Here is a 57,671-nt window from a genome sequence, read left to right on the forward strand (position 1 = left end):
GCGTAGTAATACGTGAAGCTGACTGTTACTAATCGGTCGAGGGCTTAACCAAAAGGTTATGGTTAAGGATAGGTAAGAGGAAGTTATTTCCTGAAGGATGAAAGATAGAAAGTAGAAGAAATTCAGTGTGCAGTTTTGAAGGTATATAAACTTTCAAGAAAATCAAATATAAACGTGGATGACGGGGTGTGGCTCAGCTTGGCTAGAGCGCTGGTTTGGGACCAGGAGGTCGCAGGTTCGAATCCTGTCACCCCGATTCTTACAAATATGCGCGAGTGGCTCAGTTGGTGGAGCGCGACCTTGCCAAGGTCGAGGCCGCGGGTTCGAGTCCCGTCTCGCGCTCTTTTTATTTCTAGGATTTATGCGGGTTCCGAGGTTTTCGGAGCCCGCTTTTAATTTACATAGAATTGCTAAAAGTTTTTACTGAAGGTTTTGTATTATCATTCCGTATATGCTTGCTGGAAGAAATTCAAGAAACGAAGAAAAATGAAGGAAAATGCGTGATTTTTTTAATTTCCACTTGCATGTATACCGTGCCTGTGATATAGTATAAAGGCTGAAAATTCACGCCGGTCGGATTTACGCAGGACGGTGCTCATTATGAGTCCCCGCGGAAAGCATGAGAAGACGGCGGAAGAAAAACCAAAATTGGAGGAAAGAAACATGAGCGTTATTTCAATGAAGCAGTTACTCGAAGCAGGTGTACATTTTGGACACCAGACCAGAAGATGGAACCCGAAAATGGCTCCGTACATCTACACCGAGAGAAATGGTATCCACATCATCGACCTTCAGAAATCTGTAGGTAAAGTAGATGAGGCTTACAAGGCAGTATCCGATATCGCAGCAGACGGCGGCACAATCCTGTTCGTTGGTACAAAGAAGCAGGCTCAGGACGCTATCAAGACCGAGGCTGAGAGATGTGGTATGTTCTATGTAAACGAGAGATGGTTAGGCGGTATGCTGACAAACTTCAAGACCATCCAGAGCCGTATCGCTAGATTAAAACAGATCGAGGCTATGTCTGAGGACGGAACTTTCGACGTTCTGCCGAAGAAAGAAGTTATCGAGCTGAAAAAAGAGTGGGAGAAGCTGGAGAAGAACCTGGGCGGTATCAAAGATATGAAGAAGATCCCGGATGCTATCTTCGTAGTAGATCCGAAGAAGGAAAGAATCTGCGTACAGGAGGCTCATACTCTGGGTATTCCGCTGATCGGTATCATCGATACCAACTGTGATCCGGAAGAGCTGGATTATGTAATCCCGGGTAACGATGATGCTATCCGTGCCGTAAAACTGATCGTTTCCAGAATGGCAGACGCTGTTATCGAAGCTAAGCAGGGCGAGGCTGAGGCAGCTGCAGCAGAGGGCGAAGCAGAGGCTACAGAGGCTTAATTAACCCCAAAATTAAAAACTGAAACCAAAAGACCAGGAGCACGCCGCGGTTTTCCGCATAAAAGCGTGCTCCGCGCGGGTATACGAACGTGTACCTGAATTTATATACACGGAGGGATTTAAGATGGCAGTTACAGCCGCAATGGTAAAAGAGTTACGTGAAATGACAGGCGCTGGTATGATGGACTGTAAGAAAGCTCTTGCAGCTACAGATGGCGACATGGACAAAGCTGTTGAGTTCCTGAGAGAAAAAGGACTTGCAGGCGCTACTAAGAAAGCTGGCCGTATTGCAGCAGAGGGTATCGTTATGACTAAGGTTACCGCTGATGAAAAGAAGGCAGTTGTAGTAGAAGTAAACGCAGAGACAGACTTCGTAGCTAAGAACGAGAAGTTCCAGAACTATGTATCTGATGTTGCTGAGCAGGCGCTGAACACAAGCGCAGCAGATATTGACGCATTCCTGGCTGAAAAATGGGCAAAGGATCCGTCCCTGACAGTTGCAGAGGCTCTGTCTTCCCAGATCTCCATCATCGGCGAGAACATGAAAATCCGTCGTTTTGCTCAGTTAGCTGAGGAGAATGGTTTCGTTGCTTCCTACATCCATGCAGGCGGCAAGATCGGCGTTCTGGTAGACGTTGAGACTGACGTTGTAAACGATGCAATCAAAGAGATGGCTAAGAACGTAGCTATGCAGGCTGCAGCTCTGAAACCGCTGTACACCAACGACAGCGAAGTAGATGCAGATTACATCGCAAAAGAGAAAGAGATCCTGACTGTAGCAGCTAAGAACGAGAAGCCGGACGCAAACGACAAGATCATCAGCGGCATGGTTATGGGTCGTATCAAGAAAGAGCTCAAAGAGATCTGCCTTCTGGATCAGGTATATGTTAAGGCTGAGGATGGCAAGCAGAGCGTAGCTCAGTATGTAGCTCAGGTTGCTAAAGAGAATGGTGCGAAGATCACTGTTAAGAAGTTCGTTCGTTTCGAGACTGGTGAAGGTATCGAAAAGAAGGAAGAGAACTTTGCAGAGGAAGTTGCAAAGCAGATGGCACAGTAAGCGAACTACTTGTTGTAACTTCATATAACTTATTAGAAAGTGCTGAAACCCAGTATTTATGTAGGGTTTCAGCACTTTTTTGTGTACTGTTTTTTGATACTTTTTTATATAACTTGTTGCAATTTATTATATCTTCTTATGCGAATTGTGTAAAAAAGTGTGTAGTGAGTTGTGTAGAGGTTTTGGGGGATTTGTGTAATAACACGAATGGAACGCCTCAGCTGATTGCAGACGCGCCTTTGCAGTCTGCTCAGCATTACATTTACCGGTCTCAGGATCCCATTAGCGATTCTTTTGGGTGGCATTATGGGACTCACCGGAATCTGGCGGGCGCTTACGCTGACCTTGATCGTGAAAGGATAGGGGATAAAAGTGCACCAGAAAGTCGCACTTGAAAATTTCGCCAGATGCGCTATAATAAGTCTGGCGATGGTTCAGCAGGGAAACATTGCAAATTTGATAAAAACAGGGGAGCTCGTTAGCGGGCTGAGAGGAAGTAATCGAACTTCGACCCTTTAACCTGATGCGGATAATGCCGTCGTAGGAAGTCATGAGATGAATTTTTACAGGAGATATCCGCAGGGGTATCTCCTGTTTTTTCATATAACAGGAAAATCCGTTGAAATTTCCTGTTATATAAAAGCCCTACCGGGCGGGATCGCACTGCGGCGGAAGGGAATCATGTCGCAAGCAACCGCGCTCGGCGCGGGAATGTGCCAGGGCACATTCTTTTAAAATTAAATTCTTTGAAAGGGGGAACGTATTCCGCATGTGTGCGGCGAGCTGAGGGGGAGCGCCCTGGGCTTTGTAGGCAGCGATGGGAAGCCGTGTTCCGGCGTGAGAGGATACCAGAGAGTATCGACCGAATTTCATGCAGAAAACGTAAATTGTTCGTAACTGTTCAAGAATATCAAAGAAACAGAACAGTTGCAAATTTTCAAAGAAGGAGAAGAAAAATGAATAAGACAAACACGAAAAAACTGGCGATTGCGGCTGTATTCTGTGCCGTTGCCGTCGTAGGAAGTTTATTTTCCGTTCCGGTGTTCGGAAGTAAGTGTTCCCCGGTACAGCATATGGTAAATATCCTGTGTGCCGTTCTTCTGGGACCGGGCTATGGACTGGGAGCGGCCTTTGCAGCGGCGCTGATCCGAAATCTGTTAGGACTTGGAAGCCTGATGGCATTTCCAGGCAGTATGTTTGGCGCCCTGATCTGCGGACTGGTTTACAAGAAAACGCAGAGTGTGTTCGCAACTTTGATCGGTGAGGTGCTTGGAACGTCCATTCTGGGCGGATTTGCAGCATATCCGGTGGCAGTTTTCCTGATGGGAAAGAGCGCGGCGGGACTGGCTGTCTATGCCTATGTGGTTCCGTTTTTGATCTCGACCGCGGGAGGCGCGATCATAAGCGCGGTTCTGATTTTAAGTTTAAAGAAAGCCAATATTTTAGCAGGAATGCAGGAAGCACTGAGAGAGGAGAAGCCAGCACATGTTTAAAGAAATATTTGATAATGTAAGAGAAAAATGTCCGTTAATCCACAACATTACGAACTACGTGACTGTCAATGACTGTGCCAACGTGGTACTCGCATGCGGCGCGTCCCCGATCATGGCGGATGATAAGGACGAAGTTTCGGATATCCAGACCATCTGCGGCGGACTGAATATCAATATCGGCACATTAAACAGCCGGACCATCGAATCCATGCTGCTTGCCGGAAAGCGGGCAAATGAGCTGGGTCATCCGGTAGTTTTAGACCCGGTAGGCGCCGGTGCGTCGAAACTCAGAACAGAGACCGCCAATCAGCTTTTAAAGGAAGTCAGGTTTACCGTGATCCGCGGGAACATTTCGGAGATCAAGACACTGGCACTTGGAAATGGGACGACGAAGGGCGTGGATGCCGATCTGGCAGACCGGGTGACGAAGGAAAATCTGGACGAGGCGGCAGCTTTTGCGAAGGCATTTGCCGGAAAGATGAATGCGGTCGTTGCGATCACCGGTGCGATCGACATTGTGGCGGATGCGGAGAAGGCATACTGCATTTACAACGGTCGTCCGGAGATGTCTTCCATCACGGGAACCGGCTGTCAGCTCTCGGCTCTGACGGCGGTCTTTGTGACAGCCAACCAGGAACAGCCGCTTGAGGCAGCTGCTGCGGCAGTCTGCGCGATGGGACTGGCCGGGGAGACGGCATACGCCCGTTTAAGTGAACTGGACGGCAATGCGACTTATCGGAATTATATCATTGATGCTATTTATCGCATGAACGGAGAAGCGCTGGAGGCTGGAGCAAAATTTGAAGTAAGATAATAGAGCTTTAGTGTCCGTTTTTATAAGAACAGCTGAGAAAAGGAGGAAATGCAGATGAACTGCAGACCGGAAGATATGCTGCTTTACGCGGTGACAGACCGCGCATGGCTGAAGGGGGAAACTCTGGAGAGTCAGGTTGAGAAAGCTTTGAAGGGCGGGGCGACGTTTGTCCAGCTGAGAGAAAAGGAGCTTGACGAGGCGGAGTTTCTGGAGGAGGCAAAGAAGCTTAAAATACTTTGCAGAAAGTATCAGGTTCCGTTTGTGATCAATGACAACGTGAAGATTGCCCTGGCGGTGGATGCGGACGGCGTCCATGTGGGACAGAGCGATATGGAAGCGGGAAAGGTCCGGGAAAAGCTGGGACCAGATAAGATCATCGGCGTTTCCTGCAAAAATGTAGAACAGGCGCTTCTTGCGAAAAAGCATGGGGCGGATTATCTGGGAGTCGGAGCCATCTATCCGACGGGAACCAAAAAGGACGCCGATGCCGTGACGCCGGGGATGCTTGCCAAGATCTGTCAGGCAGTCGATATTCCGGTTGTTGCGATCGGCGGACTGAATAAAGAACATCTGGAACTGTTAAAAGGAACAGGTGTGGACGGCATTGCAGTGGTCAGCGCCTTGTTTGCGGCCGATGATATTGAAAAGGCAGCAGAGGAACTGAAGGAAGCTGTAAAAAAGGTTCTGTAAAGATGAAAACGTTGTCATTTTGTCAAAAAAATGGCATGAAAAGGTTTATGAGAAAAAGCTTGTGAAAAAAGCTTCATTAAAAAATGGTAAGAAACTTTGCAAAAAGTTTTTTATGGCGGCACATTGGGGGCACCACCTTGTGTCGCCTTATAAAAGTTATTGATGCCTGAAAGGAGTTAATTATGAAGACAGCATTAACAATCGCTGGAAGTGATTGCAGCGGAGGCGCCGGTATCCAGGCCGATTTAAAGACGATGATCGCCAATGGAGTATATGGAATGAGTGCGATCACGGCGCTGACGGCCCAGAACACAACCGGCGTCCAGGGGATTTTTGAGGTAACCCCGGAATTTCTGGAACAGCAGATTGACAGCGTATTTACGGATATCCGTCCGGATGCGGTAAAGATCGGCATGGTTTCTTCAACCGGACTGATCAAGTCGATTGCGAAGAAGCTTTGTGAGTACCAGGCAGAAAACATTGTTGTGGACCCGGTTATGGTGGCGACGAGCGGAGCAAAGTTAATCGGCGACGACGCTATCGATACCTTGAAAGAATCGCTTTTTCCATTAGCGGCGGTTCTGACACCGAACATTCCGGAGGCGGAGGTCTTATCGGGAATGAAAATTAAGTCTGCCGACGATATGATTGCGGCAGCAAAATGGATCAGTGAAACGTACCATTGTGAGGTTCTCTGCAAGGGCGGACATCAGTTAAATGATGCCAACGATCTTTTATACCGGGACGGCGGATACCGTTGGTTTAACGGAAAACGCATCCACAATTCCAACACCCATGGGACGGGCTGTACCCTGTCCAGCGCGATTGCATCCAATCTGGCGAAGGGCTATGATCTCGACACCGCGGTGGAACGTGCCAAAGCATATATTTCCGGCGCACTGGGAGCGATGCTGGATCTCGGCAAAGGATCCGGTCCGATGGATCATGGATTTGATTTCCGGGGAAAAGGATTTGCGGAGGAACGCGTATGACAATGACAGAGAGGCTTTTGGAAGCCACAAAGGAGATCTGGGCTGGTTACAATGAAAAACCGTTCGTAAAAGGCATTGCGGACGGCAGTCTGGATCATGATAAATTCAAATATTATATGATACAGGATTATCTGTATCTGATTGATTACACAAAGGTGTTTTCCATCGGGGCGGCAAAATCAACGGATCTCGCATTTATGCGCCTGTTTGCCGGATATACCCACTCGATTCTGGATGGGGAGATGGATATTCACCGTGCTTACATGGAACGTTTGGGGATAACCAGAGAAGAGGCGGAACAGACGCCGGTCGCTCTGGATAACCTTTCTTATACTTCTTATATGCTTCGCATCGCTTATGAGGGGGGCGCGCCGGAGGCGGCAGCAGCGATATTGTCCTGCGCCCTCAGCTATGAATGGATTGCGAAGAAAATCGCAGCAGACAGACCGGATGCCGACAAACATCCATTTTATGGGGAGTGGATCCGGGGATACGCTTCCGAGTCTTACCACAAAGAAAACGAAGTCCTTGTAGAGTGGATGAACCGTCTGGCAGAGGATCTGTCTGAGAAACAAAAGAAACATCTGGTGGATATTTTTGTGGCCTGCTCCCGCTATGAAGCGGCATTCTGGGATATGGCGTGGGAAATGAGGCGGTAAATATGCTTACATTTGACAACGTGCGTTTCCAATATGCGGTAGAGGATTTTTCGATCATTGACCATCTGTCGTTTGAAGTCCAGGATGGGGAGTTTGTGTCCATCATCGGCGCTTCCGGCTGTGGAAAAAGTACGATCTTCCGGCTGGTAAATAAGCTTTTTACCCCGGCTTCCGGTGTGATCCGGGTGGATGGGGAATCGATCGAAACGAAGAAAAATTACTGCGGATATATGCCGCAGCAGGATCTGCTGTTTCCATGGCGCACCGTGCGGGAGAATCTGATGCTTCCGATGGAGATTCAGGGCGGATATTCGAAGGAACAGATGCAGAAAAAAGCGGATGATGCGCTTCGATCGGTTGGACTTGCAGACTGGGGAGATAAGACGCCGAAAGAGCTTTCCGGCGGTATGCGCCAGAGAGCCGCCTTTGCGAGAACGGTTCTGACGGGTTCAGACCTTCTGCTTTTGGATGAGCCGTTTTCAGCCCTGGATTATCTGACAAGACTGTCTATGCGGGAGTGGCTTCTGGAACAGTGGGAGAAGGAGAAAAAGACGGTTCTTTTCATCACGCATGATGTGGAAGAAGCGGTGTTTCTGTCCAGCCGGATTCTCGTGGTGGAACAGTCACCGATCACACATCTGCGCTCCATCGAGGTCCCGGCGGGATATCCGCGATCCCGGGAAGAGCTTCGCAGACCGGAGATTCTGTCCTTAAAGGAAGAACTGATCGGAATGCTTAAGAAGGAGAAGGCGTGATGGAACAGAAAAAAACAAATAAAATGGGAAGCCGGATGAATGCGAATCTTCCAGCCCTGATTCTGGTGGCGGTGCTTCTGTTTACATGGCAGGCAGCGGCTATGGGGATTGATGCGGCCTATATTCTCCCGTCTCCGGTTCAGGTGGTTGTACGGCTGTGGGAACTTCGGGGTCCATTATTTACGGCACATCTGCCGGCGACGATGTCGGTAGTCGTGATTGGACTTTTGATCTCGATCGTGCTGGGCGTGGGACTGGCTGTGCTGATGGATGCCAGTGAGACGGCAAGAAAGGCGCTGTATCCGCTGATCATCGCCTCGCAGACAATCCCGACGACGGCGCTGGCACCGCTGTTTGTCCTCTGGTTTGGCTACACGATCTGGAGCAAGGTGCTGGTAACGGTACTAATTACGTTTTTCCCGATCACGATCACGGTATTTGACGGGTTCCGGTCGGTGAAGACGGAAATGGAAGAACTTTTGTTTACATTTGGAGCGGATAAACGTCAGATCTTTTTGAAATTAAAGATTCCGGCGACGCTTCCGTACTTTTTTTCAGCGATCAAGATGGCGGTACCGCTGTCGATCATCGGAGCGGCGATTGGAGAATGGCTGGGCGCTCAGAGCGGACTCGGATATTTCAGCCGGAGAATGATGACCCAGTTAGATGGAGCCGGTGTATTTGCACCGATTCTGCTCCTATCGGTAGTGGCGATGGCGGCAACGTGGATTGTCTCGCTGCTTGAAAAGCGGATGATTTTCTGGAGGAATGAGTAGGAAATTGTGATATAGGATGAAATTTTGAAGTATGTGTGCGGATATTGAAAAGTCTGTATTTTTGAAATGTGTGCTGCAGACCGAAAAAAGTGTATTCACAAAAAAGCTACTTGTGAAGAAGTGCAGATCTTTGAGATTGGTATGTGAATCCAGCAAGTCATATGCCAAAAGAACTGGAAAACAGGTAAGTGATAGGGAAATATAAACGGAAATTTGTAAAAATGAAAGGATATGAGATGAAAAAACGAATGAAAATGGCTGCCGCAGTGATGGCAGCAGTGATGGGAATGATGACACTTGGCGGATGTGGAACGGCCAGCGAAAAGAGTGAGACAGCTGCTCAGGCAGAGGGCACGGATGCGAAACAGACCTCGGAAGATGGAAAAAGTCAGGATCTTAAGGAGATCAATGTGGTTCTTGACTGGTATCCGAATGCGATCCATACCTTTATTTATACGGCGATCGAGCGCGGTTATTATGCGGAAGAAGGACTGGATGTGAAAGTGCGTTTTCCGGCCAATGCGAACGATGCGTTATCACTGGTAGCGGCTGGAAAGGCGGAGATCGGCATGTACTATCAGCAGGATGTGATCCAGGCGGTTGCCAATCAGGGAACGAAGATCAAATCCATCGGTGCGATCGTGCAGTCCCCGTTAAGTGTCGTTCTTTCTTTAAAGGATAAGAATATCACAGGACCGGAAAATCTGGTTGGAAAAACCGTTGGTTACGGCGGAACAGCACTCAGCGAGGCGGTTGTCAAGAGCATGATGGAATATGTGGGAGCGGATGCATCGGATGTAAACCTGATCGATGTCGGATTTGAACTGATGAGTTCTATGACGACCGGCAATGTGGATGCGACGATCGGATGCCTTGTTAACCATGAGGTTCCGCAGATGGAGGAAGAGGGCTTTGATGTCAACTACTTCATGGCAGCTGGATATGGAATCCCGAATTATTATGAGGAAGTATTCCTTGCCAACAACGAAATGATCCAGCAGGAGCCGGAAGTTCTGGAAGGATTCTTACGCGCATCGAAGAAGGGCTTTGAAGACTTTAAGAACGATCCGAATGGCTGCCTGGCAATCCTGATGAATAATCAGAATGAGGAAAACTTCCCTCTGACCCAGAGCGTGGAGGAGAAGTCCTGTGAGACACTTCTGCCGCTCATGGAGAGCGATGAGGTTCCGTTTTTGACCCAGACCGAAGAGTGCTGGCAGGAAAACATCGACTGGATGAGCGAGAGCGGGCTGATCGATAAGAAAGTGGATGTTTCGGATGTGATGGTAAACCTGCAGGAGTAAGAGCCAGAAGTAGTCAGAGACTGGCTGTTTGCGCAGAGCAAGTAAATTTCCGGAACTGGAAATTCTGGTGTTTAACATATATATGCAAGACAAGAATGGTAACAGAGTTACAGAGTTACTGGGGAAGATGGAGTCTCAGAATGTTGACAGTCTGCCAGCCAGGATATATAATATTTTCGTAACTGTTCAGTACCTTAACAGTCACGCGCAAAAATCCATTAAAGAAAAAACACCAGAATGGAAGGGGAAACAAATAGATGAAGAAAATTATTTTAACCGGCGATCGTCCTACAGGACGCTTACATGTCGGACATTATGTTGGCTCTCTGAGCGAGAGAGTGAGACTTCAGAACTCCGGCAAGTTCGATGAGATTTATATTATGATTGCCGATGCGCAGGCACTGACGGACAATGCCGATCACCCGGAAAAGGTGCGTAAAAATATTCTGCAGGTTGCCCTGGACTATCTGGCTTGTGGAATTGACCCGGAGAAATCCACCATCTTTATCCAGTCGATGGTGCCGGAGCTGACAGAGCTTACTTTCTACTATATGAACCTGGTTACGGTATCCCGTGTACAGCGAAATCCTACCGTAAAAGCAGAGATTCAGATGCGTAATTTTGAGGCAAGCATTCCGGTTGGATTCTTTACTTATCCGATTAGCCAGGCGGCGGATATCACTGCATTCCGCGCGACGACCGTTCCGGTTGGAGAGGATCAGATGCCGATGTTAGAGCAGTGCAAGGAGATCGTCCACAAATTCAACAGCGTGTACGGCGAGACCCTGACGGAACCGGAGATTCTGCTTCCGTCCAACAAGGCGTGTCTGCGTCTGCCGGGTATCGATGGAAAGGCAAAGATGAGCAAATCGCTTGGAAACTGCATCTACCTCTCTGATTCGGAAGCAGATGTGAAGAAGAAGATCATGTCCATGTTTACAGATCCAAATCACCTGCGTGTCGAGGATCCGGGTAAAGTCGAGGGCAATCCGGTCTTCATCTATCTGGATGCATTCTGCCGTCAGGAGTATTTTGCAGAGTTCCTGCCGGATTACCAGAACCTGGACGAGCTGAAAGCACATTACCAGAGAGGCGGTCTGGGCGATGTGAAGGTGAAGAAGTTCTTAAATAATGTTATGCAGGCTGAACTTTCACCGATCCGTGCAAGACGTCAGGAGTGGGAGAAGAGAATCCCGGATGTATTTGACATTCTGAAAGAGGGAAGCAAGGCAGCAGAGGCGAAGGCTGCGGAGACGCTTCGCGATGTGAAGGCTTCAATGCGGATCAATTACTTTGATGATGACAGTCTGATCGATACGATCGGGGACTAAGAGAAAAAGTGGAAATTCGGCGCGGCTTTCTGGAATGCCGGGAGTGTGCTGCCGGAAATGAATTGAATTAAGAAATAGAGAAAAGTCTGTCTTCTGGCATGGGAAAGGTGTCGGGGGACAGGCTTTTTTGCGTGATTCCCACTTAAAAATGGTTTACATAGTCCCTAAAATTCGATATAATAGTCTGTATTGCGTTATAACGCAAGGCTATATCAAATATGAAATGAAAGAATACTAAGAGGGCTACACATGAGTAAAAACAAACAATGGGCGAGTAAGCTGGGCTTTATTATGGCGACGGCTGGGGCGGCGATTGGATTGGGAAATCTGTGGAAATTTCCATATCTGATGGGAAAGAACGGTGGATTTCCATTTCTGGTTGCGTATCTGTTTTTTATCGTCGTTCTCGGACTGCCGGTTATGATCACGGAAATGTCCCTGGGACGGAAGACGCGGCATGATCCGGTGCAGGCATATGCGGACATTCATCCGCACGCACGGATTGTCGGTATATTCGGCGTACTGGCGGCGTTTATTATTTTGAGTTATTACAGCGTCATTGGCGGCTGGATTTTAAAGTATATTGCCAGCTATGTGACGACGGCGGCAGCGCCGGATTTTAACGCCTTTATCGGCAGCAGCGAGCCGGTGATCTGGCACATTGTATTTATGGCAGCGACTATAGCTGTCTGCTATTTTGGCATCAATGGCATTGAGAAAGCGAGCAAATTGATGATGCCGATGCTTCTGGTTCTGTTATTTGTCATCATTTTCAGAAGCGTGACGCTTCCGGGAGCTTCGAAAGGACTGTTATTTATCTTCCAGCCGGATTTTTCGGCGTTCACGCTTTCTTCTGTCAGCGCGGCACTGGGACAGGTGTTTTATTCCCTGAGTCTCTGTATGGGTATCACGATCACCTACGGAAGCTATCTGAGTGGAAAGGAAAATATTCCAAAAAGCTGTATGATCGTCGGTGGTCTGGACACCGTGATTGCGGTTCTCGCGGGTATCGCGATCTTTCCGGCAGTATTTGCCTTCGGTCTGGAGCCGGGACAGGGACCGGGACTGATTTTCGGCACACTGCCGATGGTATTTGCGAATATTGCGGGAGGAACTTTCTTTGCAATTCTGTTTTTTGCGCTGGTTTTTTTCGCAGCCGTTACGAGTGCGATCGCACTTCTGGAAGTCTGTGCATCTTTTGCGATTGATTCGCTGGGCTGGGAACGCAAGCATGCGGCGCTTGTGATTGGTACGGCGATCACGCTGCTTGGCATTCCGAGTGCGCTGTCCTTCGGCGTCCTGAGTGATGTCACAATCCTGAATCAGTCGGTCTTTGATTTCGCCGGACTGGTAACGGATAATATTCTGATGCCGCTCGGTGGACTCACGATGTGCTACTATGTAGGCTGGAAATGGAAACCGGAGTATCTGCTTGCGGAGATCGAGGCGGACGGTACGAAGTTCCGTCTGGGAAAACTCTGGGTGTTCTGCATCCGATTCCTGACGCCGGTTATGGTGGGAATCGTCAGTGTAACTGGATTTTATAATTTGTACTTGGCGATTCGGTAGGAAGAGCGGTTTTGTTGACAAAAACAGGAAATTGCCGTATAATTTGTTAAAGTTCAGACAAGGTCATGGAAATAGGGATAGGATGTGCTTGACGGTGGATCAAGGGCGGAAAAAGACCATTTGTGTGATAATCTGAATGGACAGACAACTTGGGGAAACTTGAATATAAGACAATTAAATTATGGGGATACCGCAGAATGACAAGGATGTGATTAGGCGGTGTCCCTACTTCGACTGTCGGGAATGAATCGGATATGAGGCATTGCCGCAGGCGGAAAAGCTGCGCCGTGTGAGTGAGCACAGAATCACAAGCCGGAAGACGTTGCGGAGAAAGCAGAGAAGGAGGATGAGATATATGGTTCAGAGAAAGAAAACATTAGCCAAGACAGCGGCAAAGAAATCTGTTTCAACGGAAGAGAAAAAGGTTCCGTCTGTTGTGGAGAAAAAAGAGACAGCCGTAGCTGAAGTGGCGAAGAAAGAAACGGCAGTGGCAGCAGTCGCAAAGAAAGAGACAGCGGTAGCGGAAGTGGCAAAGAAGGAAACAGCTGTTGCAGCGGTGGAGAAAAAGGAGACGGCAGTAGCATCCGTTCCGAAAAAGGAAACTGCACTGGCACATGTAGAGAAGAAAGAAACAGCCGTAGCGCCGGTACAGAAGAAGGAGACCGCCCTCGCAGAGAAGAAAGAGATGGCAGCAGCCGCAGAGAAAAAGGAGACAGATGTGACCGTAAAGAAAACAACTGCAAAGAGAACTACAAAGACAACCACAAAGACAACCACTGCAGCAAAGAAGACAGCTGCGAAGAAGGAAGTAAAGACAGTTGCATACGTACAGTACGCAGGTGCTGAGATTTCTATCGAGAAGCTGGAGGCAGAAGCAAAGAAAGCATATGCAGCTCTGGGACATAAAGAGGACGAGATTGAGACTCTGACCCTGTATGTTAAACCGGAAGAGCGTGCCGTTTACTATGTGGTAAATGGAGAAGGTTCCAGCGAGTACAAGATTGTGTACTAAGGTGGGCGTTCGGTGAAGTTTCCGGCTCTGTATGACGGGAAGGTTACATACCATATCTGCTTAAAATGAGGGAGCAGGTATAAAAATCTAAGAATGGTAAAAAGCCAGTTTTTATATCTTTGGTGTATTAAGAGAGATATAGAACTGGCTTTTTTGTTGATAGGGAGATGTTTTAAAAACGCTTTGCAAGAATTACAACAGGGAATGCGGATGATTCGATGCCAGGCGTAGTGAAGGAAAAAACAGCCAGAACAGTACGCCAGCGGTTAAGGTCAGGCAAATTTCCATGGCACTGTTGATGATTCCCGATAAAATCCAGCTGTCCAGACAGAAAACACAAGAAATCCAGAGAAGCAGGAGGCAGAGGCGCCCACGGGCAGCAGGAGAATCCAAAGAGTGAGTCAATTTGCTGAAAAAGGCAGTATGGGAGTTTGTTTGGGAATAACGGGCAGGAGCTGGGGACGAAAGATAGAACTGCAAGCTTAAATAAAACAGATTATAAAGAAATAACAGTGCAGCCGCCAGCGCCAGAAGCGTGTGAAGGATAGCACAGACTGGGAGGTGCTCCGGGGTATAGGGCAGCAGGGCAGCGGCAGTGAGGAGAAGCAGGCAGCATTTTGCCTGGCGGGGGCGGTACAGGGAGAGTTGGGAGTAGAAAAAGCCGCCGCAGAGCAGGCACCAGAGAAAAAATTCGCCGCGTCGGTGCAGTGCGATGCTGATACTGGAAAAATTGGAAGAAAACAGATTGCATCCGCGTGTGAGTGAGAAACTAAAAAATGGGAGGAGAACGAACGTAAATATCCATCGAATCATGAGGATAGTGTGGGAAAATGGGGCGGAAAAGATACTGGAAAGAAGAGGCAGAAATAGTTGACGGAATTGCTGTTTATGTAATAGTATTATTATTTAGGAAAGATGAATTATATGTTTGATTAAGAAGGATAATACAAAACCATGATAAATTTACCAGCAGCATTTACTGAACGAATGAAACAGATGCTCGGCAGGGAGTACGATGCGTTTATCGCCAGTTACGACAAGGAGCGCTCACAGGGACTGCGCGTGAACGGACTGAAAACGAATCCGGCGGAATTTGCTAAGACGGCTCCATTTTCTCTGAATCCGGTTGCGTGGGCGGCGGAGGGATTCGCTTATGGGGCGGAGGATCGTCCGGGGCGTCATCCGTACCACGATGCGGGCGTTTACTATATTCAGGAGCCGAGCGCGATGATTGCGGCTTCGCTTTTAAACCCGCAGCCGGGGGAAATGATTCTGGATCTCTGTGCGGCACCGGGCGGAAAATCGACGCAGGCGGCGGCGAGACTGGGCGGAGAAGGACTTCTGGTGAGCAATGAGATCCATCCGGCGCGGGCAAAGATTCTCTCGCATAATATCGAGCGCATGGGAATCCGGAATGCGGTTGTGACAAATGAAGATTCCGGGCGGCTGACGAAGTATTTTCCGGCATTTTTTGATGGGATCATCGTGGATGCACCGTGTTCCGGCGAGGGAATGTTCCGCAAGGATGAGACGGCGGTCACGGAATGGAGCCCGGAGAATGTGCGTCGCTGTGCTGGGCGGCAGCAGGAGATTCTTGAAAATGCGGCGATGATGCTGAAACCGGGCGGACGGCTGGTGTACTCTACATGTACTTTTGCACCGGAGGAGGACGAGCAGGCGATCGGACGTTTCTTAGAGGCACATCCAGAGTTTGCGCTAGAGGAAACGCCGGACTATCCGGGACTTTCGCACGGCGTTCCAGCCTGGGGCGCGGGTGTGACGGATGGAATTGAGAAAACGATCCGTATCTGGCCGCACCGGACCGAGGGAGAAGGTCATTATGCGGCACTTCTTCGAAAAACGGGCGAGCCGGAGAGCGTGAAGCGTAAATATCCGGCTTCGGTGAAAGACAAGAAGCTTCTGGCAGTCTATGAGGATTTTTGCAAGGAGATATTTATAGAGCCGAAGAAATGGACGGCGGACAGTACGATGACGATGTTTGGCGACCAGCTTTACCGGACGCCGGAGGAGATGGTCGATTTTAAGGGGCTGCGGGTGCTGCGCCCGGGGCTTCAGATGGGAGAATTTAAGAAAAACCGTTTTGAGCCGTCCCACGCGCTGGCACTTGCCCTGCATTCATCGGAGGTAAAACAGAACGTGAACCTGTCTGCCGACGCGCCGGAGACGGCGGCATACCTGCGCGGCGAGACGATCCAGCTTTCGGAGGAAGACGCCGGAAAAGGCTGGTGCCTTGTGAGTGTGGACGGGTATTCGCTCGGATGGGGCAAGAAGAGCGGCGGGACGCTGAAAAACCATTATCCGAAGGGACTGCGGAAGCAGTATTAATAGAAGAAGGAAAAATCCTCCGGCATCGGAGCCGTAAACTCCATTGCTTCCCCAGTGATCGGATGCCGGAATGCCACCGTATAGGAGTGAAGTGCCTGCCGTCCGATGAAGCGGTAATCCGGGTTGTATAGAAAATCACCTAAAAGCGGGTGTCCGATAGCTTTCATGTGGACCCGGATCTGGTGGGTGCGCCCCGTTTCCAGACGCAGCAGGACGAGGGAGCAGTCGAGATCGTCCCGGTAATCGAGACACCGGTAATGGGTGACGGCGTGTTCCCCATGATCCATATCGATGCAGCGCTCGATGGTAGAACCATCTTTTCGGGCGATCGGCAGGTCAATGGTGCCGTATTCTTCTGGTTTCCCGGAGACAATCGCGAGATATTCGCGGCGTATTTCTTTTTTCGCAGTCATGGCGGAGAGAAATGCGCCGCTTATTTTATGTTTAGCGATCAGCAGAAGACCGGTGGTGTCTCGGTCTAAGCGGTTCACGGCACGGAATACGAAATGTTCGCCGCGCGAGGCAAAACGGTACGCGAGGGCGTTTGCCAGCGTATTTTCATGGTGTCCCTGGGACGGGTGGACAGGCATTCCGGCGGCTTTGTTGAGTATTATGAGATCTTCGTCTTCATATACTATATCGATCGGAAGATTGACCGGAAGAATATCTGAGGAAACGGGTTCGTCCGGGAGAAAGAGTGTCAGGGTGTCTCCGATCTGAAGCGGTGTGTTCAGCCAGGATGGAGTCCCATTCAGGCAGATCTGCTCAGGGTTCTGTTTGAGTTCGATGAGGATGCGGCGGGAATATCCGGCATCGCGGAGGAAGGCGCCGATGGTGTCAGCTTTGTTTTTATTTGTAATAGTGTATGATAATGTCCGTTTCATTTAGGGAACCTCTTTGTAATCATTGTGATGCCAATAAGGATAACATAAAAGCAAGGAGGCTGCAATCTCATAGTATTTTTTGAAGGATTCTCGAAACCCTATTGACTTGCGATCAAAAACCTAGTATCATTACTAATAAGTAAAGCTGTTTTTATTCAAATTACTTATAAGTAGAACTAATAAATACAATGCAGAGAAAAGGAGAATGAACGATGGCAAAAGTAGGAATTGTAATGGGAAGCGATTCGGACATGCCGATCATGGCACAGGCAGCAGATTTTCTGGACAAGATGGGGATTGATTATGAAATGACAATCATTTCTGCACACCGTGAGCCAGACATCTTTTTTAACTATGCAAAATCCGCTGAGGAGAAAGGCTTTAAGGTTATCATTGCAGGTGCTGGTAAGGCAGCGCATCTGCCGGGTATGTGCGCGGCACTGTTCCCGATGCCGGTGATCGGTATTCCGATGAAAACCTCGGATTTAGGCGGAGTTGATTCTCTGTATTCGATCGTACAGATGCCATCCGGTATTCCGGTTGCAACGGTAGCGATCAACGGCGGTAAGAACGCGGGTATTCTGGCAGCCAAGATTCTGGCAACTTCCGATCCGGAGCTGTTAGCGAAATTAAAGGCATACTCCGAGGAGATGAAGAATGAAGTAGCCGGTAAGGATGAGAAATTACAGAAGCTGGGACATAAAGAGTATCTGGCACAGAAATAAAAACAAAAAATATAAACAAGGACATACGGAGGAAAACCATGGATTACAAGAATTCCGGAGTAGATATTGAGGCTGGTTATAAGTCAGTAGAACTGATGAAAGAGCATGTAAAGAAAACGATGCGCGAGGAGGTGCTGGGAGGTCTGGGAGGCTTTGCCGGTGCATTCTCCCTGGCAAAGATTAAAGAGATGGAAGAGCCGGTTCTCTTATCTGGTACGGACGGCTGCGGCACAAAGGTAAAGCTGGCGATCATCATGGACAAGCATGACACGATCGGTATCGATGCAGTTGCGATGTGTGTCAACGACATTGCATGTGCAGGTGGCGAGCCGTTGTTTTTCCTAGACTATATTGCCTGCGGCAAGAACTATCCGGAAAAGATCGCGGATATCGTAAAAGGCGTTGCAGAAGGCTGCTTACAGTCGGAGGCAGCTCTGATCGGCGGCGAGACAGCCGAGCATCCGGGACTGATGCCGGAGGAAGATTATGATCTGGCTGGTTTTGCTGTCGGTGTGGTTGATAAAAAAGACATGATTACCGGCGAAAACCTGAAACCGGGTGATGTACTGATCGGTATGGCATCCACCGGCGTTCACAGCAATGGTTTCTCCCTGGTCCGCAAGGTGTTTGAGAAGGAACTTAACAAAGAGGGGCTGGAGACCTACTATGAGGAGTTGGGAACCACGCTTGGCGAGGCACTTCTGGCACCGACCCGTATCTATGTAAAGGCGCTGAAAGCAGTGAAGAATGCAGGCGTGACTGTGAAAGCGTGCAGCCATATCACAGGCGGCGGCTTCTATGAGAATGTTCCGCGTATGCTGAAAGACGGCGTCCGCGCAGTCATCAAGAAAGACAGCTATCAGATTCCGCCAATCTTTGGTATGCTGGCGAAGAAAGGCGATATCGAGGAGCATATGATGTACAATACCTACAACATGGGTATCGGCATGGTTGTAGCAGTCGATGCGGCTGATGCAGAGCGTGCGATGGAGGCAATGAAGTCCGCTGGCGATACAACGTACATCATCGGTTCTATTGAGGCAGGAGAAAAGGGAGTAACATTATGCTAAGAGTCGTTGTAATGGTGTCTGGAGGCGGTACAAATCTGCAGGCAATCCTGGATGCGGTTGATAACGGCAAGATCACGAACGCAGAGGTTGCAGCGGTTATCAGCAACAATGAGGGCGTTTATGCGATTGAGCGCGCGAAAAAACACGGTGTCCCGGCATTTGTTGTGACTCCGAAGGCGTATGAGACGCGAGATGCATTCGATGAGGCGCTTTTAGAGACCGTCAAGGCGTGTAAGCCGGATCTCATCGTTCTGGCTGGATTTCTTGTGAAGATTCCGGCGGCGATGATCGAGGCATACAGAAATAAAATTATCAATATTCACCCGTCCCTGATTCCGTCTTTCTGTGGCGTCGGCTATTATGGACTGAAGGTGCATGAGGCGGCACTGGCGCGCGGCGTCAAGGTGACGGGCGCGACGGTTCACTATGTGGATGAAGGAACCGATACCGGTCCGATCCTCTTCCAGAAAGCCGTAGAGGTGCAGCCGGATGATACGCCGAAGACGCTGCAGCAGCGCGTGATGGAACAGGCAGAGTGGGTACTGCTTCCGCAGGCGATCGATGCGATTGCAAACGGAAGAATATAAGGAGAAGAACATGAAAGTTTTAATCGTTGGCAGCGGCGGACGTGAGCATGCGATCGCATGGAAAGTGGCTCAGAGTCCGAAGGTAGATAAAATTTATTGTGCACCGGGCAATGCGGGAATTGCAGAGTATGCAGAGTGTGTGCCGATCAGTGCGATGGAATTTGATAAGCTGGCGGCATTTGCAAAAGAGCATGAGGTTGACCTGACCGTGATCGGCATGGACGATCCGCTGGTTGGCGGTATCGTGGATGTGTTCGAGGCACAGGGACTGCGTGTATTTGGACCGAGAAAAAATGCGGCGATTCTGGAAGGATCGAAGGCATTTTCCAAGGATCTGATGAAGAAATACAACATTCCGACCGCAGCCTATGAGACTTTTACCGATCCGCACAAGGCGCTGGAATACTTACAGACCGCTAAGATGCCGATCGTTTTGAAAGCAGATGGTCTGGCACTTGGAAAAGGTGTTCTGATCTGCAATACTTTAGAGGAAGCAGAGGCAGGCGTCAAGGAGATCATGGAGGACAAGAAGTTTGGTTCTGCTGGCAATCAGATGGTCATCGAGGAGTTCATGACGGGACGCGAGGTTTCTGTCCTTTCCTTCGTCGATGGCGATACGATCCGCATTATGACCTCCTCCCAGGACCACAAGCGGGCGCTGGACGGCGATCAGGGCTTAAATACAGGCGGTATGGGAACCTTCTCACCAAGCCCGTTCTACACAAAAGAAGTAGATGAATTCTGCAAAAAGTACATCTATCAGCCGTCGGTTGACGCGATGAAGAAGGAAGGACGTACCTTCAAGGGCATCATTTTCTTCGGTCTGATGCTGACCGCAGATGGTCCGAAGGTGCTGGAATACAATGCCCGTTTCGGCGATCCGGAGACACAGGTTGTCCTGCCGCGCATGAAGAACGATATCGTGGAAGTCTTTGAGGCATGTATCGACGGAACCCTGGATCAGATCCAGCTGGAATTTGAGGACAATGCGGCAGTCTGTGTTGTTCTGGCGTCGGATGGTTATCCGGTGAAATATGAAAAAGGTTTCAAGATTCACGGTCTGGAGAAATTCAAAGACACGGACGGTTACTATGTATTCCATGCAGGCACGAAGTTCGATGCAGACGGCGATATCGTGACAAATGGCGGTCGGGTGCTGGGCGTTACTGCAAAGGGCAAAGACCTGAAAGAGGCGCGCGCCAACGCATACAAGGCGACCGAGTGGATCGATTTCGCTAACAAATATATGCGCCATGATATCGGGCATGCGATTGATGAGGCGTAAGGGAAGCGGTAGGTAGTAGATTCCTATTTAGAAAAGAAACGGGGATATCAGATTTGAACGTCTGATATCCCTGTTTTTGTCTGGATGTTGGAAAAAAATGCTTTTGAAAAACATATTAAAAACATTCAAGCGTGCTATAATAGAAAGAAAAGACGAACTGTTTTCATGCAATTAAAAGGAGGACAATGCAATGGCTAACAAATATGCAGGAACCCAGACGGAAAAGAACCTGAGGGAGGCTTTTTCTGGTGAATCACAGGCAAGAAATAAATATACCTATTTTGCATCCAAGGCAAAAAAAGAGGGATTTGAGCAGATTTCCGCCCTTTTTTTAAAGACCGCAGACAATGAGAAAGAACACGCAAAGATGTGGTTTAAGGAATTAAACGGTCTGGGAAATACCGCAGAGAATCTGGCATCTGCTGCAGAAGGCGAGAATTATGAGTGGACAGATATGTACGATGGATTTGCCAAGACTGCTGAGGAAGAAGGATTCCCGGAACTGGCAGCGAAATTCCGTATGGTAGCGGAGATCGAAAAGCACCATGAAGAGCGCTACCGTGCCTTGCTTCATAATGTGGAAGCGCAGGAAGTATTTAAGAAGAGCGAAGTGAAGGTATGGGAATGCCGCAACTGCGGTCATATCGTAGTAGGAGAGAAAGCACCGGAAGTTTGTCCGGTATGCGCGCATCCGCAGGCTTATTTCGAGGTTCATGCAAAGAATTACTAAATCTGGGGACTCAATCGTGGAAGCAGATGCCTTTTGTGGGAATGTGAGACGCAAGAGGTAGTTCTGTATTTGGTATGTGATTGAGTATAAGTAATGTGAGTTAGAGTGGATATGCCATGGACGGCGAGGATCTGATGGATTTGCTGGTCAGTCAGCTGGGGCACTTTCGGAAACGATGAGACGCCAGCTGGGGGTGCTGCCGATTCCTTATTGTGTATAAAAAAGGAAGATGCATCATATAAAAGATACGAAAATTAAGCAGGCTGTTTTGGATCAGTTCATATGAGATCGTCTTTTTTATCATTCGCACCAGATGTTTCGAAGGAACAATGCCAGGCAGAGCATTGGATCGATATAGAAAATGTGTCAGAATCAGTAAAAATGACGCCGGAAGAAATTGAAAATTTGAATGCACGGATTTTACGGACACCTGGAACGGAAATGCATGATTTGAAAAATGAAGCCTTTGCCAAAGAAGAGAGAGTTGTTTATGATAAATGGTGTGGAAATTTCTTATCATTTGGGATACAGGGGATAAATTGGACTGTGCGTGATGCTCAAAATTCCGTGAATAAAAATGTTCATATCAAATATGGAATCGCGACTTCACAGGGGTTGATCAAACAGTTTCCGATGGAGACTTTTTTAGCCGATGAGGAGGATCCATCCGATCCGGAGTGGGATGAGGCAGCACTTTGTCTCTGTATGGTCGGGGAACCGCTTTTGATTTTGGGTTCGGTGCAGGAGGAGAGTTATCTGTATGTCCGGAATGAATGCAGCGAGGGCTGGATATCGGCAGAGTCGGTGGCAGTCTGTCGGAACCGGGCGGAATGGCTGATGGCGGCATTTCCGATCCATCCGTTAGTAGTGACAGGGGACATGGTCTGGCTGGAAGCAAGTGCGGTCTATCCGGGAACCAGTGCATACCGGCTTCGGATGGGTACGGTGTTGGAATTGTGCGTGGAAGAAGGAATCCCAGAGATAAAAGAAACAATAGAAACAAACAGAATAAAAGGGACAGGAGCGCTAATAGAGACAACAGAAGCACAGGCAGAACAGAGGGTACAGAACAGACTGTCTTGGAATAATTACATCGTCTGGCTTCCATGCCGCGCTCCGGATGGCAGTTTCTTCCGGCAAAAAGGATTGATTCCAATGAGCCGGGACGTATCGGTGGGATATTTGAGCTTGACAAATGAGGAGATTATTAAACAGGCGTTCAAGTGTCTGGGAGACCGCTACGGCTGGGGCGGAATGCTGGAGAGCCGGGATTGTTCTTCCTATATCCGGGAAGTGTACCGCTGTTTTGGATGGATCCTGCCTCGCAATACGACCGGGCAGTTGCAGATGCCAGTTCGAAAAATAGAGCTGGCGGGGCGGCGCTGCTCAGAAAAAAAGCAGATTTTAAAAGTATTAGAACCGGGCACACTTCTATATTTTCCGGGACATGTGATGATGTATCTGGGATATGAGAATGGCAATTTTTATGTCATAAACGATGTGAGCAGGCTGGTAAAAGAAGGAGAAACGATGCCAGTGCGTGTACGATCGGTGATTGTCAATACGCTGGCAGTCAGACGTCCCAATCTGCGGACTTGGATGGAGGAGCTGACGCTTGCTTTGATTCCTTGGGAAACATGAAGCGTACAGCAGACAGAAAAAGGGAGAAAAAGAGAGATGAAGATAATTGTATGTGTGGATAATCAGAACGGCATGATGTTCAATCACAGACGGCAGAGCCAGGACCGCGTGCTTAGAAAGCGTATTCTGGAGCTGACAGGTGGGAAAAAACTGTGGATGAATGCATACAGCCAGAAACAGTTTTTACAGGTGAATGGAAATATGTCAAAAGAACAGGAACAATCCGGGCAGATTCAGGCAGATGAAGCGTTTTTGGAAAAGGCGGGGCCGGGAGAGTACTGTTTTGTCGAGGACAAGGATGTTGTTCCGTATGAGAGCCGGATCGAAGAAGTGATTCTTTGTCATTGGAACCGGGATTATCCGGCAGATATGTATTTTAAGATGGATCTGGGCAGCTGGAAGCTGGCAGAAACACAGGAATATGCGGGTTCCTCGCATGAGAAAATCACAGAAGAGCGGTATGTGCGAAGGTAAAAAATATACATAAAAAGTAAGTACAATATAAAAGAGTAAGAAAAACATAAAAAACAAGTCAAATATAAAAAAGAGCCGGTTCTGCACCTGAAAATCAGGCGCCAGAACGCACAAATCTACATGGCTCTGAAAGGGATAGGCTTAAACGGAAAGGCAGTAATTCATATGAGAAAATTGAAAATGTGGCTTCTGGGGCTGGCTGCAGCGGCGATGCTGTCTGTTTCAGCGTGCGCGCAGGAGATTCCAGAGGGAAGTCTGAATGGAAACGGAAGTGTCAGCGCGGAGGAAAATCAGGCGGAAAGTGCGGACGGAGATTCGCAGGCGGTGTCATCGTCAGAAAATGGTGGAAACCGTGTATCTTCTGCTTCGGGAACGTCATTTAATCTGGCGGATGTACCGGCATATTCCGGTCAGCCGTATGTGGCAGTCAATGGAAATGTGCCGTATTTTACCGATGCGGACCTGACGGATGTATCATTTGAGAGTTACAGTGATCTGGACAGCCTGGGGCGCTGCGGCGTGGCATATGCTTCGGTTTCGCAGGACACGATGCCGACGGAGAAGCGCGGCTCGATCGGGGAAGTCAAGCCGACGGGCTGGCATACGGCGAAGTATGACAATGTGGATGGAAAGTATCTCTATAACCGCTGTCATCTGATCGGCTACCAGCTCACGGCGGAGAATGCCAATGTCAAAAACCTGATTACCGGAACCCGCTATCTGAACGTACAGGGAATGCTGCCATTTGAAAATCTGACAGCCGATTACGTGAAAGAAACCGGAAACCATGTTATGTACCGCGTGACGCCGGTTTTTGAGGGCGATAATCTGGTTGCCTCCGGCGTCCTGATGGAGGCGGAATCCGTCGAGGATCAGGGCGAGGGAGTGCTGTTCTGCGTGTACGTCTATAATGTCCAGCCGGGTATTGCGATCGATTATGCGACAGGAGAAAGCTGCGCGGACGGTTCTGGAAGTGCGGGAAGCACAGCCGGACAGGGAACGGCTGGAAATGGCAGCAGCCAGAATCAATCGGCTGGATCGGGAGCAGCTGGTTCGTCGGGAGGCGGCGCTGGATCCTCTGGAAGCAGCGCGACGGTTCAGACCTACATTCTCAATACCAACTCGAAAAAATTTCATCTTCCAAGCTGCACATCTGTCACCCAGATGAAGGCGGCAAACCGGCAGGAATTTACCGGTACGCGCGATGAAGTGATTGCAGATGGATATGAACCATGTAAGAACTGCAATCCCTGATAAAACAGGGATGCAAAGTGTCTCGTTTGTGCTGTGTATGGAAAGAATCGGATGAGAACACGGTTAAGGAAGTTTCAAGAAGAAGCAATTCCTTAAAGAAAAGTTATAAGAGAAATTTTCCGCTTACGATACGCCCCCGGTGTACATCCGGTCAGGCGTTTGAAACAGGAAGAATAGTAGCTTTGTGTTGTAAAGCCGGAGCTTTGGGCAATTTCCGCGATAGATAGGCGGGAGTTGTTCAAAAGCTCCTGGCTTTTTTTGATCCGGTATTCAAGGAGATACTGGAAAATCGTGATGCCAGTCATCCGTTTGAAAAAACGTTCACATTCTTCCGGACAGAGGCAGACTGCGTCAGAGATCTCGCGCAGGGTGATTTTCTGCGAGTAATGCGCCTGCAAGTAGTGAAAAATCTCTTTCAGGCGTCTGAAAACAGACCTCGCCGCGCTCGACCAGGCAGAACTGGAAATCTTCATGCCAGTGCCAGCTCACAAGCTGATAAGACGGATCGGAAAAGTCGGTTCGGTACACCGAAACCGGAAAATCCGGGAAAATACGAATCAGGTTTTCCTCCCGGTCAGAATTTATGGAGAGATAGTTTGTAATCATAATAACCTCAATATAATGAAAAAACAAGCCGATATTTTTATATATAAATAAAGATAATACCGATATAATGATAAAGTCAATGAAAAAGAACGAAACTCATAAAAGAATAGTGGAGAAATGAAAGATGTTAAAAAGGAATAGAGATGGAAAGAATCAAATGAACATCAAGGAGTCGAATCATGCCACAGAAAAACAGGCATCAAATTCCACAGAAGTTCCTTCTTCGTCTGCCCGCCTCGGCGCTCTCTGCTGCATGATCGGCGCGACTAGCTGGGGATTTTCGGGAACATGCGGGGAGGCACTGTTTTCATCCTACCCGATCGATGCGGCGTGGGTGACGGCGCTTAGAATGCTGGGGGCGGGGACGATTCTTCTGCTTGCTGCCGCTGCGAAGGGAAAATTGCCGGTGCGGGCACTGGTTCAGGATAAGAAAGCGATGGCTCAGATGGTGCTGTTTTCGTTTCTGGGATTGGTGCTGTCCCAGTATGCGTACTTAAATGCAATCAAATGGACCAATTCGGGAACGGCGACGGTGCTGCAGAATTTATCGATTATCTTCGTGGCGGTCTTTGTATGCGCGGCAGAACGTACATTGCCCACGAAACGGACGTTTTTCTGTATCTGTCTGGCATTCTTTGGAGTCTGGCTGATCGCGACGGGAGGAAGACTGGACGGCATGGAACTGACGGCGAAGGGACTTTTCTGGGGAATCATGGGAGGTGTCGGCGCAGCTGCGTATTTCCTGCTTTCAAAAAATCCGGTGAAGCAGTGGGGAAGTATTCCTGCAACCGGGATGGGAATGTTTATCGGCGGCGTGTTTCTATCGGGAGCCGTCCGCATCTGGGAAGTTCCGGCGGAGCTGGACGGTCATGCCGCATTTTATCTGGGTGTGCTTGTGATACTGGGAAGTGCGGTTGCGTATACTCTTTTTTTAAAGGGAGTTTCTTTGACGGGACCGGTGCGCGCTTCGGTGCTTGCCTGCCTGGAACCGCTGACGGCGGCGTGCCTGTCAGCGGTCTGGCTGAATTCCGTTTTTACACCGGCAGAGTTGATTGGATTCGTCTGTATTCTGGCGACGGTTTTGATTATGAAATAGTATAAAAAAAGTTGTGAATGATGCCATTATTTCTCTTAATTGGGGAATTGGAAAAAGACTTAGTGTGGAGTTAACTGGAAATAATAAGCCTGAGTATGGAAAAAAGGTTGTTGCAGAAGTCAGTAAACGGCTGGAACAGGAGTATGGTTCGGGATTTGATAAAACATCAATTTCAAGAATGATTAAGTTTTATCAGGAATTTCCTGACTTCGAAAAAGTTGCGACATTGTCGCAACAATTGACCTGGTCGCATTTTGTAGAGATTCTGCCAATACAAGATGAGTTAAAAAGAGATTTTTATGCTGCAATGTGTATGCAGGAAAACTGGTCAGTGCGAACACTGCGTGAAAGAAAAAAATCCATGCTTTATGAACGAACTGCAATATCGAAGAAACCAGAAGAAACGATTAAAAATGAAATTGCGGAATTACGAGATGATGGAAAAATGAGTCTGGATCTTTTTTACAGAGATCCATATATGCTTGATTTTCTCGGTTTACGTGATACTTATAGTGAAAAAGATTTAGAAAATGCTATTCTTGCAGAATTAGAAAAATTTATTCTGGAAATGGGATCGGATTTTGCATTTTTAGCAAGACAGAAACATTTTGTACTGGATGGCAAGGACTACTATATGGATTTATTATTCTATCATAGAGGCTTGAGAAGGTTGGTTCTTGCTGAACTAAAGCTTGGGGAATTTGAACCGCAGGATAAAGGACAAGTCGAGCTGTATTTGCGATGGCTGGAAAAGAATGAAAGAGTGGAAGGTGAAGAAAGTCCGGTTGCACTTATATTATGTGCAGAAAAATCACAGGAAACTATAGAATTAATGCAATTGGATCATGGAAATATTCATGTGGGACAGTATATGACCAAAATGCCTCCAAAAGAACTTTTAGAACAGAAGCTATCCCTTGCTATTGCAAATGCGAGAGAATTGTTAGAACAAAGGAAAGAAGAATGGAAATTTTCAATTTAATAATGAAGTGCAGAGAAAGGCGTGAGTCATAGAAATGTGGCTTGCGTCTTTTTCTGTCTGGAAAGGAAGTGAGATAGAATGGCACAGATTTTTCGTGTAGAGAGAACTAAGAATTTTACGGTAATGAGTAATCACCATTTCAAGAATAAGAAGCCAGATTGAAAAAGGGGAAGTCATTGCATGGAGCAAAGATAAATATAACCTGTTCCATCAGCAGGTGAAAGACAGCTTAGTAGCGGATTGTGCAATGGCAGTGTTAAAAGCACTGGAAAATTGTATCAGCAAAGAAAAGTTTAAGGAAAAAATGAAACAGTTTGGATGGAATGTAAATTGGACAGAGAAACGGAAGCACATTACTTTTCAGAACCAGGATGGGAAGAAGGTAAGAGACAGCAATCTGTCAAAAACATTTCATCTGGATATCAGCAAGGAGGGACTAGAGAATGAATTTGATAGAAATAGGAAAAAATCCAGAGATATTGAAATCAGAGAAAGCAGAGCAGCCGAAGAACTTACAAATTATTACAGAGAACTTGACACAGCCATCGCAGCTGCCGGAGGAATCACCGATCAAGCTCAAAGTAGAAAAAGATCTTCTAATGCAGAGTTTCGAGAGAGCGAAAGAGTTCATGCGGACACAGAAAAAGCAGATACAGATGCTGGAAGAAGAGAAACAGACGATCTTGTCCGACAGGCAGAGATTGCGAGAAGAAGTTCGGAAATCAACCGTAGGAATTCAGTGTCTGACAACCGAATTGTCCGAAACGCAGAAGCTGAATCAATCGCTTCAGCAGAGCAACGACGATCTGAGGAACAGAAAATCTGTCTGAATAGAACAGACTTGTAAAACTGCAGAAAGCATCTGCGGAGTGGAAACTGAATACACGAGGAAAATAAAAAATTGAAACACCAAGACTTGACAAATTCCTGTAATGAGTTAAAATATAACAGTGTTATATAGCGCTGTTATATTTTGAAAAGAAGTTTAGAGGATACGAAAAGAATGTCGACGAAAGCAGAAGATACACAGAAAAACATATTAGATACAGCCAGAAAACATTTTCTGAAAGATGGTTTGACAGGAGCATCTTTAAGAAATATTGTAAAAGATGCAGGACTTACTACTGGCGCATTTTACAAATATTATCCGACGAAAGAGGCACTTTTTGATGCACTGACGGATCCTTATATGGAACATATTTATCAGATTTATGACCAGATCGTTGAGGAGTTTGAAAAGCTTTCTGCCAGTGATCAGACAAGGAATATGTCGGATACATCCAGTGATGGGATGGAGCAGATGGTTGATTATATCTATGATCATTATGATAATTTCAGATTATTGTTGAAATGCGGAGACAGTGGAAAATTTGAATTATTCATACACAATATGGTAGAGCGGGAAATGAAGTCCAGCCTGAATTATATGGAAAAGATGAAAGAGAACGGTGTAAAAATACCGATTGTAGAGGAAAGCCTTATGCATATGATCTATACGGGATTTTTTTCATCAGTATTTCAGATCATTGAGCATGATATAGACAGGGAGACTGCAAAGAAAAATGTACATCAACTGAAAGAATTTAATACAGGTGGCTGGGAACGATTGTGGAATATTGAATTTCCAGTATAACTGATGCAGGAATTCTGAATAGGTTATGTGTGTTGCAGGTTCTGGATTTCTGAATAAAGTTCAGACAGGATAATAATATCAGGTGGTTGATGCCAGTAGACCACCTATTTTATTATATGTTGGTTAGCTCGAACTAACAGAAGGTAAAATAATAAAACGAAACAATAAAACGAACGTAAGGAGTGAAAAGATGTGAAAGAAAAAAAGAAGTCGGCAGTCAGCTGGATCCTGACGTGGACCGGACAAAAAAGAATTGCCTATGTGTGGAGTGTGTTACTTGCAATAGGAAATGTGATTTTTAAGATTTTGCCGTATTTTATTATTGCAGATGTAGTAAAGCTGTTTTTAAATGGTGAAAAGGAGTTTGAAATATATCTTGCAAAAGCGGTTCTGATTGCATTATCGTTTATCATTGCAGAACTGCTTCATTCACTTTCGACAGCATTGTCACATAAAGCAACGTTTGCAGTACTTGCAAATATAAGAAAATCCTGCTGTGACAAGCTGGCGCGGGTACCTCTTGGCTATGTGAAAGACACACCTTCCGGTACATTTAAAAATATTATGGTGGAAAGAATCGACAGTATCGAGACAACACTGGCGCATATTGTCCCGGAATTCACGTCCAATCTGCTGGCACCGATTGTGATTTTGATTTATTTCTTCCTGACAGACTGGAGACTGGCACTCTGGTCATTGGTGCCGGTTATAGTGGGATTTCTTTCCTATTTTGGAATGATGCTGGATTATAAACCAAGCTTCGAGAGAACGGTTCAGACAACAAAAGATCTGAATGATGCGGCAGTGGAATATATTGACGGAATCGAAGTGATCAAGGCATTTGGAAAGACAGAAAGTTCTTATGCAAAATTTACAAAGGCGGCTATGGCTTATGCAGATTCCTTTATTTCCTGGATGAAACGGTGCTCGATCTTTCATGGACTGATGATGGTGGTCACACCTTATACGCTTCTTACGGTATTGCCGTTTGGGGCACATTATGTAGCTAATGGAACACTTGCGATTTCAGATTTTGTCATCTGCATTATTTTATCACTTGGAATCGTTGGACCGTTGATCACAGTGGGTTCCTATACAGATGATCTTGGCAAGATCGGAGTGATTGTTGGTGAAGTGGCAGGAATTCTGGAACAGCCGGAGCTTGAACGTCCAGAGAAAAGTAAAAGTGTTCCAAAAGATAACTCCGTTACTCTTGAAGATGTCAGATTTGGTTATCACGACAAAGAAATCCTGCACGGAGTAACTATGGAGCTGAAAGCAGGAACGGTAAATGCAATCGTAGGACCTTCCGGAAGCGGCAAGTCGACCATCGCAAAGCTGATTGCGTCCCTGTGGGATGTGGATTCCGGAAGCATCAAAATCGGTGGAGTTGATGTCCAAGAACTGGCATTTGCAGATTTTAATCGGAAAATTGCATATGTTGCACAGGACAATTATCTGTTTAATGAAACAGTCCGTGAAAATATCAGACAGGGAAATCCGGATGCTACAGATGAACAGATCATCGAGGTGACAAAGAAAAGTGGATGCTATGAATTTATCATGCAGTTGGAGAATGGATTTGATACGGTTGTAGGAGGTGCAGGAGGACATCTGTCAGGTGGTGAGAGACAGCGTATCTCCATTGCAAGAGCAATGTTAAAGGATGCTCCGATCGTGATCCTTGATGAGGCAACTGCCTACACAGATCCGGAAAATGAGGCAATTCTGCAGAATTCTATCGCAAAACTGGTAGCAGGGAAGACCCTGATCGTAATAGCACACAGACTTTCTACTGTTAAGGACAGTGACCAGATCTTTGTTGTAAATGATGGAAATGTAACAGCACATGGCACACATGAGGAACTTCTGGTGTCATGCCCGCTTTATAAGGAAATGTGGAATGCCCATATTTCTGTAAAAGATACGGTGAAGGAGGGAGAATGATATGTTTGGGATTCTGGCAAAATTCTTTCGTTTTTCAGGCAGGGAAAATGGCAATAAATTTAAACTGTCGATAGTGATCGGACTCATAGAGGCTCTTGCCTCAGCAATGAAGATTCCGGCTATTATGTACATACTGATTGGTCTGCTGAGTGGGAAACCGACAGGAAAATATATTGGAGGCTCCGTTGCGATTATGGTTCTTGCAATTGTAGTCGACGTAATCTGCAAGAGATACTCTACAGTGCTTCAGACAGAGGGAGGATATAATGCAAGTGCTTTTATGAGAATCAAGATTGCAGAACATCTGCGATATCTGCCGATGGGGTATTTCAATTCCAATAGTATCGGGGAAATTTCTTCCATTACAACCAATACAATGGAAATACTTGGCGATGTGGCTGCGAGAGTGGTTATGCTGACAATGCAGGGAATTCTGGAAACATCAATGATCATTTTTATGCTGTTTATTTTTGACTGGAGAATTGGACTGATAGCTGCAGCAGGAGTACTTATTTTCTTTGGGGTCAATTCTGTGATGCAGAATGCGGGTAAAAAAGATTCAGAGCAAAAAGTGGTATGCGATATGGAGCTTGTAAACCAGATCATGGAGTATCTGCAGGGAATATCAGAAGTTAAATCATATAACTTGCTTGGGAAACAGGCGAAAAGATTAAATGATGCAAATGAAGCATGTGAAAAGATCAATACAAAGATGGAAATGGTGTTTGTGCCCTATCATTTTCTGCAAAGTGTGATAACCAAAATTACAGGTGCTGTGATCGTGGCTTGCAGTGCATATTTTTATATTAATGGAACTATGAGTGCGGTCTATGCGATCGGTATGACAATTTCAGCATTTATGCTTTATGCCAGTCTGGAATGTGCAGGAAATTATTCATCTCTTTTACATGTGGTAAGCGTATGTGTAGATAAAGCAAATGCAATATTGGAGCTGGATACCATGGATATCGACGGTAAAGAAATACAGCCGGAAAATTACGATATCAGACTTTCTAATGTTTCGTTTTCTTATGACAAACGGAAGATCATTGATGATATATCGCTCTCTATTCCGCAGAAAACGACGACAGCAATCGTTGGACCATCTGGTGGAGGAAAATCAACACTTTGCAATCTGATTGCCAGGTTCTGGGATGTGGATTCCGGGGAAGTGACACTTGGAGGTGTGAATGTAAAAGACTACAGCATGAACAGTCTGATGAGTAATTTCTCATTTGTGTTTCAGTCGGTGTATTTGTTTGCAGACACCATTGAGAATAATATTAAATTCGGACGCCAGGATGCAAGTCATGAGGAAGTGGTGGAAGCGGCGAAGAAAGCATGTTGTCATGATTTCATCAGCAAACTTCCGAATGGATATGACACAGTGATCGGAGAAGGAGGAGCCACACTTTCCGGTGGTGAGAAGCAGCGTATTTCGATAGCCAGAGCGATTATGAAGGATGCGCCAATCGTCATATTGGATGAAGCAACGGCAAATGTTGATCCGGAGAATGAAAAGGAGCTGATGGATGCAGTAGATGCACTTACAAAGGAAAAAACGATTATTATGATTGCCCACAGATTAAAAACAGTCAGACATGCAGACCAGATTGTGGTTGTTGAAAAAGGAAGAATTGCACAGCAGGGAACACATGAGCAATTAATGAAACAGGAAGGTATTTATAAGAGATTTGTGGATGCAAGGCAGCAGGCGGTAAGTTGGAAACTGGTGCACTGAGAAATAATCTACAGTCGGTGAATATCCAAATTGAATTGTCTGAAAGAGATTTAATTTAAGTTTCGCTAAGTTTCACTTATATAGGCAGAATGAGGGATATTCAATAATGTAATATGAAAAAAGCACTGAAAACCGTTGGATTATGGGTTTTACAGTGCTTTTCCTTTTGCCAAAGAGGAAAAATGCAGTGAATTTAAGTTTTGCTACGTGTTGTGGATTTTAAGACATCTCACGTAAGGACGTTCTTTTCTGCATTGTCAGATGAAGGACTGGCACACAGTACGATCAAAGGTCTTTATGGCTTATTGAATCCCAGTTTTGAACTGACAGTGGAAGATGGGATTATCCGCAAGAATCCAGTAACAGGAACACTTGGAGATTATGGGGCTCCGGCAAAGGAGAAAGAAGCATTGACACTGGAACAGCAGGAAAAACTTTTGAAGTTTGTTGAACAGAGTAATGTGTATAAGCCTCATCTTCCAATGATGCAGGTTATGTTTGGGGCTTGCCTGAGAGTGAGTGAAACCATCGGCTTAACCTGGTCAGATGTGGATATGAAGAACAGGGAGATCCATGTAGGTGGACAGCTTGTGTATTATGAAGGTGATGACGGATATTGTTTCCATGATTCAGAAACCAAAACGGATGCAGGAATCAGAAATATTCCTATGACACAGATGGTATATGATGCGTTCCGTAAGCAGAGAGAACTGAACCTGATGTTTGGTTTACAGAGTAATGTTGAGATAGGTGGACGCAGTGGATTCATCTTTAATATAAAGCATGGACGTCCGATTATGCCAGCGGGAGTGAACAGCTTTCTGAAAAATATTGTTAATGCCTATAATAAAAAAGAAAGCAAATTGGCAGAAGAAGAGAAGCGAGAGCCGGAGTTGATGCCTCCTATTTCATCGCATACCCTTCGTCATACGGGATGTACCAGATTGGGTGAGAACAATGTCAATCCCAAAGTTATGCAGTATGTGATGGGCCATTCAGATGCACAGATCACAATGAATGTCTATAATCATATTTCAGATAAGTCTCATGTGGAGAATGAGATGTCTAAAATGAACCTGCCAGAAACCGTACCTGCTGTGGTATAAACCATAAGTTGTTGTCGTAAAATGTGGTAAGAAAATCAGACGAATATATTTTTCCAAGAATTTGTGGTAAAAATGTGGTCAAATCAAGAAAATCGAGTGCGAAAGTAAGTGAAAAATCCCTGTGAAGTAGTGGCATACGCCATGCACAGCTCGGGAAAGACTTCCCTCGCTGTAGGGCTGTCGCCTATACATTTCCATGAAAGAGCCATCTTTATCAAGCAAGCTTGAAAGATGGCTCTTTCACGTAAATGTGCATGGCTCGTAGCGTTCACAAATTCTTCACAAAAAAAATTAGCACTCGCCTCTTGACAGTGCTAATAAGAAGTGCTATAACATAGCCAGAACGAAGGAAGAGGAAGAAAAGAAAAGTTCCCAGACCGTCCCGGTTCCGAAAATGTTGGTAAATAAACATAATGAAATGAAGTTAGAAAAGGAGAGATGACTTATGTTAATGCCGAGTATTTTTGGAGAAAATTTGTTTGATGATTTCTTTAATGATTTTCCGTTTTATGATGATAACGCCGGACAGAAGATAGAGAAAAAGCTGTATGGACGCCATGGACAGAACCTGATGAAGACCGATATCAAGGAAATGGAAGACGGCTATGAGCTGGAGATGGATCTGCCGGGATTTAAGAAAGAAGAGATTTCGATTTCCCTGGAAGATGGTAATCTGACGATTCAGGCTGCGAAGGGACTGGATGAGGACGAGAAGGAGAAAAAGTCCGGTCGTTACATCCGCAGAGAGCGTTACGCAGGTTCCTGTGCGAGAAGCTCTATGTCGGTGATGATATAACAGAGGAAGATATCAAGGCGGAATTTAAGCATGGTATTTTGAAGATTTTTGTTCCGAAGAAAGAAGCAAAACCGGAAGTCGAGCAGAAAAAATATATTGCGATTGAAGGATAATGTAGAAGAAGCAGTCAGCCGGATTGATGGATGCAGTTGTCTGGCTGTAACGTAGAAAAGAGCGCTGCGGCACTCATGGAGCGGTTTTACCAGAAATGGAAAGCCGGTTTGTGAGTGTTGCGGCGCTCTTTTTCACTATTTTATATCTGATTAGTAGTTAATACCTGTGATACCGATAGATCCCTCTTTGTCCAGACCAAAGGTAACTGCCGGTTTACCGGATGGATCGCCTACGATGAAACCTGCCTTGGTCAGTTCGGTGGAAGAAACATCGGCTGTCTTGACTGCCTCAATCAGCGCGTCGGTAAATACCTTGTCTGCGTCGAGAGCCATAAATTCAGTTCTGTTATTTACGACAATCCCGTCATCGATGCCGATGTAGGACGGATAGACAAGCAGCTCGGCTAAATCGTTCATATTTTTATTGGCGATGATGCTTTGAAGGGATCTGGCAAAACCACGGTAAAGTTCTGTGATTTCTTTTTCGCTCAGAGTCTCGTCTTCTGCATAATCTGCATCCGTTGTCTGGGCGGTTTCTTTTTCTCCGGCAGTAGTTGTTTCGCTGGCATCGCTGCTTTCTGCTGATGTATCGTTTTCCTGTGTGGATTCAGCGGCAGTTGTTTCAGCCGTGGTTGTTTCAGACGGCTGGCTGGAGCAGGCGGTCATGCTGGCGGCTGCGATGAGAGTGGAAACCATCAAGGTATAAATTGATTTTCTCATAATTTCCTCCATTTGCAATTAATGGACTCCCGGAAGCTTTCTGTGCTTAATGTTGTGAGATGATTTGCAGGAAAGACTCCGAGAGTACCTATCAATAAGGTATGGACAGTAGATGTCCTCTGCCTGTATGTTTGGCTGATATGATTATCATATCACAAGGCGATGGGAATGTATATGAGGTTTAATGTAATGCGTTTAAATCCGCCTTTTTTAGCCTTTTATTTTTTATAGAAACAATTCCCACCAACCACCTGATAGCTGGAGTAGCTGTCGTAGTTTGCTGATTTGGTCGAGGTAAAATAAAGGTAGTCGCCTATCTGATTCTCCCCGGCGAGCGCTGCCTTTGCCGCCTTGGTGGCAGTAGAGGACGGTCCTCTATCGAGATATTTGTCAAGCAGGCCGGAGGTCGCGCCTGGGAACTGTCCGTCCGCGTAGATGACGCTGGAGATGGATTTGCCCCATTTGCCAGATTTGACGCGGTTGACGATCAGACTTCCGACTGCCAGATAGCTTTCATAGGATCCGCCGTTGGCTTCCATCGTGAGGCAGGCGGAGAGCAGATAAACGTCGCTCTCGGAGGCGGAGATCACGTAGGATGATTTAGCGGCTGGTGCAGCCGTGCTCTTTTTCGAAGAGCTTCCAGAATTTCCAGATTTTCCCGAAGTCTGGGAGGAACCTTTAGCCGCGTTTGCTTCTGCCTGCGATTTTGCGGCTGCAATCTGGGCCTCCTCGGCGGCTCTGGATGCCTGCTCAGCTTCTTCAGCAGCCTGCCGTGCCGCCTCCAGCGCTGCCATCTCAGCCTCAATGCTGATTGCGCGTCCTGGCTTGACGCTGATTGTGACATAATCAGAAGAAACGTAACCGGAGGTGTCAACGGAAAGCTGGATTTTGACCCATCCAGTTTCCTGGCTCAGTACAGGATAGTAGTCTTCCGCGGCAGCCAGACCGACGATGGCAGAATCCGTGCTGGCTTCCTCACGTACATGGAGTGTCTGTGTGCTGACGGTAGCGATATAGAGACCGAGCTCTTTGGCGAGCGGCTTGATATCATCGCCAAATACAAGATAATCGTCCTTGAGCCATCCCTCCAGCCCACCGGAGCGGATTTTTGTCCAGCCATTTTTGCGTTTTAAAATGGTACCGCCGCCTCCGCGGAAGCAGGTGCCGAGTACCTTGGCATCTGTATCTGGTTTTTCTCTCAGGTTCAGCGCATCATCCACATTGGCGACCGCGAGATTTTCATACGGATCGACCGGCTTTTCTTCTTTGATTTTGGCTTTCGCCGTACTTTTAGCATCGGTCCCGGTCTGATGACTGTTTTTTAAGGTGCTGGAAGAAGCAATGGAAGGATCAGAGCCTGCTTTGTTCTTCTTATCAGAAGGTTTAGAGAGGCATAGAAATACCAGCAGAGCCGCCCCGGCCACAATAAAAAGGATCAGGAAATAGATCGCCATCATTGTTTTATCCATTTTTTTGCGCCTGGAAGAAGCAGGTTTCAAAGGGGAATCGTTCATATTGTATATCCTTTCTGATATAAAAACATCTTGGAAATATTACAAAGATATTACAAAATTCTTCATTTACTATAGCAAATGGGGAAATCCTTGTCAACAAAGGGGGATTTTACGATTAGAAGAGGAGATGAAACTGAGTAAAAATGATGTTTTTGGAAACACTATTCCATCAGTGACAGCAATCGTTTCGCCGGAATTCACACGAAACAATCAATCAAAAACAATCATAAAAAATCAAAATTGTGCAATATAACCCAAAAAGAGGCAGCATGTTTGTGAATAAGTTTGATTGATTTTGAATGAAAATGATTTTATAATACAGTCAGAATCAATCAAGATAAGAAAGGAATGAAGGCTTATGATTTATACGGTAACCTTTAATCCATCGTTAGATATATTGTGTCAGTGAGCGATTTTAAGCTCGGACTGACCAACCGGACAGATTCGGAGCTTTTGCTTCCGGGCGGAAAGGGAATCAATGTTTCGACGGTCCTTCAAAACCTTGGAATTGCCAATACGGCGTTTGGCTTTACTGCCGGGTTTGTCGGCGAGGAGGTTCGGAAGGAAGTGGAGCAGCTGGGCGTGAAAGCCGAGTTTATTTCCCTGGATGAGGGAGTCTCCCGCATCAACCTGAAGCTGAAATCCATCGACGGGACTGAGATCAACGGTCGGGGACCGAGGATTCCGCGGGAAGCGGTGGATGCGCTGATGACCCAGCTTGACCGGCTGGGGGCGGATGATACGTTGGTGCTGGCTGGAAGTATTCCAGCGTCGATGCCGGATGATATTTATCAGAAGATTATGGAGCGCCTGGATGGCAGGGACGTCCGGATTGTTGTGGACGCGACCAAGGATCTGCTGCTCAATGTGCTGGGACACCATCCATTTTTAATCAAACCGAACAATCATGAACTGGGAGACATTTTCGGCGTGAAGCTCTCGGAGCGGGAGGAAGTTGTTCCGTATGCGAAGAAGCTGCAGGAAAAAGGTGCGGTCAACGTGCTGGTTTCGATGGCAGGCAAGGGCGCGGTTCTTCTGGCGGAGGATGGAAGCGTCTATGCGGCGGAAGCACCGAAGGGAACCTTGAAAAATGGTGTCGGAGCCGGAGATTCGATGGTAGCCGGTTTCCTGGCCGGATACGGGGAGAGCGGAGATTATGAACACGCCTTCCGCATGGGACTGGCAGCTGGAAGCGCGAGCGCCTTTTCGGAGCAGCTGGCGACGAAGGATGAGATAAAGAAAGTGTATGAGACCTGTAAAATCACAAAAATCGGATGAGGTTGTATGCAGACATTTTTGAAGCTGGCAGAATGTACTGCCGGATATGCAATGCATACCTGACATTCGGGCATAAATAGGGAGGCAACAGATATGAAGATTACTGATTTACTGGATCCGAGAAGTATATCGCTGGATGCGGCACCCACCAGCAAATCGGAGACACTGGACAAGGCGGTAGAGCTGATGGCGGCGAGCGGAAAGCTGTCGGATGTCGAGGCATTCCGCAAGCAGGTTTATGCGAGAGAAGAAGAGAGCACGACCGGTATCGGCGAGGGGATTGCAATTCCTCATGGAAAATGTGATGCGGTCAAAAAGCCGGGGCTGGCGGCGATGGTCATCAAAAATGGCGTGGATTTCGACTCCCTGGACGGCGAACCGGTCACTCTGCTGTTTCTGATTGCAGCGCCAAATACAAAAGATAACGTACATCTGGATGTGTTGAGCAAGCTTTCCGTTCTCATGATGGACGAGAATTTCTCAGATTCCCTGCGAAATGCTTCTTCGGTGGAAGACTTTCTTTCCATTATTGATAAGGCAGATGCAGAACAGGCAGGCATCGATGAGAGACTGGCGGCTGATTCCGTCGAAGAAGCGGCAGATACAAATGGAGAGAATGCCGCACAAGCAGGTGGTCAGGAGATTCAGGCGAAAAAAGCGGGTGCAGAGACGGAAAAGACAGCCGGACCGAAGATCTTAGCGGTTACTTCCTGTCCGACCGGTATCGCGCACACCTACATGGCAGCCGAAGGCCTGGAAAAAGCGGCACGCGCGAAGGGCTGGAAGATCAAAGTTGAGACGCGCGGTTCAGCCGGAGCAAAAAATGTGCTGACGGCACAGGAGATCGAGGCGGCGGACTGCATCATCGTGGCAGCGGACGCACAGGTGCCGATGGATCGGTTTGACGGAAAACGAGTGATCGAATGTCAGGTTTCGGACGGTATCAGCAAGGCACCGGAGCTTTTGGAGCGCGCGGCGTCCGGGGAGGTACCGGTTTACCACGCAGCATCATCTGGAAACAGCAGCCCGGCAAAGGCAGCCTCTGGCGGCAAATCGGGCAGTGTCGGACACCAGATTTACACGCAGCTGATGAATGGTGTCTCCCACATGCTCCCATTTGTAGTCGGCGGCGGCATCCTGATTGCGATTGCGTTTCTGATTGATGGTTTTAGTGTGGATATGAATGCACTTCCGCTCGACCAGCGTGTAAACTTTGGTACGATTACCCCGCTGGCGGCATGGTTTAAAAATGTCGGCGGTGTGGCATTTGGCTTTATGCTCCCGATTCTGGCTGGTTTCATCGCGATGGCGATCGGAGACCGCCCGGCGCTGGCAGTCGGTTTTGTCGGCGGCATGATTGCTTCTCAGGGAAAATCAGGTTTCCTTGGCGCCCTGGCGGCAGGTTTTATTGCCGGATATCTGATTCTGGCGCTTCGGAAAGCGTGCGAGAATCTTCCAGAGGCACTGGAAAAGATTGCTCCGGTCCTGATTTACCCGGTTGTGGGCGTCCTGCTCATCGGACTGGTTATGAGCTTCGTCGTAGAGCCGGTCATGGGCGCGATCAATATGGCGTTAAACGATGGTCTGAGCAGCATGGGTGGTTCGAGTAAGCTGATTCTTGGTTTTGTGCTGGCGGCGATGATGGCGATCGACATGGGCGGTCCATTCAACAAGGCGGCATATGTATTTGGTACGGCGGCAATCGCCTCCGGCAACTACGATGTGATGGCAGCTGTTATGATTGGCGGTATGACACCGCCGTGTGCGATTGCGCTGGCAACAATGCTGTTTAAGAAGAAATTTACAAAGGAAGAGCGCGAGGCAGGACCGACCAACTTCATCATGGGTCTGGCATTTATCACGGAGGGCGCGATTCCATTTGCAGCGTCCGATCCGGTACACGTGCTTCCAGCCTGCATCGTCGGTTCGGGTGTTGCGGGAGCGATGAGCATGTTATTTAACTGCACACTGATGGCGCCGCATGGCGGAATCTTCGTATTCCCAGTCATGGGAAATCCGCTGTTCTATCTGCTGGCACTGGTGGTTGGCATGGCGATCTCGACGGTACTCTTAGGAGTTCTCAAGAAGAATGTAGAAGAATAGATAAATAATTTTTTTGACGGAATGTGAATCTTTATTAGAAATTTTTTGGTCAAATCAATCAAAATAGGTTATAATGAGAAGGAGAACATCATCATGAAAGAGTTTAAATATACCATTACAGACCCGGAAGGAATCCACGCACGCCCGGCAGGTGAACTGGTAAAGGCGGCAAAACAGTTTACGAGTACGATCAAACTGACGAAAGACGGAAAGAGCGGCGACTGCAAAAAGATTTTCGGTATCATGGGACTGGCAGTAAAGAACGGGCAGGAAGTAACCCTGACCTTTGAGGGTGAGGATGAAGAAGCAGCTTATGAGGCAGTCAGCCAGTTTATGAAGGAAAATATGTAGTTTAACAAAGATGCCGCGATGTAAGGGATTATTACATGGCGGCATTTTTCGACAATGGATCAATGGAAAGGGGAATGGTCATGCAGACGTATCGTGGAAAAAGTGTATTTGGCGGTGTTGCAGTTGGAAAAATATGTGTGTATCAGAAAGGCGAGCAGACCGTAAAGCGGACGAAAATAGAGAATACAGAGCAGGAAAAAGCGCGGTTTAATGCGGCAGTTCAGGAGTCCATCCGCCAGCTCGGCGAGTTGTATGAAAAGGCGGTAAAAGAAGTTGGCGAGGCGAATGCGGCGATTTTTGAGATTCACCAGATCATGCTGGAGGACGAGGACTATCTGGACGCGGTTCAGAATATCATCGATACGCAGGAGGTCAATGCCGAGTATGCGGTTGCGGTGACCGGTGACAATTTCGCCCAGATGTTTGCGGCGATGGAGGACGAATATATGCGCGGGCGCGCGGCGGATGTCAAAGATATTTCGGAGCGGATTGTGCGCGTTCTGTCCGGAGGCGCAGGTCAGGGCATCCATACGGACGAGCCGGTGATTATTCTGGCAGATGATTTAGCACCGTCAGAGACGGTACAGCTTGAAAAGGACAAGGTGCTATCCTTTGTGACGGTACACGGTTCCGTCAATTCCCACACGGCGATCCTGGCGCGTACGATGAGCATTCCGGCTCTGATCGGAACGGACGTGGCGCTCGATGAGACGGTAGATGGGAAATTTGCGATTGTGGATGGTACGAACGGAGTCCTGTATGTGGAACCGGATGAGGAGACATTGGAAACAATGCGCCGCCGGCAGCGGGAGGAACAGGAGAAGAAAGAACTGCTGCAAACACTGAAAGGGCGCGAAACAGTCACTCTGGATGGCAAGAAGATCCGCCTGTATGCGAACATTGGCAACAGCAAGGATCTGGCGTCGGTCATTCAGAACGATGCGGCGGGCATCGGATTGTTCCGCAGCGAATTTTTGTATCTGGAAAAAGAAACATTTCCGACGGAGGAGGAGCAGTTCCAGGTATATAAACAGGTAGCGGAAACGATGGCGGGCAAACCGGTCATTATCCGCACGCTGGACATCGGCGCGGACAAGCAGTGCGATTATTTTGAACTGAAAAAAGAGGAAAATCCGGCGATGGGCTGCCGGGCGATCCGTATCTGCCTGACAAGACCGGAGATTTTCAAGACACAGATTCGCGCGCTGTTTCGGGCAAGTGCCTATGGCAATCTCCAGATCATGTATCCGATGATCACAAGTGTCTGGGAGGTCGAGGCGATTGCGAAGATTGTCGAGGAGGTCAAGACGGAGCTGACCGCACAGAATCTCCAGTTTGGCGATCCGAAGCAGGGCATTATGATTGAAACCCCGGCGGCAGTCATGGTAAGCCGGGATCTGGCGAAAAAAGTGGACTTTTTCAGCATCGGAACGAACGACCTGACCCAGTATACGCTGGCAGTTGACCGTCAGAACCCGGAGCTGGATGCATTTTACGATCCGCACCATCCGGCGGTACTGGCGATGATCCGCATGGTTGTCGAAAATGCGCACGCTGAGGGCATCTGGGCAGGTATCTGCGGCGAATTGGGCGCGGATCTGAGTTTGACAAAAGAATTCCTGAAAATGGGTGTGGATGAGCTTTCCGTATCGCCGGGGCGTGTGCTGCCGATTCGGAAGGTCATTGTCGAAAGCAGCTGCAGTTGATAAGAATATTAAGACAGAGAGAAGTGAAAAATTGAGCTAAAAAAAGTTCAACCACAGCAGAAGATGAAAGGAAAAGAGTCATGCTGACAGAAAAAAGATACGAACTGATTTTGGAACTTCTGGATAAAAAGAGGAGTGTGACAGTTCCTGAGATTAAAGAGGTGCTGGGAGTTTCGGAATCGACGATCCGGCGGGATCTGAATGCGCTTGACAAGGCGGGGCGCCTGACCAAGGTGTTTGGCGGCGCGGTGTCCTCGGACGGGACATTTACGGGAACCGAGCCGTCAGTGGCACAGAAGATGGAATTGCAGCAGGAGGAGAAAAGGAGAATCGCCCAGTTTGCGGCGGGACTTATCCAGCCGGATGATTTTGTCTATCTGGACGCGGGCACGACGACCGGGTATATCTTAGACTATCTTCCGGCGCGCAGCGCCACGTTTGTGACGAATGCGGTATCACATGCCAAACGGCTGGCAGCCGCCGGAAACCGCGTAATTCTGATTGGCGGTGAGTTAAAGGGCACGACGGAGGCGGTCATCGGAAGTCAGGCGATCCTGATGATCCAGAGCTATCATTTTACAAAGGGATTTTTTGGAACCAACGGCGTCAGCAAGCGCCACGGTTTCACGACGCCGGATCCGAATGAGGCATTAGTCAAGCAAGAGGCGATGCGCCAGACAGAGCGCTGCTATGTGCTGGCGGACAGCCAGAAATTCGGCATGGTAAGTTCGGTGACGTTCGGGGGGTTTGAAGAAGCGACGATCCTCACGGAGACAGAGCCGCCGGAAGGATTTAGCGGCAGCAAGAATATCCGGGTGGCAAAGTAGAATAGTGAGCAGTAACAATCGTGTTTTTCTAATGAAATCCTAACATATATACGATTTGACAAACTATTAGAATATTGCTATATTATGATGATACCAGGGTCAAAAGGTCAGAAGTTCGACGCAAGCTTGCTTGCAGGAGAATTTTTGACCTTTTGACCCGCCAAAAACATGAGTAAGTAGCCATTTTTCAAAGAAAAATGAGCGAATTACGAATGGTTTTGAAGATTGCGGGAGCATATAGTGCGGAGCAATCTGGTATCGCAAATCAATAGGGTGGCAAACGGGCAGGATTATGTATGACGATCGAGAGGAACGATGGATCCGAACCGATCGCAGTCAGCATGGATCCTGAATCGTTATGCTGCCCTTGTTAGTGTTTACAGTTATGTAAAAGGAGAACTTTCTAAAAGGAGAATTTACCATGCAGCAATTTCACGGCAGTGACGAATACATCGCTTCGGATGAACTGATCCGCAGCGTTAACATTGCGGCGGCGCTCAAAAAGCCGCTCTTAATCAAGGGAGAACCGGGCACTGGAAAGACGATGCTCGCGGAGGCGATTGCCAGATCCCTCGATATGGAACTTTTGATCTGGAATATTAAATCGACGACCCGCGCACAAGACGGTCTTTACGTGTACGATACGGTACAGCGTCTTTACGACAGCCAGTTTGGTGCGGATGGCGTTGATGATATTGCCAGATATATCCGCCTCGGAAAGATGGGAGAGGCATTTGAGAAGGAAAAGCAGACGGTTCTTTTGATCGATGAGATCGATAAAGCGGATTTGGAATTCCCGAACGACCTGCTCTGGGAACTTGACAAGATGGAATTTTACATTCCGGAGACGGGAAAGACTGTCAAAGCGAAGCACCGTCCGATTGTGATTATTACCTCCAATGCGGAGAAGGAGCTGCCGGATGCGTTCCTGCGCCGCTGTATCTTCCATTATATTGCATTCCCGGAGCAGCCGATGATGGAGAAGATCATCAAGGCACATTACCCGGATCTCGACCAGAAGCTGATCGACGGCGTGCTGGACGCCTTCTACCGGGTGCGCGATCTGCGCGGCCTGCAGAAGAAGCCGAGTACCTCCGAGGTGTTGGACTGGATTCAGGCGCTTGTGATCGGCGGCGTGCCGGTGGAGAAGCTGGAAAAGGAGATCCCGTTTGCGGGGGTACTCTTAAAAAAGACAGAGGATTTAAAGCTGGTGGAGAATAACCGATATGTTTACTGATTTTCTGTATCTACTCCGTTCTTACGGGATGAAGACGAGCCTCAATGAGTGGAACAGCCTGATGGATGCGCTGGAAATGAACCTGAACGACGCGAGCCTGACGGAGTTTTACTATATGGCGAGGGCGGTTCTGGTCAAAAAAGAGTCCGAATATGACAAATTTGACCAGGCATTTCTGGCATATTTTAAAAATGTGCAGACGTTTGAGGAACTTCCGAAGGAGGTCTTAGACTGGCTTGCCAAGGCGCACGCGCAGACGCCGTATGATAAGGATGAGGTCGATGCGCGGTTTGCGGGACTTGATCTGGACGATATCCGTAAAATGATGGCGGAACGACTGAAAGAGCAGCATGAGCAGCACCACGGCGGCAATAAGTGGATTGGAACCGGCGGTACGTCGGCATTTGGACATTCCGGTTACAGCCCGAAGGGCATCCGCGTGGGCGGACCGGGCAAAAACCGGAGCGCGCTGCAGGTGGCGGAACAGCGGAATTACCGCGATTTCCGCGACGATGCGGTTATCCAGATCCGGCAGTTCCAGGTGGCTCTCAAAAAGCTGCGTCTTTTATCCTGCCGTGAGGATGGACCGAAAACGGAACTCAATGTGGAGAAAACGATCGAGAAGACCTGTGACGAAGGCGGACGTCTGGAGCTCGTCATGGAGCGCCCTAGAAAGAACCAGACGAAGCTCCTGCTTCTGATGGATAGCGGCGGGTCGATGTGGGCATATGCGGATCTGTGCAACCGGCTGTTCCAGGCGGTCAATCAGTCGTCCCATTTTAAGGATTTGAAGATTTATTATTTCCACAACTGTTTCTACGATCAGCTGTTTACGACGCCGTCCTGCTCCTGGCGGGATAAGATCTCGACCGAGTGGGTCTTTCACAACCTGAAACCGGAATACAAGGTAATTCTGGTCGGGGATGCGTCGATGGCGCCGTCGGAACTTCTGTACCGCGGCGGCAGTCTCGACTATTTCCACAGCAACGAACGGACGGGCATTTACTGGCTGCAGGAGATGCACCGGCGTTTTCCGTCGGCGATCTGGCTGAACCCGATGCGGGAAAATAACTGGGCATATGCCTACGGTGCGTACACGATCAGCCTGATCCGAGATGAGATCCCGATGTTTCCGCTGACGGCGGCAGGGCTTGAGGCTGGGATTAAGGAATTGAAGAAATAAATTATGGAAGAAAGGGCGTTTCCCGATATTGACAACTAAGTAAACTTGTGCTATTATTCATCATAAACTCTTTGCACTGCATATCAAACTACAGTACAAACTGAGCAGACCGTGAATATCATGGGGTCGGGTCGCAGAAGCGACAGTGGAAGTTAGTTTCATCCACGGGACAGTAGTTACTCATACTGGTTCGTGGGTGTTTTTTTATACTTTTTTACGGGTTAAACCGCAGCACCCACCTATCGTTAGTGCCATGAGATATTTTTTGGAGGTAACGAATATGAAACAGAACGATTTTCAGAAGGTGGCAAATCAGGTGTCTTTTGTAACGATAGTAGTGAACATCCTTTTGTCGTTTATGAAGCTGTTAGCGGGTGTGTTCGCACATTCGAATGCGATGATCAGTGACAGTATCCATTCGGCGTCCGATGTGTTCAGCACGATGATCGTGGTGATTGGAATTAAGCTGTCGTCCAAACAGCCGGACAAGGAGCACCCGTATGGACATGAGCGGATGGAGTGTGTGGCTGCGATTGTCCTCTCGATGGTTCTCTTTATGACAGGTCTGGGGATTGGCGTGGAGGCGCTTACGGACGTGCTCAAGGGAGAATACAGTCACCTGCAGGTTCCGGGAATGCTGGCGCTGGCAGCGGCTGTTATATCCATTGTCAGTAAAGAAGCGATGTACTGGTACACCCGATATTATGCGAAAAAGATTGATTCCAGCGCACTGATGGCAGATGCATGGCATCACCGTTCCGATGCGTTTTCCTCGATCGGTGCGCTGGTCGGAATCGTGGGCGCGAGAATGGGATTTCCGGTCATGGATCCGATCGCGAGCCTGGTTATTTTCGTCTTTATCGTGAAAGCAGCGTATGAGATTTTTAAAGATGCGATGGATAAAATGGTCGATCATTCCTGTGATGAGAAGACCGAAGAACAGCTGCGCGCCTGCGTTCTTCAGAATCCAGATGTGGCGCGGATTGACCTGCTTCAGACGCGGATCTTTGGCAATAAAATTTATGCGGACATTGAGATTGAGGTAGACGGTTCCATGCCGCTGCGGGAGGCGCACAAGATTGCCGAGTTGGTGCATAACAGCATTGAAAAGACATTTCCGAAGGTAAAACACATTATGGTGCATGTCAATCCGGAAATTGACCGGAAATAGAAAGAAGGACTGCCGCAGACTGGCATATTTCCTTTTAAGCAGACCAAGATAACAATAAAAATCTTGTTTACTTAGAAGAGGGCATGCCAGATGCGGCGGTCCTTTTGGCGCTTTTGGGAACATGAAAATTTTAAACATTTTTAAGGACGTCCTGAAAGTTATACTTCCCATTTGCAATGAATACCATCATACTGCAAAATGGAAAAACTGCAATCATGAATATGGAAAAAATGAAAGAAAAAAGGAACCGTTAAGAAATTCTTACGAATTGGATCTTTTGACGATCTTTTTTAGAATCGGTCTGGACTTTTTTTCCGACTCTGCTATAATAAGGATTCAGAATCCATACATGCAGGTCGCAGCCGGATGGCGCGGCAGAGAGGTTTGTGAAAAATGAAAAATAAAAGTATGAGTATACTTAAAATGACTGGTGCGGCAGCTGCACTAGTGCTGATGTTTGCACAGCCAGTACTGGCAGATGGCAGTTTTGCAAATGGAACAAGTGTAAATGGCGTCGCAGTCGGCGGAATGAGCAACGAGGAAGCGAAGGCAAAGCTGGAGCAGAATTACGGTTCTTATAAATTAACGATTAAAGAACGTGGAGGCAAGACAGAAGAGATCACCGCAGCGGAGATCGGCTATAAAGTAGTGATTACAAATGAGCTGCAGGCAGCGATTGACCAGCAGGCAGCAGGGGTAGCTGGAGCAGGAGCGCTGACGATCGCGATGCCGCTTTCCTGCGATCAGACGATGCTTGCAAACCGCATTGCTTCCTTAAATTGTATGTCAGATAGTGTAGCACCGACGGTAGATGCCCATATATCCGCCTGGAAGAAGGAAAAGATTTCACGATTGTTCCGGAAGTAAAGGGAGAATCTGTGGATAAGGCAAAGGTACAGACGGCGATCAATGCGGCGATCGCCTCCGGCATGACAGAGATCGATCTGGAAGCATTGGGATGTTACACACCGCTCCAGGTGACTTCCGGCGATGCATCCTTAAAAGCACTCTGCGCCCAGATGAACCAGGCTAAAAATGCGACCATCACCTTCCATATCGGTGATGCGACCGAGACACTGTCCGGTACTGAATATGTCAGCTGGTATACAGGCGGCGAGAATGGTGTCATTACTGTAGACCGCGATAAGGCAGCTGCTTACATCAAGGCGCTGGCAGCGAAATACGACACAGCTGGAACTACCCGTACTTTCCATACCACTTCCGGAAAAGAGGTAGCCTTGACAGGCCCTTATGGATGGAAGATTGACCAGACTGCAGAGACAGACAACCTGGTTCTGATGGCGCAGACAGGTATCAATCAGGAACGTGAAGTCCAGTTCTCCCAGCAGGCAGCCAGCCATTCAGACGCAGACTGGGGCAATACCTACGCAGAAGTTGATTTCGGCGCCCAGCATGTATATATGTACGAAAACGGCGCCCTGACTTGGGATGCTCCGTGCGTAACCGGAAACGTATCCAAAAACTACACAACCCCGGAAGGTATTTACAGCCTGACCTACAAGCAGGCCGACCGCGTTCTGCGCGGCGCCAAACGGGCAGACGGCACATATGAATATGAAAGTCACGTAGACTATTGGATGCCATTCAACGGCGGCATCGGTTTCCATGACGCAAGCTGGAGAAGTAAATTCGGCGGAACCATCTACCAGTATTCCGGCAGCCACGGCTGCATCAATCTGCCGGTTGATAAAGCAAAACTTCTCTACGAGAAAGTATACAAGGGAATGCCAGTTCTCTGCCATAACTAAACATTTCTTCTAAGCGCACATTCAGTATTTAGAAGAAAGACATGGGGGACTTTCTTGAATATAGTTAGATAAGAAAGTAGATGGTGGACAAAGTAATTTATCATACGGAACGAAAAAAGATCCTACGCCGTCATCCAGCCGCATTCATGCGCTGGATGACACCAGGATCTTAAATTTTACCAAGTTATCATCCAATAAACAGGAGAAAAAGCCGCCCGGGCAAAAATGGAATTTTCGAGACTGTGGATTTACTTGGCAGATTCGGATTTGATGTTGAAAGAAACCGCAACAAACTTGCTTTGTGAGGATTTCTTTCTGTTTTTAATCAAACCGAAGATGCCTAGAAAATCCCAGTCCTCGAAACCTGATCATTTTTGCCCGGGCGGCTTTTTCTCCGTCCCTCTCACGAAAATCAAACTAATTATCTATTTTCCTTCCCCAATAATCAATTCTTCCCCATACGGCAAAGTCTTGATCCAGTCACAGAATGTATGCCACTCCGCCAGCTTATGATCCTTTCTGGCATAATAAATATTAATCAGTGTCTCATAATTAAACGAACAAGTCCGCATCTGATTATAACTGCTCGGCAGCAGCTGGATCATATCATACCAGTCATCCTTATTCTTTGTCTCCAGATAACGCAGGCGGATTTCCTCCAGCTTGGCGACAACTGTTTCCATAAATGCGCGTGTTCCGGCTGTCATGTGGTCGCAGCTGAAATCGTCCATCGAAAACGGTTTGCTGGCGATTTTGTGCATCGTGCTGGTTGAATTGGCGACGGTCGCTACTTTATAAGTATCATATTCTTTCCACCAGTAGAGAGGTGCGGTCACATCGACTGAGACAAATACCTGGCGCAGAAACTTGCGGTGGTCGCTGCCTGCTTTGCGGAGACGTTTCGCAAGGTCGAGATCATTCGGTCCCAGTTTATATTTGCCATTCTCATCATAAAAGCTGTCCATCCGTCCCCAGCTGTTCATCGGATTGCGGGCACCGCGCATGGCATTTTCCAGATTCATGACGCTGGTACGTTCTAATTTAAGCATAATCAAACTCCTTTTTCATATAAGTGAATTATTTTCAGGATAAACTCACTTTTGTGAGTTGTTTCAGGCGGGATCAGTATACCACAAAAACCATGTCCCGTAAACAAAGCATAAAAAAACATACAGAATTACAAGAATCGATAGTTACTGTTCCCGGGTGGGCACTTTTGGAAGCGAAAGTGCCGTAAGAAAACGTGGTGGCAGCAGGAATTTGCCGTATTTAAATGCGAAGCCACGGCAAATTCCGTTACTGGGCACGTATGCGTGAACAGTAAGATCGATAAAAATTACAATCCAAAACAGAATACAGGAAAAAGCAAAGATATTATGCGATATGCACAGAAAAACATAATGAAAATATGTATTTTTAAATATGAAATAGTATTGACACAAAATGAAAAACGTGCTAATATTTAGCCATAGAAATTCATTAATATGAAAAATAACAAGAAAGAGTTAGATTTAATGAAAATAAAGCGAGAAAAGTTTTCATATCATAATCACGAATGAGACAAAATGTCAAAAAGGAGAGATGAACAATGAGCAATGGATATTTCAAAGTAGAGATGCCGAAAAATGAGCCGGTAAAAGCATATCTTCCAGGAAGCCCGGAGAGAGCCAGCTTAAAGAAAGAACTGGAGCGCCAGTCCGCACAGGTTGTTCAGGTTCCGATGATCATCGGTGGTAAGGAAGTTTGGACAGAGAGAAAAACCAAAGCAGTTATGCCGCATGACCATGCTCATGTAATCGCAGAAGCAGCTTCCGGCGGTGAGAAAGAGTTAAAGGATGCAATCGCAGCGGCTCTGGCAGCTAGAAAAGCATGGACCGAGATGCCGATGGAACACCGCGTATCTATCTTTTTAAAAGCAGCTGATTTAATCGCTGGTCCGATGAGAGATAAAGTAAATGCAGCTACCATGTTAGGACAGAGCAAGACCGCATATCAGGCTGAGATTGATACCTGCGAGCTGATTGATTTCCTTCGTTTCAACGTATACTACTTACAGCAGATTTATGACAGACAGCCGAACAACACACCGAATGTTTGGAACCGCATCGAGTACCGTCCACTGGAAGGTTTCGTAACCGCGATTTCCCCATTCAACTTCACATCCATCGGTGCTAACCTTCCGACCGCTCCGGCGATCGCAGGTAACGTAGTTCTCTGGAAACCGGCTACCACAGCAGTTCTTTCCAACTACTATGTAATGCAGGCCCTGATGGCTGCAGGACTTCCGGCAGGTGTTATCAACTTCGTACCGAGCCGTGGTTCTGACATGAGCAAGTACGTATTAAGCGATCCGAATCTGGCAGGATTCCATTTCACAGGTTCTACCGAAGTATTCAGCGGTGTTTACTCCTTAGTAGGCGAGAACATCAAGAAATACAAAACATATCCGCGTCTGGTTGGCGAGACTGGTGGAAAGGACTTCATCTTTGCTCACAATTCCGCAGATGTACCGGGTCTGGTAGCAGCTCTGACAAGAGCATCCTACGAGTATCAGGGACAGAAGTGCTCCGCAGCTTCCCGTGCATTTGTTCCGGCAAGCATCTGGCCGCAGGTTAAAGAGGGTATGCTGGCAGAGATTGAGAAGATTAAAATTGGCGATATAACCGATTTCAGAAACCTGATGGGCGCTGTTATCGATGCATCCGCATTCAAGACCAACAAAGAGTACATCGACTATGCAAAAGCATCCGAGGATGCAGAAGTTATCTGCGGCGGATACGATGATTCCAAGGGATATTTCATATATCCGACCCTGATTGAGGCTAAGAAGCCAGATTTCAAGACTATGGTAGAGGAAATTTTTGGACCGGTTATGACCGTATATGTATATCCGGATGACAAACTGGATGAGACTCTGGCAAGCTGCGATACCGCAACGTCCTATGGTCTGTCCGGAGCAATCTTTGCAGATGGCCGAGAAGCTATCGTTAAGATGGAAGATGCACTTAAAGGAACAGCCGGAAACTTCTACATCAACGACAAGCCGACCGGTGCAGTTATCGGCCAGCAGCCGTTCGGTGGTGCAAGAGCATCCGGAACCAACGACAAAGCCGGCAGCGAGATCAACATGTATCGCTGGTTAAGCCCGAGAACCATCAAAGAACTCAGAGTACCGTGCCTGGATGTAACATATCCGTACATGGTTGAGGCATAAGCAGTGCAAAGCAGGGCAGTAAGACAGGAACGTTGTGCTTGCCCATAAGGAACTGTCTTGCTGGACTGATTTATAGGGCGCAGCCCGTCCAGCGAAAAAGCGCAGCTTTTTTGAGCTGGGGCACTGAGCACGCTGAAGCCACTGAGCATGCTGGGGCGCAGCTCTTCCCCATAATTTACTAAATTAAAACCAACCACCCAGAGGATCGGCGCTGATCCGGAATCTGTGTAACGAAACACACGATTTCATATCGGTGCCGATCCTTTTTATAATTTAGAAAATCTGTCCGAGTATCCCAGCCACACCCGCTCAGATATTGTTCCGTTTGTTTGGAATGAAATTGCGGCATTCTGTTATTAAAAATCCCATTATGTTACTGCTCACACATGTGTGCCCAGCAACGGGATTTTGCCGATGCTGCGCATTCCAAATCGGCAAAATCTGCTGCGAGAACTGTATCGTACGGAATTTTCAGTTCAGAAAATTCCTATTTGTGAACAGTTACCCTATTATTCCTTACATTCATCTGATTTGAACCAGTCCTTGTATTTTTCATAAAGATCCAGTAAAATCAAATACGAAATATGGATTTGAGGATTTGTTTTTGTTCAAATTTTCTCGGTTCGATTTTAAATTCAAACAAAAAGGATGAGAAAGCAATGACGGTGATCGATGTATCTGGCTGCGGAAGCGGTGCGGTGTTTTTGATAAAGGGAAAAGCCAATCTCCTGTTCGAGGCGGGGATGGCGTATGCTGCCGATCAGATGGTGGAAAATATAAAAAGAGAACTAGGCGATGCAGAGTTAGACGCGGTTCTTTTATCCCATTCCCATTATGATCATGTAGCGGGGCTTCCGGCGGTGCGGAAAGCATGGCCGGGGGTGAAAACATATGCTTCCGAGCGCGCAAAAGAAATTTTAGTGAAACCGGGCGCTTTGAAGACGATCCGGCGTCTAAGCGGCGAGGCGGCAGAAGCGGCGGGGCTTCCATGGGATTCGGAATATGACGATGCAGATTTACAGATTGATGTATCGCTGGAGGACGGCGAGACGATCGAACTGGGCGACCATACGATCTACGCGTTTGCGACGATCGGCCACACGAAATGTTCCATGTCTTACCTGATTGACGATGAGTTGATGCTGTGCAGTGAGACGGTAGGCGTCATGGGGCATGATGGGAGTTATATGCCGTCGTTTTTGGTAGACTATAAGGCGGCAGAAGAATCGATCGAGTATTCATCGGAATTGGATGCAAAAGAGATTATTTTAAACCACTATGGCTTTGTCAGTGAAGCGGATAAGGCGGCGATCTGGGATGTCCTGATGCAGAAGCTTCGTGACAGCGTGATGCCATGATTGATATTATGAACCGGTTCCCGGAAGAAGAGGCGGCGCTTCGGGAGATGGAGCGCGTGTTCCATTCTCATGTAGATAAGAAAGAACAGCCAGACGAGGCATTCTATATCAATGCGGCGAGCATGATGAAGACACTCAAAAGACAGTTTCCGGAACGGTTTCCGAGACATTTTCAGCTGATTGCGGCAGTGGATCGGAACTGGGGTATCGGCAATAAAGGGCAGATGCTGACGGTGATCCCGGCGGATCAGAAATTATTCCGGCAGGAAACGATGGGAAAAATCATCGTGATGGGCTATAAAACGTTTCTGACCTTCCCGGCTCAGCGACCGCTGGATGGCAGAATCAACCTGATTTTGACAAAAAAGAAGGCTCTGAGCGTAAAGGGGGCAGAGATCTGCCACAGTGTCGAGGAGACGCTGGTGCGGATTGACGAGCTGAAACAGGAAAAACATCTGACAGATGTAGACGTCGTCATCATCGGCGGCGAGTCGGTTTACCGGCAGTTCCTTCCGTTCTGCGACACAGCGCAGATCACCTGGATTGATTTTTCCTATGTGGCAGACACACACATGGTTGATCTGGAGAAAGAAGGCTGGGAACTGGTAAGACGAAGCGGCGAGCAGACATTTTTCAATTTGTGCTATGAATTCAGGGAATATCGGAAGCTGGAAAAGGAATCGCTCTAAGGTTGTCAAAAATAGGACAAAGTGGTAAAATAATTGAGAATTCTGAAAAGTCAAACAATAAAATGTTCATATAACAGTAAGGAGGAATAGAATGTACCCGATTTTAAAAGCTGAAAAACTGGCAGATAAGATTTATCTGATGGTTGTAGAAGCACCGCGTGTAGCGCGTGCATGTGAGCCGGGCGAATTTGTCATCGTCAAGATGGGCGAAGAGGGCGAGAGAATCCCGCTGACCATCTGTGATTTTGACCGTCAGGCAGGAACGATCACGATCGTATTCCAGACCGTGGGAGCTTCTACCGAGAAGATGAGCACCCTCAAGGCTGGGGATGCATTCCATGATTTCGTAGGACCGCTTGGAAATCCGTCCGAGTTTATTCATGAGAATATAGAAGAGCTGAAAAAGAAGAAATACCTCTTCGTAGCCGGCGGCGTCGGTGCGGCTCCGGTTTATCCGCAGGTAAAATGGATGCATGAGCACGGCATTGATGTAGATGTTATCGTAGGTTCTAAGACCAAAGATCTGCTGATTCTGACCGAGGAGATGGAGAAGGCAGCCGGAAACCTTTACATCACAACCGATGATGGCAGCTTTGGCATTAAAGGTATGGTTACAGGTGTCATCGAGGATTTAGTTGAAAAACAGGGACGCAAGTACGATGTCTGTGTTGCAATCGGACCGATGATCATGATGAAATTTGTCTGCCTGCTGACGAAAAAACTGGAGATTCCGACGATTGTCAGCCTGAACCCGATCATGGTAGATGGAACCGGTATGTGTGGTGCCTGTCGTGTCACCGTAGGCGACCAGGTCAAATTTGCCTGCGTAGACGGACCGGAGTTTGATGGACATCTTGTTAATTTTGACGAGGCGATGGAACGTCAGAGAATTTATAAGACTCAGGAAGGCAGAGCGATGCTGCGCTTGAAAGAGGGCGATACTCATCACGGCGGATGCGGACAGTGCGGAGGTGACAAATAATGGAAGCAAAGAGAGATATGATGAAAAAGGTGCCGGTCAGAGAGCAGGATCCGAAGGTACGTGCGACTAATTTTAAAGAGGTATGCCTCGGCTATAATATGGAAGAAGCAGTTGCGGAGTCTGAGAGATGTCTGAACTGTAAAAATGCAAAATGTATCGCTGGATGCCCGGTTTCCATCAATATTCCGGCGTTTATCCAGGAAGTAAAAGCGGGAAATATTGAGGAGGCAGCGAAAGTCATCGCACTTTCTTCGGCACTTCCGGCAGTCTGTGGACGTGTCTGCCCACAGGAATCCCAGTGTGAGGGACAGTGTGTGCGCGGTATCAAGGGCGAGGCGGTTTCCATTGGTAAACTTGAGCGCTTCGTGGCAGACTGGTCCCGTGAGCATGGTTTTGTACCGGCAGCGCCGGAGAAGACAAACGGAAAGAAAGTAGCAGTCATCGGCTCCGGTCCTGCAGGTCTGACCTGTGCAGGCGATCTGGCAAAACTGGGCTATGAAGTAACCATTTTCGAGGCACTTCATGAGCCGGGCGGAGTATTGACCTACGGCATTCCGGAGTTCCGTCTTCCGAAGAGCGGCGTTGTACAGCCGGAGATCGAGAATGTCCGCAAGCTGGGCGTTAAGATTGAGACAAACGTAGTTATCGGAAAATCTATCACAATCGACGAGCTGATGGATGAAGAAGGTTTCCAGGCAGTCTTCATCGGTTCTGGTGCCGGACTTCCGAAGTTCATGGGTATTCCGGGTGAAAATGCCAACGGCGTATTTTCCGCAAATGAGTACCTGACCAGAAATAACCTGATGAAGGCATTCCGCGATGATTATGACACACCGATCATGGAATCGAAGAAGGTAGTTGTAGTCGGCGGCGGAAACGTAGCGATGGATGCGGCAAGAACGGCTCTGCGTCTCGGTGCAGAAGTTCATATTGTATATAGAAGAAGTGAGAAAGAGCTTCCGGCACGTGTGGAGGAAGTACATCACGCAAAAGAGGAGGGCATCCATTTTGACCTTCTGACCAACCCGGTTGAGATTCTCGAGGATGAGAACGGATGGGTCAAAGGCATCGTATGCCGCCATATGGAGCTTGGCGAGCCGGATGAATCTGGAAGAAGACGTCCGATTGAGGTGGTCGGTTCTGATTTCACGATCGATGCAGATACCGTTATCATGGCGCTGGGTACTTCCCCGAACCCGCTGATTTCCAATACGACCAAAGGTCTGGAGATCAACCGCTGGAGATGTATCGTGGCGGATGAGAGCAATGGAAAGACAACGAAAGAGGGCGTTTACGCCGGAGGCGACGCAGTGACTGGCGCGGCTACGGTTATTCTCGCGATGGAAGCCGGACGAGCAGGTGCAAGAGGCATCGACGAGTATCTTTCTGCAAAATAATGAAATCTCATCATGTAGATTTGCTGAATGAAGCAATCGCCCCGGCACTGACCCGGCTGGCGCTTCCGATCATGGCGACCTCTCTGGTTCAGATGCTTTACAATCTGACTGATATGGCGTGGATCGGACGCCTCGGGGCAGGCGCCGTCACGGCGGTGGGATCGGCAGGTATGTATACCTGGTTTTCACAGGGATTTGCGATTTTGGCGAGGACGGGCGGTCAGGTAAAGACCGCCCATTGTCTTGGTGCGGGAGAAAATGACAGTGCGGCGCAGTATGCGAGAGGTGCGCTGCAGTTGGGAATTTTGTTTGCCGTGCTGTATGGGCTGGTTTCGCTCTTTGGAGCCAGTCGGTTAATTGGATTTTTTAAATTAAACAGCCCGGAGGTGATTGCACAGGCAGAATGGTATGTGCGGATCGCCTGTGGGCTTGTGATCTTTTCTTATCTAAATGCGATCTTGACCGGACTTTTGACGGCGGCGGGAAACAGCCGGACACCGTTTATCGTCAACGTGGCGGGGCTTGTCTTCAATGTTGTGCTGGATCCGGTGCTGATCTTTGGAATCGGACCATTTCCGGAACTGGGAGTCAGCGGAGCAGCGGCTGCGACGGTCACGGCACAGGCGCTCGTAAGCCTCCTGTTTTTCAAGGCAGTCCTGCGGGAAAAGGTGCTGTTTCCGCATCTGCGTCTCTGGGTGCTGGTTCCGGTGAAGGTTTGGAGGGAGATCGTGAGGATCGGTGTGCCGTCGGCGGTGCAGAACCTGATTTACGCAGGAATTTCGATGATTCTGACCCGCCTTATCACCGGATGGGGTGATCTAGCAGTGGCGGCACAGCGTGTTGGCAGTCAGATTGAATCCGTTTCCTGGATGGTCGGAGATGGCTTTTCGGCGGCAGTCAATGCATTCCTCGGACAGAATTATGGGGCGAAGCGGTATGACCGTGTGCGCCGCGGCTATTTCTGTGCGATCGCGATGACGGCGGCGTGGGGACTCTGCACGACATTTTTGCTGATCGGAATGGCGCGTCTGTTGTTCTCGATCTTTTTGCAGGAAGAAGAGGTCATGGCGATCGGCGTCAATTACCTGCGGATCGTGGGACTGAGCCAGATGTTTATGATGGTGGAACAGACCTCGATCGGTGCGTTTTCCGGTCTGGGGCGGACGCTGTATCCGTCGATCGTCAGCGTGACCTTTACCTCCGCGCGCATCCCAGTGGCGGTGTTGTTGTCCTCTGTGATGGGACTTAGCGGTATCTGGTGGGCGTTAAGTATTTCCAGCATGGTAAAGGGATGTATTCTGTTCGTTAG

Annotated in this window: 50 protein-coding genes, 2 tRNA genes, 3 pseudogenes and 2 riboswitches (1 of these 57 running past the window's edge); of the genes and pseudogenes, 50 read left to right on the forward strand and 5 right to left on the reverse strand. The window is 47.8% G+C overall.

Translation table 11 applies throughout. The annotated features are described in order from the left end of the window. The first annotated feature begins 182 nt into the window (after positions 1-182). The 17 genes from DW085_RS05760 to DW085_RS05845 all read left to right on the forward strand — a co-directional run bounded on the left by DW085_RS05760 (position 183) and on the right by DW085_RS05845 (position 16,193). Positions 183-256 (forward strand) — tRNA-Pro (locus DW085_RS05760). A 13-nt stretch (positions 257-269) separates the two neighbouring features. Next, positions 270-342: transfer RNA gene (locus tag DW085_RS05765), tRNA-Gly, on the forward strand. 321 nt (positions 343-663) lie between these two features. Then, positions 664-1,395 carry a 30S ribosomal protein S2 gene (rpsB, locus tag DW085_RS05770; protein ID WP_022359217.1) on the forward strand — a complete coding sequence of 244 codons (732 nt, stop codon included), beginning with the start codon at positions 664-666 and terminating at the stop codon, positions 1,393-1,395. A gap of 124 nt (positions 1,396-1,519) precedes the next feature. Then, a complete protein-coding gene (tsf, locus tag DW085_RS05775; RefSeq protein WP_117796323.1) occupies positions 1,520-2,452 on the forward strand; it encodes a translation elongation factor Ts in 933 nt (310 codons plus the stop codon). Between the two features lie 457 nt (positions 2,453-2,909). After that, positions 2,910-3,016, forward strand: a riboswitch (TPP riboswitch). 392 nt (positions 3,017-3,408) lie between these two features. Beyond that, positions 3,409-3,945 carry an energy coupling factor transporter S component ThiW gene (gene thiW, locus DW085_RS05785; RefSeq protein ID WP_117796324.1) on the forward strand — a complete coding sequence of 179 codons (537 nt, stop codon included), beginning with the start codon at positions 3,409-3,411 and terminating at the stop codon, positions 3,943-3,945. Beyond that, complete coding sequence (thiM, locus tag DW085_RS05790) at positions 3,938-4,759, forward strand: hydroxyethylthiazole kinase (RefSeq protein WP_118491774.1); 822 nt, start codon at positions 3,938-3,940, stop codon at positions 4,757-4,759. The genes thiW and thiM overlap by 8 nt, the downstream gene beginning before the upstream one ends. 54 nt (positions 4,760-4,813) lie before the next feature. Next, positions 4,814-5,449: a thiamine phosphate synthase gene (gene thiE / locus DW085_RS05795; RefSeq protein ID WP_117796326.1), complete on the forward strand. Its 636-nt coding sequence runs from the start codon at positions 4,814-4,816 to the stop codon at positions 5,447-5,449. A 182-nt stretch (positions 5,450-5,631) separates the two neighbouring features. Further along, on the forward strand, positions 5,632-6,441 hold the full coding sequence (thiD, locus tag DW085_RS05800; RefSeq protein WP_118472126.1) for a bifunctional hydroxymethylpyrimidine kinase/phosphomethylpyrimidine kinase: 810 nt from the start codon (positions 5,632-5,634) through the stop codon (positions 6,439-6,441). After that, on the forward strand, positions 6,438-7,100 hold the full coding sequence (gene tenA, locus DW085_RS05805) for a thiaminase II (RefSeq protein WP_107000374.1): 663 nt from the start codon (positions 6,438-6,440) through the stop codon (positions 7,098-7,100). The genes thiD and tenA overlap by 4 nt, the downstream gene beginning before the upstream one ends. Before the next feature lie 2 nt (positions 7,101-7,102). Further along, positions 7,103-7,855: an ABC transporter ATP-binding protein gene (locus DW085_RS05810; RefSeq protein WP_118491776.1), complete on the forward strand. Its 753-nt coding sequence runs from the start codon at positions 7,103-7,105 to the stop codon at positions 7,853-7,855. Between the two features lie 35 nt (positions 7,856-7,890). Then, a complete protein-coding gene (locus DW085_RS05815) occupies positions 7,891-8,631 on the forward strand; it encodes an ABC transporter permease (RefSeq protein WP_118491998.1) in 741 nt (246 codons plus the stop codon). 236 nt (positions 8,632-8,867) lie between these two features. Next, on the forward strand, positions 8,868-9,935 hold the full coding sequence (locus tag DW085_RS05820; RefSeq protein ID WP_233430188.1) for an ABC transporter substrate-binding protein: 1,068 nt from the start codon (positions 8,868-8,870) through the stop codon (positions 9,933-9,935). Positions 9,936-10,192: 257 nt separating this feature from the next. Continuing rightward, complete coding sequence (gene trpS, locus DW085_RS05825; RefSeq protein WP_107000372.1) at positions 10,193-11,266, forward strand: tryptophan--tRNA ligase; 1,074 nt, start codon at positions 10,193-10,195, stop codon at positions 11,264-11,266. Positions 11,267-11,515: 249 nt separating this feature from the next. Then, positions 11,516-12,835 carry a sodium-dependent transporter gene (locus DW085_RS05830; RefSeq protein WP_118491778.1) on the forward strand — a complete coding sequence of 440 codons (1,320 nt, stop codon included), beginning with the start codon at positions 11,516-11,518 and terminating at the stop codon, positions 12,833-12,835. Between the two features lie 355 nt (positions 12,836-13,190). Further along, positions 13,191-13,847 (forward strand): DUF6465 family protein, encoded by a 657-nt coding sequence (locus DW085_RS05835; protein ID WP_118491780.1) that lies wholly within the window; start codon positions 13,191-13,193, stop codon positions 13,845-13,847. 537 nt (positions 13,848-14,384) lie between these two features. After that, complete coding sequence (locus DW085_RS05840) at positions 14,385-14,612, forward strand: hypothetical protein (protein WP_117796332.1); 228 nt, start codon at positions 14,385-14,387, stop codon at positions 14,610-14,612. Between the two features lie 189 nt (positions 14,613-14,801). Beyond that, entirely contained in the window at positions 14,802-16,193 is a 1,392-nt protein-coding gene (locus tag DW085_RS05845) for an RsmF rRNA methyltransferase first C-terminal domain-containing protein (RefSeq protein WP_182430806.1), read from the forward strand. Here the strand turns inward: DW085_RS05845 and DW085_RS05850 are convergent. Beyond that, a complete protein-coding gene (locus DW085_RS05850) occupies positions 16,190-17,077 on the reverse strand; it encodes an RluA family pseudouridine synthase (protein ID WP_118491782.1) in 888 nt (295 codons plus the stop codon). The genes DW085_RS05845 and DW085_RS05850 overlap by 4 nt on opposite strands. Before the next feature lie 212 nt (positions 17,078-17,289). Here DW085_RS05850 and purE point away from each other — a divergent pair, with 212 nt between their 5' ends. The 8 genes from purE to DW085_RS05890 all read left to right on the forward strand — a co-directional run bounded on the left by purE (position 17,290) and on the right by DW085_RS05890 (position 24,843). Continuing rightward, complete coding sequence (gene purE, locus DW085_RS05855; protein WP_107000367.1) at positions 17,290-17,802, forward strand: 5-(carboxyamino)imidazole ribonucleotide mutase; 513 nt, start codon at positions 17,290-17,292, stop codon at positions 17,800-17,802. Between the two features lie 38 nt (positions 17,803-17,840). Next, entirely contained in the window at positions 17,841-18,872 is a 1,032-nt protein-coding gene (gene purM / locus DW085_RS05860; protein WP_118491784.1) for a phosphoribosylformylglycinamidine cyclo-ligase, read from the forward strand. Continuing rightward, positions 18,866-19,459: a phosphoribosylglycinamide formyltransferase gene (purN, locus tag DW085_RS05865; RefSeq protein ID WP_107000366.1), complete on the forward strand. Its 594-nt coding sequence runs from the start codon at positions 18,866-18,868 to the stop codon at positions 19,457-19,459. Before purM ends, purN begins: the two co-directional genes overlap by 7 nt. Positions 19,460-19,469: 10 nt before the next feature. After that, entirely contained in the window at positions 19,470-20,744 is a 1,275-nt protein-coding gene (purD, locus tag DW085_RS05870; protein ID WP_118491785.1) for a phosphoribosylamine--glycine ligase, read from the forward strand. Positions 20,745-20,934: 190 nt separating this feature from the next. Next, positions 20,935-21,474: a rubrerythrin gene (gene rbr, locus DW085_RS05875; RefSeq protein ID WP_118491787.1), complete on the forward strand. Its 540-nt coding sequence runs from the start codon at positions 20,935-20,937 to the stop codon at positions 21,472-21,474. Between the two features lie 282 nt (positions 21,475-21,756). Continuing rightward, positions 21,757-23,115, forward strand: a complete 1,359-nt coding sequence (locus tag DW085_RS05880; protein ID WP_118491790.1) for an NlpC/P60 family protein — start codon at positions 21,757-21,759, stop codon at positions 23,113-23,115. 36 nt (positions 23,116-23,151) lie between these two features. Continuing rightward, positions 23,152-23,589 carry a ribonuclease Z gene (locus DW085_RS05885; protein WP_118491792.1) on the forward strand — a complete coding sequence of 146 codons (438 nt, stop codon included), beginning with the start codon at positions 23,152-23,154 and terminating at the stop codon, positions 23,587-23,589. A 165-nt stretch (positions 23,590-23,754) separates the two neighbouring features. Then, positions 23,755-24,843 (forward strand): DNA/RNA non-specific endonuclease, encoded by a 1,089-nt coding sequence (locus DW085_RS05890; RefSeq protein WP_118491794.1) that lies wholly within the window; start codon positions 23,755-23,757, stop codon positions 24,841-24,843. Between the two features lie 351 nt (positions 24,844-25,194). On the opposite strand, the gene DW085_RS19620 is transcribed toward DW085_RS05890, so the two are convergent. Then, positions 25,195-25,449: a hypothetical protein gene (locus DW085_RS19620; protein ID WP_243033944.1), complete on the reverse strand. Its 255-nt coding sequence runs from the start codon at positions 25,447-25,449 to the stop codon at positions 25,195-25,197. Positions 25,450-25,573: 124 nt separating this feature from the next. On the opposite strand from DW085_RS19620, the gene DW085_RS05905 reads away from it, so the two are divergent. From DW085_RS05905 to DW085_RS05945, 9 genes and pseudogenes are all read left to right on the forward strand, one after another. Then, the gene (locus tag DW085_RS05905; RefSeq protein WP_118491800.1) at positions 25,574-26,545 is read left to right on the forward strand and encodes an EamA family transporter; all 972 of its coding nucleotides are present in this window, start codon (positions 25,574-25,576) and stop codon (positions 26,543-26,545) included. 13 nt (positions 26,546-26,558) lie between these two features. After that, positions 26,559-27,527 carry a PDDEXK nuclease domain-containing protein gene (locus DW085_RS05910; RefSeq protein WP_182430808.1) on the forward strand — a complete coding sequence of 323 codons (969 nt, stop codon included), beginning with the start codon at positions 26,559-26,561 and terminating at the stop codon, positions 27,525-27,527. 247 nt (positions 27,528-27,774) lie between these two features. Continuing rightward, positions 27,775-27,921, forward strand: a pseudogene (locus tag DW085_RS20445) (hypothetical protein); the annotation flags it as partial. A gap of 49 nt (positions 27,922-27,970) precedes the next feature. After that, complete coding sequence (locus tag DW085_RS05920; RefSeq protein ID WP_207663889.1) at positions 27,971-28,357, forward strand: hypothetical protein; 387 nt, start codon at positions 27,971-27,973, stop codon at positions 28,355-28,357. Between the two features lie 173 nt (positions 28,358-28,530). Further along, a complete protein-coding gene (locus DW085_RS05925) occupies positions 28,531-29,160 on the forward strand; it encodes a TetR/AcrR family transcriptional regulator (protein WP_021739680.1) in 630 nt (209 codons plus the stop codon). A gap of 192 nt (positions 29,161-29,352) precedes the next feature. After that, entirely contained in the window at positions 29,353-31,107 is a 1,755-nt protein-coding gene (locus DW085_RS05930; RefSeq protein WP_118491804.1) for an ABC transporter ATP-binding protein, read from the forward strand. A 1-nt stretch (position 31,108) separates the two neighbouring features. Beyond that, positions 31,109-32,848, forward strand: coding sequence for an ABC transporter ATP-binding protein (locus DW085_RS05935; protein ID WP_118491806.1), 1,740 nt, complete (start codon positions 31,109-31,111; stop codon positions 32,846-32,848). A 254-nt stretch (positions 32,849-33,102) separates the two neighbouring features. Then, a complete protein-coding gene (locus DW085_RS05940; protein ID WP_243021872.1) occupies positions 33,103-33,954 on the forward strand; it encodes a site-specific integrase in 852 nt (283 codons plus the stop codon). Positions 33,955-34,399: 445 nt separating this feature from the next. After that, a pseudogene (locus DW085_RS05945) lies at positions 34,400-34,863 on the forward strand (Hsp20/alpha crystallin family protein). Between the two features lie 150 nt (positions 34,864-35,013). Here the strand turns inward: DW085_RS05945 and DW085_RS05950 are convergent. Together DW085_RS05950 and DW085_RS05955 are read right to left on the reverse strand one after the other, a co-directional pair. Beyond that, complete coding sequence (locus tag DW085_RS05950; RefSeq protein ID WP_118293599.1) at positions 35,014-35,583, reverse strand: hypothetical protein; 570 nt, start codon at positions 35,581-35,583, stop codon at positions 35,014-35,016. 218 nt (positions 35,584-35,801) lie between these two features. After that, entirely contained in the window at positions 35,802-37,052 is a 1,251-nt protein-coding gene (locus DW085_RS05955) for a cell wall hydrolase (RefSeq protein WP_243033946.1), read from the reverse strand. A gap of 403 nt (positions 37,053-37,455) precedes the next feature. Here DW085_RS05955 and pfkB point away from each other — a divergent pair. From pfkB to DW085_RS06005, 10 genes and pseudogenes are all read left to right on the forward strand, one after another. Beyond that, positions 37,456-38,375: pseudogene (gene pfkB, locus DW085_RS05960) on the forward strand (1-phosphofructokinase). Positions 38,376-38,468: 93 nt separating this feature from the next. Continuing rightward, entirely contained in the window at positions 38,469-40,478 is a 2,010-nt protein-coding gene (locus DW085_RS05965; RefSeq protein ID WP_118467831.1) for a PTS fructose transporter subunit IIABC, read from the forward strand. A gap of 93 nt (positions 40,479-40,571) precedes the next feature. Further along, a complete protein-coding gene (locus DW085_RS05970) occupies positions 40,572-40,829 on the forward strand; it encodes an HPr family phosphocarrier protein (protein ID WP_118467833.1) in 258 nt (85 codons plus the stop codon). A gap of 80 nt (positions 40,830-40,909) precedes the next feature. Continuing rightward, complete coding sequence (ptsP, locus tag DW085_RS05975) at positions 40,910-42,535, forward strand: phosphoenolpyruvate--protein phosphotransferase (protein WP_118492003.1); 1,626 nt, start codon at positions 40,910-40,912, stop codon at positions 42,533-42,535. 80 nt (positions 42,536-42,615) lie between these two features. Beyond that, on the forward strand, positions 42,616-43,362 hold the full coding sequence (locus DW085_RS05980; protein ID WP_117796346.1) for a DeoR/GlpR family DNA-binding transcription regulator: 747 nt from the start codon (positions 42,616-42,618) through the stop codon (positions 43,360-43,362). Positions 43,363-43,783: 421 nt separating this feature from the next. Further along, positions 43,784-44,599, forward strand: a complete 816-nt coding sequence (locus tag DW085_RS05985; protein ID WP_022359195.1) for a MoxR family ATPase — start codon at positions 43,784-43,786, stop codon at positions 44,597-44,599. Continuing rightward, positions 44,589-45,782 (forward strand): VWA domain-containing protein, encoded by a 1,194-nt coding sequence (locus DW085_RS05990; RefSeq protein WP_117796347.1) that lies wholly within the window; start codon positions 44,589-44,591, stop codon positions 45,780-45,782. Before DW085_RS05985 ends, DW085_RS05990 begins: the two co-directional genes overlap by 11 nt. Before the next feature lie 90 nt (positions 45,783-45,872). After that, positions 45,873-45,957, forward strand: a riboswitch (NiCo riboswitch). A 105-nt stretch (positions 45,958-46,062) separates the two neighbouring features. Next, positions 46,063-46,953, forward strand: coding sequence for a cation diffusion facilitator family transporter (locus DW085_RS05995; RefSeq protein ID WP_118467837.1), 891 nt, complete (start codon positions 46,063-46,065; stop codon positions 46,951-46,953). A 408-nt stretch (positions 46,954-47,361) separates the two neighbouring features. After that, positions 47,362-47,820, forward strand: a complete 459-nt coding sequence (locus DW085_RS19625) for a hypothetical protein (RefSeq protein WP_243033947.1) — start codon at positions 47,362-47,364, stop codon at positions 47,818-47,820. Positions 47,821-47,831: 11 nt separating this feature from the next. Next, a complete protein-coding gene (locus tag DW085_RS06005; RefSeq protein WP_243033948.1) occupies positions 47,832-48,722 on the forward strand; it encodes a L,D-transpeptidase in 891 nt (296 codons plus the stop codon). A gap of 425 nt (positions 48,723-49,147) precedes the next feature. On the opposite strand, the gene DW085_RS06010 is transcribed toward DW085_RS06005, so the two are convergent. Beyond that, on the reverse strand, positions 49,148-49,771 hold the full coding sequence (locus tag DW085_RS06010) for a hypothetical protein (RefSeq protein ID WP_118482364.1): 624 nt from the start codon (positions 49,769-49,771) through the stop codon (positions 49,148-49,150). Positions 49,772-50,310: 539 nt separating this feature from the next. On the opposite strand from DW085_RS06010, the gene pruA reads away from it, so the two are divergent. The 6 genes from pruA to DW085_RS06035 form a co-directional block, all read left to right on the forward strand. Further along, entirely contained in the window at positions 50,311-51,936 is a 1,626-nt protein-coding gene (gene pruA / locus DW085_RS06015) for an L-glutamate gamma-semialdehyde dehydrogenase (protein WP_118491810.1), read from the forward strand. A gap of 659 nt (positions 51,937-52,595) precedes the next feature. Next, positions 52,596-53,294 carry an MBL fold metallo-hydrolase gene (locus tag DW085_RS06020; RefSeq protein WP_182430826.1) on the forward strand — a complete coding sequence of 233 codons (699 nt, stop codon included), beginning with the start codon at positions 52,596-52,598 and terminating at the stop codon, positions 53,292-53,294. After that, the gene (locus tag DW085_RS19075) at positions 53,291-53,983 is read left to right on the forward strand and encodes a dihydrofolate reductase (protein ID WP_347474993.1); all 693 of its coding nucleotides are present in this window, start codon (positions 53,291-53,293) and stop codon (positions 53,981-53,983) included. The genes DW085_RS06020 and DW085_RS19075 overlap by 4 nt, the downstream gene beginning before the upstream one ends. 91 nt (positions 53,984-54,074) lie before the next feature. Continuing rightward, positions 54,075-54,965 (forward strand): sulfide/dihydroorotate dehydrogenase-like FAD/NAD-binding protein, encoded by an 891-nt coding sequence (locus tag DW085_RS06025; protein WP_118491812.1) that lies wholly within the window; start codon positions 54,075-54,077, stop codon positions 54,963-54,965. Next, on the forward strand, positions 54,965-56,362 hold the full coding sequence (gltA, locus tag DW085_RS06030; protein WP_118482366.1) for an NADPH-dependent glutamate synthase: 1,398 nt from the start codon (positions 54,965-54,967) through the stop codon (positions 56,360-56,362). The genes DW085_RS06025 and gltA overlap by 1 nt, the downstream gene beginning before the upstream one ends. Positions 56,363-56,382: 20 nt before the next feature. Continuing rightward, positions 56,383-57,671: the 5' portion of an MATE family efflux transporter gene (locus tag DW085_RS06035; protein WP_333489810.1), read on the forward strand. Its footprint extends 58 nt past the window's final position; the window shows 1,289 of its 1,347 coding nt (coding positions 1-1,289); the start codon lies at positions 56,383-56,385; its stop codon lies off the right edge, out of view.

Origin of the sequence: Clostridium sp. AF50-3 (genome assembly GCF_003477445.1) — a bacterium.
Classification (GTDB): domain Bacteria; phylum Bacillota; class Clostridia; order Lachnospirales; family Lachnospiraceae; genus Otoolea; species Otoolea fessa.

What these genes read in the sequence shown, in the direction of transcription:
- thiM (WP_118491774.1), top strand. Translation starts at nt 3,938, where the DNA reads ATGTTTAAAGAAATATTTGATAATGTAAGAGAAAAATGTCCGTTAATC.
- DW085_RS19620 (WP_243033944.1), bottom strand. Translation starts at nt 25,449, where the DNA reads ATGATTACAAACTATCTCTCCATAAATTCTGACCGGGAGGAAAACCTG.
- gltA (WP_118482366.1), top strand. Translation starts at nt 54,965, where the DNA reads ATGGAAGCAAAGAGAGATATGATGAAAAAGGTGCCGGTCAGAGAGCAG.
- DW085_RS19075 (WP_347474993.1), top strand. Translation starts at nt 53,291, where the DNA reads ATGATTGATATTATGAACCGGTTCCCGGAAGAAGAGGCGGCGCTTCGG.
- purN (WP_107000366.1), top strand. Translation starts at nt 18,866, where the DNA reads ATGCTAAGAGTCGTTGTAATGGTGTCTGGAGGCGGTACAAATCTGCAG.
- tenA (WP_107000374.1), top strand. Translation starts at nt 6,438, where the DNA reads ATGACAATGACAGAGAGGCTTTTGGAAGCCACAAAGGAGATCTGGGCT.
- DW085_RS05880 (WP_118491790.1), top strand. Translation starts at nt 21,757, where the DNA reads ATGAGATCGTCTTTTTTATCATTCGCACCAGATGTTTCGAAGGAACAA.
- DW085_RS05980 (WP_117796346.1), top strand. Translation starts at nt 42,616, where the DNA reads ATGCTGACAGAAAAAAGATACGAACTGATTTTGGAACTTCTGGATAAA.
- ptsP (WP_118492003.1), top strand. Translation starts at nt 40,910, where the DNA reads ATGCAGACGTATCGTGGAAAAAGTGTATTTGGCGGTGTTGCAGTTGGA.
- rpsB (WP_022359217.1), top strand. Translation starts at nt 664, where the DNA reads ATGAGCGTTATTTCAATGAAGCAGTTACTCGAAGCAGGTGTACATTTT.
- DW085_RS19625 (WP_243033947.1), top strand. Translation starts at nt 47,362, where the DNA reads ATGAGTATACTTAAAATGACTGGTGCGGCAGCTGCACTAGTGCTGATG.
- thiE (WP_117796326.1), top strand. Translation starts at nt 4,814, where the DNA reads ATGAACTGCAGACCGGAAGATATGCTGCTTTACGCGGTGACAGACCGC.
- DW085_RS05830 (WP_118491778.1), top strand. Translation starts at nt 11,516, where the DNA reads ATGAGTAAAAACAAACAATGGGCGAGTAAGCTGGGCTTTATTATGGCG.
- DW085_RS05890 (WP_118491794.1), top strand. Translation starts at nt 23,755, where the DNA reads ATGAGAAAATTGAAAATGTGGCTTCTGGGGCTGGCTGCAGCGGCGATG.
- DW085_RS05950 (WP_118293599.1), bottom strand. Translation starts at nt 35,583, where the DNA reads ATGAGAAAATCAATTTATACCTTGATGGTTTCCACTCTCATCGCAGCC.
- DW085_RS06025 (WP_118491812.1), top strand. Translation starts at nt 54,075, where the DNA reads ATGTACCCGATTTTAAAAGCTGAAAAACTGGCAGATAAGATTTATCTG.
- rbr (WP_118491787.1), top strand. Translation starts at nt 20,935, where the DNA reads ATGGCTAACAAATATGCAGGAACCCAGACGGAAAAGAACCTGAGGGAG.
- DW085_RS06010 (WP_118482364.1), bottom strand. Translation starts at nt 49,771, where the DNA reads ATGCTTAAATTAGAACGTACCAGCGTCATGAATCTGGAAAATGCCATG.
- purD (WP_118491785.1), top strand. Translation starts at nt 19,470, where the DNA reads ATGAAAGTTTTAATCGTTGGCAGCGGCGGACGTGAGCATGCGATCGCA.
- DW085_RS05835 (WP_118491780.1), top strand. Translation starts at nt 13,191, where the DNA reads ATGGTTCAGAGAAAGAAAACATTAGCCAAGACAGCGGCAAAGAAATCT.
- thiW (WP_117796324.1), top strand. Translation starts at nt 3,409, where the DNA reads ATGAATAAGACAAACACGAAAAAACTGGCGATTGCGGCTGTATTCTGT.
- DW085_RS05965 (WP_118467831.1), top strand. Translation starts at nt 38,469, where the DNA reads ATGAAGATTACTGATTTACTGGATCCGAGAAGTATATCGCTGGATGCG.
- DW085_RS05885 (WP_118491792.1), top strand. Translation starts at nt 23,152, where the DNA reads ATGAAGATAATTGTATGTGTGGATAATCAGAACGGCATGATGTTCAAT.
- DW085_RS05995 (WP_118467837.1), top strand. Translation starts at nt 46,063, where the DNA reads ATGAAACAGAACGATTTTCAGAAGGTGGCAAATCAGGTGTCTTTTGTA.
- thiD (WP_118472126.1), top strand. Translation starts at nt 5,632, where the DNA reads ATGAAGACAGCATTAACAATCGCTGGAAGTGATTGCAGCGGAGGCGCC.
- pruA (WP_118491810.1), top strand. Translation starts at nt 50,311, where the DNA reads ATGAGCAATGGATATTTCAAAGTAGAGATGCCGAAAAATGAGCCGGTA.
- DW085_RS06020 (WP_182430826.1), top strand. Translation starts at nt 52,596, where the DNA reads ATGACGGTGATCGATGTATCTGGCTGCGGAAGCGGTGCGGTGTTTTTG.
- DW085_RS05990 (WP_117796347.1), top strand. Translation starts at nt 44,589, where the DNA reads ATGTTTACTGATTTTCTGTATCTACTCCGTTCTTACGGGATGAAGACG.
- DW085_RS05970 (WP_118467833.1), top strand. Translation starts at nt 40,572, where the DNA reads ATGAAAGAGTTTAAATATACCATTACAGACCCGGAAGGAATCCACGCA.
- DW085_RS05985 (WP_022359195.1), top strand. Translation starts at nt 43,784, where the DNA reads ATGCAGCAATTTCACGGCAGTGACGAATACATCGCTTCGGATGAACTG.
- purE (WP_107000367.1), top strand. Translation starts at nt 17,290, where the DNA reads ATGGCAAAAGTAGGAATTGTAATGGGAAGCGATTCGGACATGCCGATC.
- purM (WP_118491784.1), top strand. Translation starts at nt 17,841, where the DNA reads ATGGATTACAAGAATTCCGGAGTAGATATTGAGGCTGGTTATAAGTCA.
- DW085_RS05815 (WP_118491998.1), top strand. Translation starts at nt 7,891, where the DNA reads ATGAATGCGAATCTTCCAGCCCTGATTCTGGTGGCGGTGCTTCTGTTT.
- DW085_RS05920 (WP_207663889.1), top strand. Translation starts at nt 27,971, where the DNA reads ATGAATTTGATAGAAATAGGAAAAAATCCAGAGATATTGAAATCAGAG.
- tsf (WP_117796323.1), top strand. Translation starts at nt 1,520, where the DNA reads ATGGCAGTTACAGCCGCAATGGTAAAAGAGTTACGTGAAATGACAGGC.
- DW085_RS05955 (WP_243033946.1), bottom strand. Translation starts at nt 37,052, where the DNA reads ATGGATAAAACAATGATGGCGATCTATTTCCTGATCCTTTTTATTGTG.
- DW085_RS05925 (WP_021739680.1), top strand. Translation starts at nt 28,531, where the DNA reads ATGTCGACGAAAGCAGAAGATACACAGAAAAACATATTAGATACAGCC.
- DW085_RS05820 (WP_233430188.1), top strand. Translation starts at nt 8,868, where the DNA reads ATGAAAAAACGAATGAAAATGGCTGCCGCAGTGATGGCAGCAGTGATG.
- DW085_RS05935 (WP_118491806.1), top strand. Translation starts at nt 31,109, where the DNA reads ATGTTTGGGATTCTGGCAAAATTCTTTCGTTTTTCAGGCAGGGAAAAT.
- DW085_RS05850 (WP_118491782.1), bottom strand. Translation starts at nt 17,077, where the DNA reads ATGAAACGGACATTATCATACACTATTACAAATAAAAACAAAGCTGAC.
- DW085_RS05845 (WP_182430806.1), top strand. Translation starts at nt 14,802, where the DNA reads ATGATAAATTTACCAGCAGCATTTACTGAACGAATGAAACAGATGCTC.
- trpS (WP_107000372.1), top strand. Translation starts at nt 10,193, where the DNA reads ATGAAGAAAATTATTTTAACCGGCGATCGTCCTACAGGACGCTTACAT.
- DW085_RS05810 (WP_118491776.1), top strand. Translation starts at nt 7,103, where the DNA reads ATGCTTACATTTGACAACGTGCGTTTCCAATATGCGGTAGAGGATTTT.
- DW085_RS05905 (WP_118491800.1), top strand. Translation starts at nt 25,574, where the DNA reads ATGTTAAAAAGGAATAGAGATGGAAAGAATCAAATGAACATCAAGGAG.